This is a genomic window from Streptomyces sp. NBC_00457 (assembly GCF_036014015.1).
Lineage (GTDB): Bacteria > Actinomycetota > Actinomycetes > Streptomycetales > Streptomycetaceae > Streptomyces.
Genome location: NZ_CP107905.1, coordinates 10,473,015 through 10,530,685, shown reverse-complemented (window position 1 = coordinate 10,530,685; position 57,671 = coordinate 10,473,015). Strand labels below are relative to the sequence as shown.

Genomic DNA, 57,671 nt, shown 5'->3' with positions numbered 1-57,671 from the left:
CTGCCGGAATTCCACGCGGCGCTCCACCGGGTCCAGGTGCCGCCACGAGGTCCAGGATTTCAGCTGGCCGTTCATGAGGGACCACATCCTCAGCCACCCCCGTTCGCCGTCGAACTCCAGCTGCTCCACATGGATGACCGGGGAGAAATACAGCGGCCACTTCGCCGCGTCGGTAATCAGCGCGTAGACCACACCGGCGGGTGCGGACACGTGCACCGTGTGCGCGGTCTTGTCCGCGAGCTCAGCAGACATCTGAACACCTCTCCTTGCCTTACGCCGACGGGGACGCAAACAGAATTTTCAGACGGCCGGACGACACCGCTGATGCACGAGGGGGTGAAGCGCTGCCCCCGTATCCGCCGGCTGACGTGCCTCGCACGGTGATGCAGGGGGGTCGCAGGCGCCCCTGGCCCGCACCGGGTGACCGCGGCGCGGGTTCAGCCGACGGGCACGCGCTGGCGGGCGAGGCGGCCGGCGACGCGGCAGGCCCGGCCCAGCAGCCGCGGCAGTTCACGGCCGCCGCGTACGAAGAAGTGACGCCCGGGGACGGTGCGCGAGCGGACGGGCCCCTGGGTCCACTGCCACCAGCCGTCGGTGATCGTGGGCGGCGCGAGCGGGTTCGCCTGCGAGGAGACGACGAGGACCGGTGTGGTGAGCGGGCCCGTGGAAGAGGGTGTGCGGGCCGCCTCTTCCAGGGCCTTGGCGAGCTCCAGGTCGGCGCGGAGCACCGGCAGCATGGCCCGCAGCACGATCCCTTCGTCGCTGCCGGGCGGCACGGCGCCCTGGCCGCCCAACAGGTGCAGCACGTCGGCGTCCGTCGCCCCGCGGACATCCGGCAGCGCGGAGGGCGTGTGGGGCGGCGGGCAGGCACTGACGGCAAGGAGCGCGGGGCCGGGCACCCCCGCCTCGTGCAGGGCGCGCGTCACGGTGAGGGCAACCAGGGCGCCCAGACCGTGCCCGTACAGCACGTACGGGCCGCAGCGCGGGCCGGTGAACGGGGGCAGCAGATCGGCGAGCAGCGCCTCATGCGTGGTCACCCGGGGTTCGGATCGCCGCCGTTGCTCCCCCGGCAGGGAGACCGCCCTCACCTCCACCCCGGGTCCGGTGCTCTCGGCCCAGCCGTCGAAGACGGAGACACCCCCTGCGGAGTGTGCGAAACAGTGCAGTCGCACGGGCTGTTCGTCCGACATGGCATCCTCCTTGGCCTCCCCCCTGGGGCGCAGGGGTGCGGTTCGAGAATCGCCGGAGGGCCTCAAGCATCCCTGGAGAGCGGGCTGAGGCCCGCGCGAAGGCGAGCGGGCGCGAAGACCTCCGGTGCCAGGCGACGTGAGAGACCCTCGATTCCGACGGGAGCCTGGTTTTGTGCGGCCGCCGGAGCCCGTACCCGTCGGGTAGTCCGCTTCAGCAGGGGGAAGCACGCCAGGATCACGCATGAACGCGTAGCTCACCGGCCCTTCCACGGTGGAGACGGGACTCGGTGTCGGTGGAACGCCCAACGAGCATCTGGAACGAACGCCTCGTGACCACAGATCGCGCATGTCCCTGGACACCGGGATCGGCCGGCACCTTCCGCGCAGCAGCGTCTTGTTACGGCTCGCCGGCTTCGACTGGCCCACCCGGCCACCAAGTGAATGAGCCCGGAAAACCTCGGCAGGTCATCGGGACGGCGGTGCGCACGGATCCCCCCAGGTGTCCCGGCACGCGAGGGCCGTCACCCGGTGCAGCCGTCCGAGTGCGCCCGCGCCCCGTCCGAAACCTGCGGTGCACCGCCTCGCGCACGCGTCTGCCGCCCTGCGGGTGGCCCACCGTCCCGGCGGCAAAGGGCCGCGCCGGCTCGGGACATGGACGGTGCGCCCACCACCACGGCCGGGCGGTACGGGGCGTCAGACCGGGTGCCCGGGCTGCGGCCGTTCGCCGCTGCCCGGGCAGGCACGCCCGGCCTCCTCGCAGATCCCACCGTGCTCGGGCCGCCAGGCCTCTGACTCCGGGATCACTCCTAGGCGCTGAGTACGGCGCAGGCCCCCGCTCCGGCCGGCCTCAGGCGGCATACAGGTCGAAGGTCGAGCTGCGCCGCTCTCCGGCGACGACATCCAGTCGCGGGTCGACGGCCAGCATGGCCTGGTGCAGGCGCTGCACCTGCGGCGAGGGCTCGACACCCAGCTCGTCGATCAGCCGGTTGCGCAGTTGCCGGTAGACGGCGAGGGCCGAGGCCTGCCGCCCCGACCGGTACATGGCCACCATGGCCTGCGAGTGCAGCCCTTCGTGCTGCGGGTAGCGCGCCGTCAGCTCGGCGAGTTCCGCGATGAGTTCGGCGTGCCGGCCGAGCCGCAGGTCGGCGTCGATGCGCCGCTCGACGGTGCCGAGCCGGCTCTCCTCCAGGCGCATGACCTCGATGGCGAGGATCGGTCCGACCCGTACGTCGACCAGCGCGGGCCCGCGCCACAGCTCCAGCGCCTTACGGAAACGGGCAGCCGAGGTCGCGTCGTCCCCGGTCTCGAAGGCTGACCTGCCTTCGGTGACCATGCGTTCGTACTCGTGCACGTCGACGCTCTCGGGCGGTATCTGCAGCAGATAGCCGCCGTGGCGGGTGGCGAGCACTTCCTTGGCCGTGCCGGGGGCGTCGGGCCCCATCGCGGTGCCCAGGCGCCGGCGCAGCTGGAGGATGTAGGTCTGCAGCGTGGTGAGCGCGCTCTGCGGCGGCTCGGTTCCCCAGATTTCCTCCATGAGCATGGGAACGGGCATCACCCGTCCGGGGTAGAGGGCCAGCAGGGAAAGAATCTGCCGCGGCTTTCCGGCCGTCGGGACAATCGATCCCCCATTGACCTCGGCACTCAACGGACCCAGAACCTGAATCTTCACTGCTTTCCTCCGTAGCTCGCCGAGTTCCTCTCATGGCTGAATTCCGTCACCGTCAGCACACTAGCCAACATCGCGCCACACCCTCCTTTCTTCGACCAGAGCTCGAGGAGGTTTCAGCGGAACACCTGGATCCGCACAATTGCGTCCGGCGTATCACGGGATGCTCTTCCCGGCCGCCCTTCCCATGGAGTTTTTACTGCAGAGAAACCGAATGTGCGGAACTCGAAATTCCGTCTGGCGGGCATGTCCCGTGGGGAGGGGTGTCACCGGTGCGCACGCGTCAGGGGAAGAGCGCGCGGTTTCGGCGCCGCCGGTGACGGCCCGCAGGTGTGCTCAGCGGCCCGGGTGCGGGGCGCCCGGCCACGGCACGGGCAGGGCGGCGCACGCCGGGCGCGGCGCGCGTCCTGGCTTCGGCGCTCCGGGACGTTTGCCGGCGGCGAGGCGGCCCCCGGCGGGTCGGGCGGGCCGGGCTGCGGTGTCCTTGTGGGCGGTCAGGACCATGACGGCGAAGACGGTGGCGGCCACGGGGTGAGAGCCGGCGTACGGTCCGTGCGGGCCGCAGCTTCCGGGCCACTGCCGGATCCTGTGCGGCGGCCGGCGTGTTCAGGCCGTTGCGCCAGGGGCGGCGGCGGACCCCCGCGGGCCGGGCGGCAGGGAGAGCAGGGAGAGCTCAGCGGTCTTAAGGGCGGGTGCCTGCCGCTGTCCGGGGCGCCGGCGGACCGGGGCTCCCCCGCAGCACGCAGGCGTCCGGGAACGGGCCCTCACTCAACTCGTCGCGACGAGCCGCTCCTTGGCCGCGCCGGCTGCCGCCGGCTCGGGGCTGGCGGTGAGGACGGACCGCTGCAGGCGCTGCAGCGCCGCGGACGGCTCCAGGCCGAGGTCGCGGACGAGCGTGACCCGCAGCCGCTGATAGGCCTCCAGGGCCTCTCCGCGCCGCCCCGAGCGGTACAGCGCGAGCATGAACTGGCCGTGCAGGCTCTCGTGGGTGCGGTAACGGTTCACCAAGACCGTCAGCTCGGCCAGCAGTTCACGGTGGCGCCCCAGCCGCAGGTCGGCCTCGATGCGCTGGTCGAGAGCGCACAGCCGGCTCTCCTCGAGGCGCTTGATCTCCGTCTCCAGCTGCTCCCCGACCTGGACGTCCGCGAAGGCGGTGCCGGACCACAGCGCGAGCGCTTCGCGCAGCTGGCGCGCGGCGCCGGGGAAGTCACCCGCGTCCATGGCCCGGTATCCCGTGCCCGCGAGCCGCTCGAACAGGCGGACATCGCTGGGGCCGCCGCCGCTGGCCAGCAGATAGCCGCCGGGCATCGTCACCAGCACCTCCTTGGCGGTGCGCGGTGCGCCGGGTCCGTGCGCACCGCCGCGCTCGTCCTGGTCCAGGGCCACGGCGATGAGTTCGCGCAGCTGCAGGACGTACGTCTGCAAGGTGGTGCGGGCGCTGCGCGGCGGGGTGACGCCCCAGAGCTCCTCGATCAGGGCGGCCACGGGCACCACCCGGTCGGCGTGCAGCGCCAGCAGGGCCAGAACCTGGCGCGGCTTGGGAGCCGTCGGCGTTATGGAGACGCCGTTCTCCGTGACGGCCAGTGCCCCGAGTACCTTGATGTCCACGCGATCTCCCCTGTCTTATGCACGAGCTCCGGTCATTCCGTGGCCGCCAGCGGAGGCCACTCCGGCTCCTCACCCAGGGTAAAAACAGCACGCGCGGTATGTCAATACCAAACCGCGCGTCCTGTATCTCTTTGGTCCCGAGTCGAGGTCATGCACTCATTGAGCAGGGCAAACGCTTGATCTCCGGCGGGACTCAAGGTGTTCGCGGGGCATCCTCGAGGGCTTCTCAAGGGAAAGCAGGGAGGGCGTGACCGGGATCCGGGCATTAAACAAACCTCTTGGTATGCAAATTTTGGGGGTTCACCTGCGCGGACTGCTCCTGCGCGGGGACGGCGTTCAGCAGGTTCGAGCCCGCGCACACCAGCTGGTCCCTGGCCTGCCGGCCGGCGAGCAGCGGCAGGAGAACCTCCCACAAGCGGGTGACGCTGCGGCGGGAGAGCCAGGAGGCGTCCTCGCCGCCGAGGATCTCGAAGCCCGCGGTCGCGGCGACGATGACGCGGGCCCCGTCCGCGGCGGACACGGCGGGCGCCAGAGCGCCGCTGCGCTCGGCCCGCCCAAGGCTGTCCTCGACCCAGCGCTGCCACTGCCTGCGCAGGGAGGGCCCGCCCCGGCGCGCGACGTCGCCGGCGAGTTCGAAGCCGGCGCGGACCACGATGTCGCGGGCGAGGCTGTCCATCAGAGCGTGCGTGGCGTCCACCACCGTCTGCAGGGAGTCGCCGTGGCGGGCCCGCGCCGCCTCGGTGATCCGCCCGACGGCCTCGGCGGCCTCGGCCCGGACCGCTTCGGCGAGCCGGTTCTTGCTGGCGAAGTGGAAGTGCAGCGCTCCGTTGCTGACACCGGCCCGGCTGCTGATGGCGCTCAGCGACGCGGCGACAAAGCCCTCCTCGGCGAACACCGCGGCCGCGGCCTGGATCAGCGCGTGCCGGGTGCGGGCCGCTCGCTCCTGTTTGACCATGTGCTGTCTCCTACAGAAGGCGGGAGGCCGAAAGCCGGCACCGCACCGGCGTCCCACGTCCCGTGGGCGTAGTGCTACTGCGGGGGATTGCCGTGCTTGCGGGAGGGCAGGTCGGCGTGCTTGCTGCGGAGCATGGCCAGGGAGCGGATCAGGACCTCGCGGGTGGCGGCCGGGTCGATGACGTCGTCGACCAGCCCGCGCTCGGCCGCGTAGTAGGGGTGCATCAGCTCGGCCTTGTACTCCTTGACCATCTTGTGCCGCATGGCCTCGGGGTCCTCCGCCTCGGCGATCTGGCGGCGGAAGATGACGTTCGCGGCGCCCTCGGCGCCCATCACGGCGATCTCGTTCGTCGGCCAGGCATAGGTCAGGTCGGCGCCGGTGGACGCCGAGTCCATGACGATGTACGCGCCGCCGTAGGCCTTGCGCAGGATCAGCGAGATCCGCGGCACGGTCGCGTTGCAGTAGGCGTACAGCAGCTTCGCGCCGTGCCGGATGATCCCGCCGTGCTCCTGGCCGACGCCGGGCAAAAATCCGGGGACGTCCAGCAGGGTGAGGAGCGGGATGTTGAAGGCGTCGCACATCTGGACGAAGCGTGCGGCCTTCTCCGACGCCTCGATGTCCAGCACCCCGGCCAGGCTCTGCGGCTGGTTGGCGACGATGCCGACGACCTGGCCGTCCAGCCGGGCCAGCGCGCAGATGATGTTGCGGGCCCAGCGCTCGTGGACCTCGAGGTACTCACCGTCGTCGACGATCTCCTCGATCACCTTGGCCATGTCGTAGGGCCGGTTGCCGTCGGCGGGCACCAGGTCCAGCAGCACGTCCGAGCGCCGCTCGGCCCGGTCGCCGCCGGGCGCCTTCGGCGGGGCCTGACGGTTGTTCTGCGGGAGCATCGACAGCAGGTAGCGCACCTCCGCCAGACAGGTCTCCTCGTCGTCGTAGGCGAAGTGGGCCACGCCGGAAGTCTCGGCGTGCACGTCCGCGCCGCCCAGGCCGTTGTGGGTGATCTCCTCGCCGGTGACCGCCTTGACCACGTCCGGGCCGGTGATGAACATCTGGCTGGTCTCGCGGACCATGAACACGAAGTCGGTCAGCGCCGGGCTGTAGGCCGCGCCGCCCGCGCACGGGCCCAGCATCACCGAGATCTGCGGGATCACCCCCGAGGCCCGGGTGTTGCGCTGGAAGATGCCGCCGTAGCCGGCAAGCGCGCTGACGCCCTCCTGGATGCGGGCGCCGGCGCCGTCGTTCAGCGACACCAGCGGCGCCCCGGTGGCCAGGGCCATGTCCATGATCTTGTGGATCTTCTCGGCATGCGCCTCGCCCAGCGCGCCGCCGAAGATGCGGAAGTCGTGGGCGTAGACGAAGACCGTGCGGCCCTCCACCGTCCCCCAGCCGGTGACCACACCGTCCGTGTACGGCTTTTTCAGCTCCAGCCCGAAGCCGGTCGCCCGGTGCCGGCGCAGCTGCTCGACCTCCCGGAACGAACCCTCGTCCAGCAGCAGCTCGATGCGCTCCCTCGCGGTCAGCTTGCCCCGGGCGTGCTGCGCCGCGCTCGCCTTCTCGCTCGGCCCGGCCAGCGCCTGCTCACGGATGCTGTGCAGTTCCGCCACGCGCCCGCGCAGATCGGTGGGCCCCGGTCCGACGGGGGCCGGGGCAGTCGTCATCGCCATGTCAGGTGCCTTCCTGGGACAAGACCGTCAGGCCCCGTCCCGGATCGTGACAGCATAATAACAAACCGCATGCGCGGTTTCTATTTTGGATCCGGTGAACACGTGGAGGAGATCACCACCGGCCGTCAGCGCCAGCCGTCCGGCGCCGCATAGGCGTCCGGCGTGCGCCACCACCGCATGGCGGCCGCCGGCGGCTGCCCGGGCTCCTGCCCGGCACCCGCCCGCAGCGCGAGCAGCACCGCGACCACGGCGGCCAGTTCCGCCTCGTCGGGCCGGCCCCGCTCCACCCTGATCAGGACTTCCCTCCCGTCCATCCGACCGCTCCCCCTTCGCCTCGGGCCTCAAGGACACGGTCGGACAGACCGCTCAAGAATGGCTTTGAGCTCACTTGAGGTACCGGGCGGGCCGCCCCTCTCACCGCACCGGCACACCACAGCCGTCACACGGCCCGGCGTGCGCGGACGACCTGCGCGTTGCGGGCGGGTCCCGAGGCCGCCGATGATCGGCTCCACATGTGGGAATGGACCGTTCCATATCGCACCGGGCGGAGTGCCGCGTTCCTTCTAGAAATTAAACCGGGTGGTATGTATCTTCGCTGTCCTGAGAGGCTCCGCCACTGACATTCAAGCCAAAGCGGCTCAGGGGGAATCATGTCTGCGAGCACGTTCCACAGGAACCGCGCGATACGCGGCGCGGCACACACCGAGAACGACACCACTGCCACCGGGGCCGGCGCCCTCCCCTACCGGTCCCTGACCACCACGGTCCCCAAGGAATTCGTCCACCGCGCGAGCGTCGCCGAGGTCATGCTGACGGACTGGGCGCGCGCAGGCGAGGACCGCTTCCGCCTCGCGGCCCAGTGGCCCCGCGGACACAGCTTCTTCGTCAACGTGGACGGCTGCCACGACCCGCTGATCGCTGCCGAAACGATCCGCCAGGCCGGCATTCTCCTGGCGCACACCGAGTACGGGGTCCCCCTCGGCCACCACTTCCTGGTGAGCGATCTCAGCGTGGCCGTCCGCCCCCGGCACCTGCGCGTCGCCGCGGCACCCGCCTCGCTCGAACTCGACGTCAGGTGCCGCGACATCAAACAGCGCGGCGGCACGGTGCAGGGATTCAGGATCGAGGTGGACATCTACCGCGACGGCCACCTCGCCGCCACCGGCGGCGGCGCGCACACCTGCATCACCCCCCGGGTCTACCAGCGGCTGCGCGCCGCCCGCGTCCCCGACGGCACCCGGCCCCCGGTGATGGCGCTGACGGCCCCGGTGCCCCCGCAGACCGTCGGGCGCATGTCGCCGACCGACGTGGTCCTGTCCCCCACCGGCACGCCGAACCGCTGGCAGCTGCGGGTGGACACCCGCCACCCGGTGCTCTTCGACCACATGGTCGACCACGTGCCCGGCATGATGCTCTTCGAAGCCGCCCGCCAGGCCGCGGCCGCCACCCTGGGACATGCCTCCCTGCCACTCGCCGTCACCAGTGAATTCCACCGGTACGTCGAACTGGACACACCGTGCGTGATCGAAGCGCGCCGCCTGCCCGCGGCCGGCCCGGGCCGCGAGGAGTCCGTGCTCGTGACCGCCCACCAGGACGAGGCGGCCGTCTTCCGGTCCACGGTGACCATGGCGCCGCTGCCCGCCTAAGACACCCGCCGCCCGTGCCCGGGCCCGGCACGCCGCCGGGCCCGGGCACGCCGGACGGCTGGCTGCGCGCCGTAGGGCGGGTTCTACGCGCCGCCGGACGGCACGGTTCTGCGCGCCGGAGGGCGGGTTCTGCGCGCGGCCGGAGGGCGGGTTCTGCGCGCCGCAGGCCCGCGGGTTCTGCGCGCCGCCGGAGGGCGGGTTCTGCGCGCCGCGGGCCCGCGGCTGCGGGCCGCGGGCCTGCGGCGCGGTGCCCGCGTGCCTGCTCAGGCGGGCAGCGGCCCGAACGCCGCGAGATGTGCCTGGGCCCAGGCACGGAAGGTGCCCGCCTCACGGCCCGTCACCCGCCGGACCGTGTCCTGCACCCCGGCCTTGGCCCCCGCCCTGAGCCGCCCGGCGCTCTGAAGCAGCGCCTCGACCACCGGCGCCGGATAGCGCCCGGCCAGCGCGGCGCGTGCCTGGCCGGGGCTGAGCTCCTCGAACCTCAGCGCGACACCGAGCAGCTCGCCCAGCTGCCGCGCCTGCTCGGCCGCGGTGAGCGCCTGCGGCCCGGTCAGGGTGTAGGCGCGCTGGGCGTGCCCCTCCTCCACCAGCGCCCGCACCGCCACCTCCGCGACGTCCGCGGGATCCACACAGGCGTGGGCCGACTGCCCGTACAGCGCCCGGACGGTGCCCTCCGCGCGGACGGACGCCGCCCAGGACAGGCAGTTGGACATGAACGCGCGCGGACGCAGCAGGGTCCACTCCAGGCCGGAGGCGCACAGCCGTTCCTCGCCGGCACGCTGCCACCGGGTGATGAGATCACCCGCCTGCCCGTCCAGGACGGCCGCCGCGGAGAGCTTCACCACCCGCTGCACTCCGGCCATTTCGGCAGCGCGCAGGAAACGGGCGTCGTCATCGCCGCCCACGCGGGTGGTGACAAGAAACGCCGCCCGTACACCCGCAAGAGCCCGGGCGAGCGAGCGCGGATCCCCGTAGTCCCCGGCGACCGTCTCCGCCGTCGCCGCCGCCCCCGTGACCCTGGCGGGATCCCTGGCCATGATGCGCACCGGCAGGTCGGCCGGAAGCCGCCCCACCACTTGACGCCCCACCGTCCCCGTGCCGCCCGTCACCAGGATCACCGCGGCCCCTCCCCCGTCCGGCCGGGGGACAGCCCCCCGGCACACCATGATCCACTCAACGCTCTTGGCCTTCCTGCCGCGACGGTTTTGAGCACCTCATTGAATGCCGTACGGCTGGAGGGGGTACGAGAACCCCCAACCGGCTGTAAGATACAAACTGTGCGGTTTTTTCTGGGCCTCCGGGGCTCACCGAACAAAGGAGGCCGAACGTGGTGAAACAGGACCGGGCGATCCGGACCCGGCAGGTGATCCTCTCGGCGGCGGCCAAGGCCTTCGAGGAACACGGCTACCAGGCCGCGACCATCAGCGAGATCCTCGCCACCGCCGGCGTGACCAAGGGAGCCCTGTACTTCCACTTCCCCTCGAAGGAACACCTCGCCGAGGGCGTCCTGCACGAGCAGGACCAGCGGCTGCCGATCCCCGACCGCGCCTGCAAGGTACAGCAGTTCGTGGACACCATGGTCCTGCACGCCTACCTCCTGCAGACCGACCCCATGGTCCGGGCCGGCGTACGCCTCGCCCTCGACCAGCAGGCCCAGGGCCTGGACCGCAGCGGGCCCTTCAGGCGCTGGAGCGACATCGGGATCGAACTGCTGGAAAAGGCCCAGGCCCAGGGCGAACTGATGCCCCACGTCATCCCGGCCGAGACCGCCGACGTCGCGGTGGGCGCCTTCGCCGGCGTCCAGGCCATGTCCCAGGCCCTGCACAACTACCAGGACCTGCCACGCAGGGTCGCCGCCCTGCTGCGGCACCTGCTGCCCAGCGTGGTGGTCCCCTCCGTGCTCGCCGCCGTCGACCTCACCGAGAGCAGGGGGGCTGCGGTACAGGCCGAACTGGAGGCCCTGCGCCCCCGGCCGCAGCCGGCACCGGTCAGCTGACCGCCCCGGCGAGCACACCCCCGGCCCCCGCCCCCGCACCGAAGTACGCCGTCAGGGCGGCGGCCGGCCCGCCCGCCCCCGACGCCCAGGCGATATAGCCGTCGGGCCGCACCAGCAGCGCATCACACGACAGCTGGGGCACCGGCTCGCAATGCACCACCCGCAGCAGGGAGGCCCACCCCCGGGCCTGCTCCGCATACCGGCCGGCGCCCCGCTCACCGAAGAGCAGCAGCAGCGGCCGCCCCCCGCCCAGCAGACCGATGACATCGGCCGGACCCTGACGGGTCACCAGCCCCACATTGTGCAGAAACCTTCCCTCCCACGGCGGGCCCTGCGCGCCGCGCCCCGGCAGCACCGTGTCCTGCGCACTGACCATCGACGCCAGCACACCGCTCTCCCCCTGGCCGGCCAGCAGCTCCCCGAACAGCTCCCGCAGCGGATCCAGTTCGGGCCCCGGCCGCATCAGGGCGAGCTGGGCCCGCGCGGAGTCGATGACCCGCCGGGCAGCGGGCCGGCGCTCGGCGTCATAGGTGTCCAGCAGCCCTGCGCCCGCACTGCCGCGCACCGTGAGCGCGAGCTTCCAGCCGAGATTGACCGCGTCCAGCAGACCGGTGCTCAGCCCCTGCCCGCCGATCGGGAAGTGCACATGCGCCGCATCCCCCGCCAGCAGGACCCGCCCCCTGCGATACGACGCCGCCAGCCGGGAGAAGTCACTGAACCGGCTCAGCCACCTCGCCTCCCCCATCGCGATGTCCCGGCCCGCGATCCAGCCCACCTCCCGGCGCAGCTCCTCCACAGTGAGCGGCACACGCCGCTCAAGGTCCGCGCCCTCACAGTTCAGCGTCCGCAGACGCACCACACCCGACGCCACGTCCTTGGCGACGATCCAGCCGCGCGGCGTGCGATGCCACCCCGCCCCCAGAACCCCCGCCCCCTGAACACGGACATCGCCCGCCATCGCCGACACGGTGGCCGGGTACGTCCGGGAGGCGAAACCCGCCTGCTCCCGCACCAGACTGCGCGCCCCGTCCGCCCCCACCAGATACCCGCCCGTGCAGATCACCCGCCCGCGCGGCCCCGCGGCCGTGACCCGCACCCCACCCGGCCCCTGCCGCACCCCCGTCACCCGGTACCCGCGCAGGATCCGCGCACCGGCGGCCCGCGCCCGCTGCTCGAAATGGCGCTCCAGCTCCTCCTGCGCACACTTCAAGATCGGCTCCGGCTCCGCGGCCGGCGCCGAAATGGCCAGCCCCGCAATCCCCGCGAAATGAAACGCACTGCTCACCCGCGCCGAACCGCCGCCCTGGTCCGCGCCGCCGCCCTGGTCCGCGCTCACCAGCCCGGCGAGATAACCCCGCCGCACCAGACACTGCACCGTACGGGCATGCAACGTCGTCGCCTTCGGCCACCGCGACACCCCGCGCTGCGACTCCACCACCACCGTCCGCACCCCGTACCCCGCCAGCTCACACGCAAGGACCATGCCCACCGGCCCCCCGCCGACGATCACCACCTGCGCCCGCATCCCCCGCACCATCTACGACCTCCCCCAGTCACGGACCAGCACACAAGCCAAGGAAACAGCAGCCGCGGCGCACGAAGACTTAAGCGGCCGCCCCCGTCCAGAACAACTCCGCACCCCCCACAGGGAGTTGAGCTGCCCAGCTCACCCATGCACACGAACGAAAAGAAATATACCGGTTGGACGGTTCTTTGCAAGGCATTGACACCCCCACCCCCACCCGCCGGCCCCCCACCGGCCACACGCCCGGAACACTCACCCCGCCGGCCCGGCCCGCCACCACCGGACCCGGACCCGGACCCGGACGCGGACGCGCAACACCACCCATGACACCACCCGCGCCACCGCCTGCGCCGGGGACGGCACCCAACCCCGCCCCGCCCCCAGGCAGACGGACCCAGCACCCCGCCACCCGCCGGCCCGCCCTCCCCTCCCCTCCCCTCCCCTCCCCTCCCCTCCCCTCCCCTCCCCTCCCCTCCCCCCGGCAGACGGCACCACAGTCCCGCCCCGCCGGCAAAAGAGGCACGCCGGGCCGCAGGCCCCACACAGCGGCCGGCGCCGCGCGGCAGTCCTCGATCCGACGGCCGCGGCGGGAGCACGAAACGGACCCGGACCCGGCTCCCGGCCCGGCCTGCCCTGTCCTGTCCTGTCCTGTCCTGTACGAGCCCGCGCAGGCGCGTCCGCGGAAACGGACCCCGCACGTGAGCGGCGTGCGGGTGCCGGCGCCCGGCTTCGCACGGCGGGAAACGCCTCTGCGGCCACGTCGCCGCCTGGCACAAGGAAGGCATCTTCGACCGACCCGACGGCCTCCTGCGCCGGTCGGTGCGCGAGGCCGGGGGCCGCACCCCCCCGGGCCGAGCGCCTGCGTGGTGGACGCGCGGAGCATCAAGACCTCCGCCAGCGTCCCCGCAGCCGGCCCGGGCACCGACGCCGGCCAGAAGACAGGAGGCCGAGGGCGCCGCCTCGGCGCCGACACCCTGGCCTGCTGCCGGCCGTCCGGGTGAGCGCCGCCGGCGTCCGCGACACCACCGGCGGCATCCGCCCGCTCCCACAGACCGCCACCACAGGCGCGTGACCAAGGCGCGGGCCGGCACCGGCCATCGCACCGAAGCCACCGGCCACGGCGCCCGTCTGGGCACCGGTGTCCAGGTGCGTTCCACGCGATCGGCGCCACAGGGTTCACGGTGATCCCCCGGCGCCGGAGGGCGAGCGCAACTGCCGGCCGGCTCCTGCACCACCGCCGCCCCGCCCGCGCCACCCGCCCCCACCGCTGTGAAGCCGTCCTCCACATCGCAATGACCGGCCTCACCATCCGGCAGCGCACCCACGAATCCACCCCGAACCGGCGCCCCACCTGAACCCCGAACCCCGGACTACCGGTACGCGAATCACCGACGCCGGTCTGACATTTATTTTTACCTGCGACCAGCCGCACGGGCACGGCACCCCCGAATTTCGCCACCCCGGCAATTCAGGCGCCGGGCAGCCGGCATGCCGAGAAGATTCCTTCCCTAATGCATGCCGAGTGACTTTCGAGCGGCGGCTGATAGGGTCACGGACACGAGGTTCCTTAGAACGAATGATCGATATCGACTGCTGGGAGTGCTTGATGCCCGAAGGCATTGAGAAAAGAGATGCATACGGCCATCGAGGAAACAGCCCGACCGGCCGGTGCGACGTTTTCGCGCCCTAAGGCCTGACCGATTGGTGTCCACCTGCGAGGGTGGATTGTCGGCACACGTGGTGTCATCTTCCGTCTCCAGGACAGCACGGCCAGGAAATCGTGACACACCCTGGCACGGAAGCACTGAATTGGCTGCGGGATCGCCGGCGGTGCGCGTTTCCGGCGTCAGCCGGCCGACGGGCCGGCCCGTGGCGCGAGTTCGAAAAGTGCAGGCGGCAATTCGCCCCTGAACGAGCATCGCGGGCACGCCTGACCGGGGACAACGGAATGTGAGCGTTATCCAAGACATCCTCAAGCCCGTACCTGACAAGCTCAAGCCCGCTGAGGCCAAAAGGAGCCTGCGACCGCATCCTTCACGGGCGCCCCTGCCAGGACACCGGCCACAGCGACCCCGCCATCCGGTCAGCACGCGTTTCCTCATCACGTGGTGGAAATCCAGCTCCTCAAAGAAAGGAGGCGCACCATGGCGGCATCCGGACGAAGACCCGCTCCCGTATCAGCCTTTTCACCACCGCACAGGTCGCCTCTGCCCGGGGACGCCGGCGGCGCCGCGGCGCTGAGCCTGGGGACCGGCGAAACGGCCGCCGCCCAACAGGGCGACAAGCCGCCCCAGACCGGCTTCGGTCCCGGCGCCGGCAGCCACACCGCAGGGACCCGGCCCGGCGCAGAGGACCAGGACACCCAGGGGACGGGCCCTGGCGCAGATCGCCGGCCCCCTGGACAGGACCGTCATCCTCTGCAGGGCCCACGCCGTCCTTGTTCCGTGGCGCGACGCGGTGGCGCCCTGCCACCCGGCCGCCGCCGGCGTGCCCGCCCCAATCCCCCGCCGCCCCTGCGGCGGGCCCACCAACCGGACCATGAACACCGCCTGTCCGCCTGCCCCCTCCAGGTGACCAGGGCAAGAGCGCACCAGCAGGTGCCGGGCGTGCGGAACCTGTTGGCCGCGCCCGGCCTGGACCCCAAGGACGCGCCGGAGAGTGCGGCCAGCCCGGCCGGCACCGGCAGCGCCGCCGGCACGGCCGCCGTCACGGCCCGGCCAAGGCACGGCATGCATGCCCCCGAAAGGCCGGCCGGCCGTAGTGCTTGCGGCCGTAGTGCTTGCGGAACCCTCGCTGCCCAGCCTCGCACCGGCAGCCGGCGAGGGGCCCGCACGCAGGCCGCCGCGCCGGCGCAGGACCAAGGGACCCGGGCATCCTGGCAGGCCGGCGGTCCGCCGCCCCGCGGACACGGCCGGACAGCCCATACACCCTCACCGGCCCGCGCCCCGTTCCCCCGGCGCCCGCCCGCTCCCACCGGCCACACCCGCGTCCGCGCCCGGCAGACGCCCGGTGGACGAGACCGGGCAGGCGCCGGCCTCACTCACCGACGCGCACACGGTGCTCGTCGGTGCTCTTCGGCCGCACGCTGCGGGGCACCGCCTGCGTGTCTGGCGGCGGGCACCGGCAGCGCAGCCCGCCGCCGCGCTCACCTTCCTCCCGCTCCTGTGGCCCCCAGAAAGCCCACAGGGCCCACGGCACCGCCCTCCATGCCACCTCCATGCCTCTTCCTTCCCCTTTTGAGAGACCGACAAGGAGCATCATCATGACGACGTCCGGACACACTCCCGGCTTACGTTCCCCGCTGGGCCGCCGGCCGCTGCTGGTCGGCGGTGCTTCGGCGGCTGCGCTGTCCATGCTGGCCTTCTCCCGTACCGCCGGTGCCGCCACCGGCGAGAAGACGGCCGCCATCGACTTCGACCTCGACAAGGACAACTACGTCAAGTGGTCCCAGCCCACCGAAGCGCCGGTCGGCCAGGAGGGCAGGCTGGCGCTCATCGGCCCGATGGACGTGACCGTCTTCCTGTGGACGAGCCGCGTGGCGATGCTGGCGGCCTTCGACGCGCTGGCGCCCTACCACGAGACCGCGGTCGGCATCTACTCCCAGATCCCCCGCCGCCCCTCCAGCGAGTCCGCCACCAACCGCAACCTGAACATCGCCACCCTCTACGTCCAGCTCGGCATCTGGAAGCGCCTGCTGCCGCAGTTCACGGGCGGCCTGCGGGAGCTGATGACCGGGCTCGGCCTGAACCCCGACGACGCGTCGGAGAACCTCACCACCCCGGTCGGTATCGGCAATACGGCGGCCAGGGCCACCTGGGAGGCGCTGAAGAACGACGGCATGAACGTCCTCGGCCACGAGGGCGGCCGCAAATACCACCCCGCGCCGTGGGCGGACTACACCGGCTACGTGCCCGTCAACTCGCCCTACAAGCTGGTCAACCCCTCGCGCTGGCAGCCGCAGCTGGGCCCCCACAACGGCCGCCGCGTCGGCGGCGGCCCAGGCGACATGGGCATCTTCGTCGCCCAGCACTTCGTGACCCCGCAGATCGCGCTGACCAAGCCCCACATCTTCCGCCACCCCGCCCAGTTCAAGCTCGCCGCGCCCCGCTACAGCGACCACACCAACGCCCGCGCCTACAAACGCGCGGTGGACGAGATCGTGGAAGCATCCGCCTCCCTCACCGACGAACGCAAAGCCCTCGCCGAGATCATGGACAACAAACTCTGGGGCATCGGGCACCACTCCCTCGTCCTGGCCCGCAAGCACGACCAGAACAACGAGATGGGCGTGCACGGCTGGGTCCAGTGGTCGCTCCAGCACATCCTGGCGACCTTCGACACACTGATCGCCGCCTGGCACCACAAGGCCGCCTTCGACGCCGTGCGGCCCATCAGCGCGGTCAGGCACGTGTACGGCCGCAGCAAACTGACCGCCTGGGGCGGCCCGGGCAAGGGCACCGTCAACGACCTCCCGGCACACGAATGGGCCGGCTACCTGCCCACCAGCGACCACCCGGAATACCCCTCGGGCAGCACCTCGCTGTGCGCCGCCGCGGCACAAACCGCACGGCGCTACTTCGGCTCCGACGACCTGGACTGGACGATCGACTTCCCCGCCGGCACCTCACGGGTCGAGCCGACCATCACCCCCGCCAAGAACGTCACGGTCCACTTCGCCACCTTCACCCAATTCAACAAGGCATGCGCCAGGAGCCGGGTGGACGGCGGCGTCCACTTCCGGGAGACCACCGAGAGGTCCCTGGCCTTCGGTGAACAGTTCGGCGACCTCGCCCACGAATTCATCCAGCGCCACGTCAACGGCAACACCAAAAACTGACCCCCTTGCGCCGGCGCCGGCACAAGACCCCCCGCCCACGGCCGCCCCGCCGGCGGCCGAGCGGACCCTCCCCGTCCCGCGAAAGACGCCCGGGCCACGCCCGGTCCGCGGACATCAACTCCCCACAGCCCACGACCCGCCGGCCCGCCCCGATCCGGACTCCGCCCGGACTCCGCACACAGCGGGCGCGGCGGGCGCGGCGGGCGTTGAGGATCCCGCGGTTCCGCCTCACCCAACAGCGCGCCGGGACGGCGCCGACCTGCTGCTCCCTTCAGCGCCACACCGGCCCCCACCGGCCGCGGAATGGCGAGTTCCACCCAATCTCCACCGACTCTCAAGCGAGACTGACTACCATTTACTTATGGCTGTCAAAAATCGCCGGCCGGCACTGACGGGCCTGACAGGGCCGACGGGCCCGACGGGCCTGACGGGTCTGACAGGTGGGACGGATGGGGCGGTCGGCATCCCCGTCACCGGCTTCGGCACCCGAAGCCGGTGACCAGCCAGGGCGGCCGCACCGCATGAGCACCCCGCACCGACCGCGCAGTCGCGGCCCCCCGCATCCGCGCGAGTGCCCAGCCCCGGTACAGGCCCACACCCAGGGCCTGGACGGCCCGAACCTGCCGGTAAAGGAGCTGCCCGACACCATCAGGCGCCGCTTCGGCCCCGGCAGGGCCGCCACCACCGACAGGCGGGGCGCCGGGGCGGGGGAAACACCCCCGACGCGACCGCCCCAGGCCGGCACCCCGGCCGCCCTGCGCCGGCACCGCCGGCGCCGGCACGGCTCGCGCCGCACCACAGGGCGCCACCCCGACCCGACTGCACCGATCCTGCACGCCCCTTTTCGAGAGGAATCCATGAGTACGAACCCTGCACAGGCGGCACCCCCTGACGGGAGCGGCGGGGGCGTGCCGGATGCACGTCAGCTGCGCGCGATCCTGACCGCCGTCTCGATAGCGCTGATGGCCGTCATCGCGTCCGTGGCCGGACTGATCGTCGCCCAGACGCAAATGGCCGTCGAGTTCGACGCCTCGCAGGACACCGTCCTGTGGATCATCAACATCTACACCCTGGCCCTGGCCGCGCTGCTGCTGCCGCTCGGCGCGATCGGTGACCGCCTGGGCCGCAAACCCATGCTGATCGCCGGACTGGCCCTCTTCGGCCTCGCCAGCATCGCCGGGGCCCTGGCCCCCACCGCCGAGCTGATGCTCGCCGCGCGTCTGGCCGCCGGCATCGGCGCAGCAATGATCATGCCCATCACCCTGGCCGTGATCACCTCCACGTTCCCCGAGGAGCAGCGCGGCAAGGCGATCGGCGTGTGGACCGGCGTCGCCGGAGGCGGCGGCGTCCTGGGCATGTTCCTCTCCGCCTTCCTCACCGACGTCGCCGACTGGCGCTGGCTGTTCGCCCTGCCCGTCGCCCTGGTGGCCGTGGCCCTGGCCCTGACCCTGAAATCGGTGCCCAACTCCCACGAGCGCTCCCCCCACGCCTTCGACACCGTCGGCGCAGTGACCTCCACCGTCGCCGTCGTCGGCCTCATCTTCGTCCTGCAGGAAGGACCCGAGAGCGGCTGGAGCCAGCCTCTGACCCTGGCCGGCCTCGCCGTCGGCCTCACCGCCGCGGCCGGATTCGTGTTCTGGGAACTGCGCCGCCAAGGCGCCGCACTGCTGGACGTACGCCTCTTCCGCGAGCGCGGCCTGTCCGGCGGCTCGATCACCCTGGTCGTCGTCTTCGCTGTCCAGGGCGGCGTCCAAGTCGTCCTCTTCCCCTACCTCCAGGCCGTGCTCGACTGGTCGGGACTGCTGTCCGCGGCGGCACTGATGCCCCTGGCCATCGGGATCATGACATCCGCCAACGTGGCCCCCAAAATGGCCGCACGCATCGGCCCCCGCTCCACCATGGCCACCGGAATCGCACTCACCGGCGCCAGCCTCGCCCTCATGGCCCTGTTCGTCTCCGTCGACGACGGCTACCTGAAAATCCTGCCCGGCATCATCCTCATGGGCATCGGCATGGGCCTGTCGATGGTGCCCTCCACCGAAGCCCTCACCCGCTCACTGCCCCAGGAAAAACAAGGCGTCGCCTCCGCCCTCAACGACGTCACCCGCGAATTCGGCACCGCACTCGGCGTCGCCCTGCTCGGCGCCATCCTCACAGCCGGCTACCGCAACGCCATCGACGACCGCCTCGACAACATCCCCGAAAAAACCGCCGACACCGCCCAAGACGGCATCGCCAACGCCATCGAGGCATCCACCAGCGCCGGCCCCCACGCACCAGACCTCATCCACGCCGCACAGCAGTCCTACGTCGACGGATGGCAGCAGTCCATGTGGGCAGGCGTCGCCATCATGGCCGTACTCCTCGCCTACATCCTCCTACGCGGCCCCCACAACACCACCCCCACCCAACACCCCCCACACCCCCAACACCCCCGACAAGACAGAAGACACCGAAATGGCCACCACCCGATAACAGCCGCCCACACACGCCCGCACCACACAACACCGCCCAACCAGCACCCCCAACACACCGCCCGTCCACAGGCACCCGCACGACACCGATCCGGAACCTGACCCCGGCGACGGACCACACCCCACCGGGCACAGACCATCCCCCACACCAGCACACGTGTCCCAGCCGACGCGGAGCACAGCAGTACACGGCAGCACAGGCGCAGACACCGGCCACGAAAACCACCGACACCCACCACCCACCCACCACCCCCACAACAAACGCTCCCCGCCCGCCGGCAGGCGCTCCGCCCGGCAGGCGGGGAGCACCGCACTACGACACGCCCGCAGCAGCAGCCACCCACCAGCCCAAGACACCCGCCGGCCACCCGACAGTGCGGTGAAGCTCAAACGACAGGTGCGTCAAGCCCAGTTGGCCGGTTCGGCAAGGGCATAGGACGAGGCGATCCTGTGGTTGTCATGCAGGACCGTCAGCGTCCGCGGGCCGCTCGGCGTCCCATCGCGCCAGGCGGTGCAGTAGATCCCGCTGGACCAGCGGATCGTCCGCGAGGTGGACGGCAAGACGGTGATGCCGGTGCGGCTCACCGTCCTCGTGCCGTTCAGCCACACCTCGAACGCGCCCTGGCCGTCGCCGGCGAGCTTCAGCCGGGTGACGATCCTGATCCAGGTGCCCCGCAGGCCGCTGACCGACCCGGCCGTGCCCCTCATGCCGCCGGAACCGCCGAACTGGATCGTGGACCCGATGACGAACATCAACAGCCAGGGCCCTTCGGGGTCCTCGGGCGACCACTGCTGGAAAGTGACGTTCTGGTCATGGAACCTCCAGTCGGACGCGAGACGGATCGCCTGACCGTAGCAGCGGTCCTCGTGTGGAACACCCGGTACCTCGACGCCGCCGTTGCCCAGCTTCGCGCCGAGGGCCACGACGTCAAGGGCGAGGACGTCGCCCGCCTCTCCCCGCTCAAGGACCGGCACGTCAACTTCCTGGGCCGCTACCTGTTCAACATCAAGGCCAGCGGCCCTGGCAAAGGCCTGCGCCCCTTCCGGGACCCGGACGCCGTTGAGGACGACGCTGCCGACGAAGACTGAGCACCCGCTAGGTGTTCTGGGATGGAACCGTCGACGCTGACCGCAACCGGGTCGGGGATGAACTCGACGACCGCGCAGCGGCACCAGGCGGTCACCTCGGGCCCAATCCGCCTTGCTCTCGCTGTCGATCTTGGCTGCTACGACGGGCTCCGCATCATCGGGCAACAGGTGCCGGTCAGTGAGGCCGTCCAGGGCGACGGCAACCCGCCCGACGTCGAGGGGCGTGCGGTTCTTCGCCCCACCCCGGGTGCGGTCGGCGAGCGCGATCACAAGGTCACCCTCACAGGCTCCCGCGCGGCGTCGATAGGCCGGGGCCGTTCCTCGAATGTGAGGTTGGAGGAGCGACAGTTCTCCCGAGCATCAGGCCGTCCTGCCAGCTCAATCCGGCAGCGGGCACCCATATCTGCGGTGGGTCAACGATCCGTCGTTGTCATCCCCGGTGCGCCGGTCCACCACCGGCGAGTGTCCCTGCCGTGTCAGCTGGCCGACCAGGATGGATCCCACCACTCCGGTCCCGCCGACGACGGCAACCTTCCTACTCAGGCTTAGCTTGTTCTTTATCTACCAGGACCTGCCAGGCTTGCCGATGGCCTTGAGGGTCTCGGGCCGTTTGACGGTCTTGCCGACGTCGTATCGGGGTGCCCGGTGTTTGTTCCTGGCGCCAGGTGGCCGTCCTGGGCCGGCGCCTCGAGGTTTGGGAACACGGGTCGGGCAGGCGAGGTGAGCGCGGATGTTCCTGAACCCCCGGCGGACCCGGGCAGGGGTGAGCCGGTCGGAAGGGGTGGGTTTCTCCCAGGGCCGGCGGAGGTCCTCGGCGAGGGGCCGGGCGAGCCGGAGCTGAGTGTGAGCGACGATCAGGATCCAGGTCCAGCGGTCCGCCGCCTCGGGAGTACGGAGCTTCGGAGTGGTCCAGCCGAGGGTCTGCTTCGCGAAGCGGAAGGTGTGCTCCAGGTCGAAGCGGCGGAGAAATGCCTGCCAGAAACGGTCCACGTCGTCCGGAGTGACGCCGGTCTTGGAGGACCATAACCACACCGGCGGGGCATCACGGTCCTTCGACAGATGCTCGACCTTCAACCGGATCAACGTGCCCTCCACCAAGGGCAGTTCACCATCATGGTCGAGCCATGAGGAGCGGTGGGTGAGCCTTGGGTGGACCCGGTCCCATGCCTGCGTCTGGGCCTTGCCGTAGTTGGTCGTGGCGGTGACCGTGGTGATCGTGGGCTCGGGCCAGGTCTCCGGCTTGGCAAAGCGGAATTCCGGACCGTGCTTTGGCGGCCGGCCGCCCTTCGGGTCGTAGACACGAGGCGGCTTCGGCAGTCTCATGACGCGGTCGGAGCGGACCCGGCCGACCAGCTCGACCGGCAGATCGCGTAGGACCCAGGCCAGGCGGGTGACGTCGTAGCCGGCATCGCTGACGATCACGATGTCCGGGTCTCCGGCCCGCCACTGACCCGCGGCGATGAGCCGTTCAACGATTCCCCGCAGCTGGGCGGCGGTGACCGCGGTGGCGTCGTCCACCGGTCCGAGCCGGACCGCGTCCAGGATCGCTGTCCAAGAGGTGGCACCCGGCTCCAGGACGGCGACGAAGGAGTAGGGCCAGCCCGGGATGAACTGCGACGCCGTCTTCGCCCGGCCATAGACATGGCAGAACAGCCGCTCGGCCGAGCACGGCGCGTCCGAACGAAGCCATGGCGACACATCGACGGCCAGGACCAGACGCCCGCCGTCGAACCGCGGCAGCGACAACCCGGCCAGCACCGTCCGCACCCGGCCGACATCGATCCGGCCGTGGTTCAGGCCTCCGTACATCGCTCCGTGCCCACGCCGATGCTCGGGCAGCAGCGTCAGGTCCACCGGGGACTTCACTGCCCCGTCCGCACACAGCACCGCATCCGTCAGCTCGAACAACTCGTCGCGCCGAGCGGTCAGACACTCGTAGAACTCGCCCCGGAAGCGTGACGCTTCCGCGAACGCATCCCTCCGCACACCATCAGGCAGCAGACTCACCCTCACGGCCTTCGTCTTGGTCACGTGCACCTTGGTCGGAGCACAGGATCAGACGAAGGCCGCCCCCACGTCCGGCAAACCCTCAGGTGAGCGACTCAGTACGAGACACCGTTCGAGGCCGGAAGAAAAAGAACAAGCTTAGACACCGTTTCTTATGGCCTGATCGTCCGTTGAACCGGGCATGAGGGATTTGGTTGAGCGGCTGGTGCCGGAGGAATTGTGGGTGCTGTTCCGGCGGGTAGTGCCGTCGATAGAGGTGAAGCGCCCGCAGGGCGGGGGCCGGCGGCGGGTGGGTGACCGCGAAACGCTCGCTGCGATCATTTTCGTGGCCACGTCGGGCTGCACCTGGCGGCAGTTGCCGCCGGTGTTCGGACCGGCCTGGCCGACTGTCTACCGGCGTTTTGCCCAGTGGAGCCGGGACCGGGTATGGGCCCGGCTCCACCGCGTGATCCTGGACGAACTCGGCAGCCGAGGTGAGATGGACTGGTCGCGGTGCGCCATCGACTCGGTCAGTGTCCGGGCTGCAAAAGGGGGCCACTGACCGGACCGAATCCGACCGACCGCGGCAAGTTGGGATCGAAGATCCACCTCATCACGGACCGGAACGGTCTGCCGCTATCGCTGGGAATCTCCGGCGCCAACATGCACGACAGCCTTGGCCTGAAGCCGCTCGTGCGCGGGATTCCGCCCATCCGCTCCCGCCGCGGACCCCGCCGCCGACGCCCTGCCAAGCTCCACGCCGACAAGGGCTACGACTACGACCACCTGCGCAAATGGCTCCGTCAGAGGGGTATTCGCCACCGCATCGCCCGTAAGGGCATCGAGTCGTCCAAGCGACTCGGCCGTCATCGCTGGGTGGTTGAGAGGACCGTGTCCTGGCTGGCAGGCTGTCGGCGCCTGCATCGCCGCTACGAGCGGAAGCCGGAGCACTTCCTCGCGTTCGTCGGCATAGCCGCAGCCCTCATCTGCCACCGCCGCATGGCCAGGTCGACCGATCGCTAGCGGGTGACGTCGCCCCTGTCCCCGCTGCGGGCATCACGGCTGACGGCATCGGCAAGCCGCTTCTTCCACCTCTTCTGCGGCCGGTTCTCCCTGTCGATCAAGAACCGTGCCGTCTGCGCCGGGTCGTAAGAGGGCCGACCCACCTGATGGATTTCCCAGTAGCGGGCTACTCGACGATCCAATTCTGCCAGGTCAGTCCGATCGGTCCGCGCCAGAAGTACCGGGCCTCTCCAGCCTTTTGGAGCTGTCAGGGCCACGATGCCCCCGCCTGGGGTGTAGGCCGCTGTGTACTCGCCCTCCGCAACATCGATCGCCTCGAGCCAGTTCGCTGCGTGGACGAAGGACGTGAAGACGCAAAGGTCTTCCGTTTGGTCGAAGACGAGCACGGTGTCGTTGGGAAGCTCCATACCGACCATCCTGGCAGCCAGGCCGATCAGGCTGCCACCAAAAGAAACGATGTCTAAAAGAGCGTTTTGTCCCGGCGAGGTTGTTTGGTGGCGCTTCGGGCGGCGAGTGGATATGAGACCGGTGAGGCGAGCGTGCTCAAGGCGGGCTGTGTGACAGCAGACGCCGCATCTCTGCCCGTTTAGGTCGAGTCGCTCCTGTCTGATCCCAAGGCGCCCCCGATTACCGCCGTTTGCGCCCTGGGGACAAGCCATGTCCGACGGTACTAACGAAACATGCCGCCACACCGCCCCTATCCCAGCGATCTCTCCGATGCCCGCTGGGAGTTGATCGGTCCCGCACTCACCGCCTGGCGGGCCGAGCGCAGAGGCAAGGGCCTGGACATCGGCCGCCCGCCCGAGCACGATCTGCGCCGCATCATGGACGCCATCCTCTACGTCGACCGCACCGGGATTCCCTGGCGGTACCTGCCGCACGACTTCGCACCGTGGGAGACGGTCTACGGCTACTTCGCCGCCTGGCAGAAGGAGGGCATCTTCGACCAACTCAACGGCCTCCTGCGGCGCCTGGTGCGCGAGGCCGAAAACCGGGATGCCGAGCCAAGCGCCTGCGTGCTGGACGCGCAGAGCATCAAGACCTCCGCCAACGTCCCCGCGGCCGGCCAAGGCATCGATGCGGGCAAGAAAATCGCAGGCCGCAAGCGCCACCTCGGTGTCGACACCCTCGGCCTGCTGCTGGCCGTCTGGGTGACCGCCGCCAGCGTCTCCGACAACACCGGCGGCATCCACCTGCTCTCGCAGATCGCCACCACAAGCCCCCGCGTGACCAAGGCGTGGGCCGACACCGGCTATCGCACCAAAGCCATCGACCACGGCGCCCGTCTCGGCATCGATGTCCAGGTCGTCCAACGCGATCCCGGCACCAAAGGGTTCAAAGTGATCCCCCGGCGTTGGGTGGTCGAGCGCACCCTCGGCTGGCTCATGCACCACCGCCGCCTCGCCCGCGACTACGAGAGGCACCCGCACCGCTCCGAAGCCATAATCCACATCGCAATGATCGACCTCATAAGCCGTCGGCTCACCCGCGAATCCACCCCGAACTGGCGCCACACCTGAACCTCGAACCAAACAACCTCGCCGGGACAAAACGCTCTTTAAAGCGGTCGCCGAACTCGAGCGCCTGGGCTACACCGAACGCCTCCCGGACCCCCACGACGCCCGCATTCGCCGCGTCACGCTCACCCCCCGCGGCCACGAAGCCGTCGCCGCCGCCCGCCATGCCCGGGCAGCACTAGAAGAACGCCTCCGGCAGCGCTTCGGCACCACGGCCCTCGACGCCGCCCGCGCTCTGCTCGCCGACCTCCTCGACACCCTTGGAGGCGCTGCGGCCGTCCAGCGCCGCGAGGTCAGACCGCCCCGCTAGCCGAGTCCGATGTCTTCAGTGGTCGTACGCAATCAGCGAGCGTTTGACCGTGGCTCCGGTGTTCCAGTTGTGCCAGATCGCGGTTACCAGGGCGAGCAGGCGTTGGGCGGTGCGGGCGAACACACCGGCTGGGGTTCTGCCGCCGTGCTGTTCCAGGCTGAGCTGGCCTTTGAGCGTGTCGATGACGGCTTCGATCCATTGGCGGACACGGGCGATCTTGCCGAAGCGGGCCGGTTCGTCCTTGCGGTCCGGCCGTACCAGGTGGGCTCCGAGCCGGTCGGTGACGAAGGCTTCGAACTCCCGGCCGGCGAAGCCCTTGTCGGCCAGGATCACCTGCCCGGCCCGGACCAGGCGGTGGTCGCGTTCCAGCAGCGCGGCCATCACCTCCTGTTCCCCGAGTTCAGGGTGGGCCAGGCACCAGGTGACGGGCATGCCTTCGGCGGTGGTGACCAGGTAGAGCCGGAACCCCCAGAAGAAGCGGGAGTGGCTACGGCAGTAGCCGTATCCGGCGTGCCCGGCCAACTCGGAGCGCTTGACGGCCTCGCGGGAGGCCGCGCAAGGCAGAGGGGTGGAGTCGATCAGCCGGAGGCTGTCGTGCCAGGTCGGCACCTGCCGGGCGAGTATCTCGATCCCGTGGCTGACCAGCGGTCCGGCGGCGTTGAGGCGCTTGTTGTAGGCCGACTGCTGGGGCAGGTAGCCGAAGAGGTGTCCGAGCCGGGCATGGGCGAAAACGGATCCAGTGCCGTGTGGAGGAGAAGCCGAGCAGGACCTGGGCAACCGCCAGACACAGCAGTTCGGCGTCCGTGAGTTTCGGGGGCCGTCCGATCCGGCGACAAGGCGCCACGTGGTCGTCGATGAACACGTAGAGTGCCGCCAGAAGGGCGTCCAGGTCTGTCTTCACACACTCACCAACGGGCGTCCTTCGTCATGGTCGCGACCAGCACACTCATCGGACTCGTTCATCTAGGGTCTGTTTTCAAAGTGGATCAAGGTCGTGTCATGATCACGTCTCATGGCTCGGGGTGATCTGACGGATGCGCAGTGGGCGGTGCTGGAACCGCTGTTGCCGAAGGGCATCAAGCCCGGTCGGCCGCCGGTGCACACGAAACGGCAGCTGATCAACGGGATACGGTTCCGGACTCGTACGGGCATGCCGTGGCGGGACCTGCCCGAGCGGTACGGGCCATGGGAGACGGTGTACAGCCTCTTCCGGCGCTGGCAGCGCGACGGCACCTGGCACCGCATCCTCGAACAGCTCCAGGCCCGCGCGGACGCGAAAGGGTTGATCACCTGGGACGTCTCGGTGGACTCCACGATCACCCGCGCCCACCAGCACGTGGCGGGCGCCCGCAAAAAGGGGATCTGCAGATCGAGCCGCCTGGGGGCGTCTTCGCCGAGCCCGACGACCACGGGCTCGGGCGCTCCCGCGGCGGACTGACCACCAAGCTCCACCTGGCGGTCGAGCAGGCCCAGAAGATGCTGTCCGTCGTCATCACCGCCGGCCAGCGCGGCGACTCCCCGCAGTTCCAGGCGGTCCTCGAAGGTATCCGTGTGCCCCGGCTCGGGGCGGGCCGTCCTCGCACCCGGCCGGACAAGGTCCGTGCGGACAAGGCGTACGGGTCGCGGGCGAACCGGGCCTACCTGCGGCGACGCAAGGTCAGCTGCACGATCCCGGAGAAACGCGACCACATTGCGAACCGCAAGAAGCGGGGCTCCCGCGGAGGTCGGCCCCCGAAGTTCGACAAGGCCGACTACCGCGAGCGCCACGCGGTCGAGTGCGGGATCAATCGCCTCGAGCGCCACCGTGCGGTCGCCACCCGCTATGACAAGCTCGCCGTCCGCTACGAAGCGACCGTGCTGGTCGCGGCCATCAACGAGTGGCTGTGACCAGTATCAGCAGGGCTCCCGACCTTGTGGGTGAGCCTCAAGAAGACATCGCAGCGCGGTCAGACTCGCTACGGAGAACACAGAATTCGTTGCCTTCAGGGTCTGCGAGGACGGCCCAGCCCGCGCCATCGGGTTCTCGGCGATCGGCGACGAGGGTGGCACCGAGGCTCAGCAGCCGCTTGACCTCCTCCTCGCGCGAGGTCTTCGGGCGCAGACACAGGTGGATCCGGTTCTTGACTGTCTTTGGTTCTGGCACCTGGTTGAAGTGCAGCAGCGGGCCCTCCGGCAGCATCACGTCAATCTCCGGGTCGCCCGGTTTGTCCTCTGGATGCAGCAGACAACCGGTCACCTCGCTCCAAAACTGGGCCAGCTCATAGGCATCCGCACAGTCGATCGCCACGTTCTGCAACACCGAGACCATGCACGTGAGCCTGCCCGAGCACCGGCACACCGTTCAAGCTCCGGTGTCACACGACACCAGCACTTCGAAACACGCCCTAGGTGGGCGAGGGCAAGACGGGCGGGAGGCCCGCCCCGGCAATGCCTGCCAGGCGGCCCAGGACGGGCAAGAGTGACACGAGTCGGGTAGCGGGATGACTGTCCCAGCAGGCAACGGCTTCCCGAATCTGCTGGACTAGGCCGCGTTTGGAGTCGTGATCCCTATTGCGATGTGCTCGTGTTGGCCGATACTCGCGGTATGCAGATGGTGGTCCACCCCGAGTCAGGCTTGAGCAAGGCCACTTGGACGGAGCGGGACCTTGACGCGATGTCGTTTGACTCGTGCCAGATCCACGCCCTCGCCGTCACCGACGACGAGGGCCCGCCCGACGACCTGACCCCCGAGGAGTTCCTCGAGCAGGACGACATCGATGACACCGCACCGTCGGCCCTGCAACTGCACCTCGACCTCGATTACATCGTGCGCCGGGTCGAGCCGCCGTCGCCCTGGCGGGACGTCAAGTTCTGGGTCTCACCGGCCACGCTGGTCTTCGACTGCATGGGGCCGATATCCGGCGACCTGCGCTCCATCCAACTGCCGCTGCAAATGAGGAGGCTGCAACAGGTAGGGCCGACGCTCCCCCGCAGTGAGAGGCGGTGGCACCTGGAGGGCACCGGCTTCCTCCTGAAGTTCAGCGCCTGGAGTTTCACCCTTCACCTGCGCCAACCGCCGCGATACGGCAGGCGAGTGCTACGGATGGCCGACCGCGGAGGGATCAGCTTCGAACCGCGCTCTTTCACCTAGTGTCCTGCGCCAGAGATCCGTCGGCAGAGGCGGGCGAGGGAGTCGAGGATCTCTTCGGCGGTCTTGGTCCAGATGAACGGTTTAGGGTCTTCGTTCCAGTCCTTGACCCAGGCGCGGATGTCGGCCTCGAGGGCTTGGATGTTCTTGTGTGCGCCGCGGCGGATCATCTGGTGCGCGAGGTAGCCGAACCACCGCTCGACCTGGTTGATCCACGAGGAGCCGGTCGGGGTGAAGTGCAGCTCGAAGCGCGGGTGTCTCGCCAGCCAGGCCTTGATCGCTGGAGTCTTGTGGGTGCCGTAGTTGTCCACGATCAGGTGGACCTGCAGCTGTGCGGGCACCTCCTTGTCGATCCGGATCAGGAACTTCTTGAACTCCGCAGCCCGGTGCCGACGGTGCAGGGCGGTGATGACTTCACCGGTGGCGACGTCGAAGGCAGCGAAGAGGGTGGTCAGCCCGTTGCGCACGTAGTCATGGGTGCGCCGCTCGGGCATGCCCGGCATTATCGGCAGCACCGGCTGGGACCGGTCCAGGGCCTGGATCTGCGACTTCTCGTCCACCGACAGCACCACCGCCCCCTCGGGCGGGTTGAAGTACAGGCCCACGACGTCGTAGACCTTCTCCACGAACAACGGGTCGGTCGACAACTTGAAGGTGTCCGCCAGATGCGGCTTGAGCTGGAACTGCCGCCAGATCCGGCCGACCGTGGACTTCGACAGGCCGCTGTGTTGCGCCATCGATTTCCGCGACCAGTGGGTGGCGTTCTTGGGCAGTTGTTCCAGCGTGGTGACCACGACGGCTTCCACCTGATCGACGCTGATGGTGGGCGGCCGGCCCGGTCGGGGCTCGTCGACCAGTCCGTCCAGCCGCTGGGTGAGGAAGCGCCGCCGCCACTTGCGGACCGTGTCCGCGGCCACCCGCAACTCGCGGGCGACCGCGACAATCGGCGGTACTTCCGGCCCCGCGCACGCCAGCACGATCCGCGCTCGCAGGGCCAGGGCCTGGGCCGATGTTGCCCGACGCGTCCACCGCTCCAACACCGCCCGCTCGTCATCAGACAGCAGCAACGGCTGCAGCTTCGGGCCCCGACGAGGAACTGACGCACCAGCAGTAGAAGTCACACACCAACTAACGATCAACTACTGGCGCAGGACACTAGTAGTGCTTCGTTAGGTTCTTGTTCTGGTGAGGGGGCGGCCGCAGGTGGTGCAGGTGCCGTCCCAGCACCGCAGCAGATCCTGTAACGCGTCGAGGACTTGGTAGAGACTCAGGCCCCTGTGCGGGCTTTTTGGGTCGTAACGCCGCAGGGTGAGGAAGGCCTGTGCGGCGGTGACGAGGGTGACGTGGTGGTGCCAGCCGCGCCAGGTGCGGCCCTCGAAGTGGTCCAGGCCCAGGCCGTGTTTGAGTTCCCGGTAGTCGTGCTCGATGCGCCAGCGCATCTTGGCCCCGCGCACCAGATCGGCGACGGGAGTGGTGGCGGGCAGGTTGGTCATCCAGTGAGCTCTTTCAGCGGTGCCGTTCCAGGGTGAGGACGGCGGAGGAGAGTTGACGACATTCGATTCGGGCTGCAATCGGGCCCTACGGAAGATCCGCCAGGACTTCAGTCGTGCGACGCCGCGCTCGACCGGTGCGCGTGCAGCGGACAGGGCGCGGTTGACGGTTCGCTGCGTTGGTGTGAGGTCGCTGCCCGGCGGCCGTCTCAGGGGCGTCGTCACCCACGGGCCGGCTCCGATGTAGGCACGGTCCGGGACGCCCTGGCGCTCACAGATCCGGATGATCCGGTGGGCGCGGGCTGCGGTCAGATCGTGGGCGCGGCCGGGCACCGCGGGCGAGATCCACAGCAGCCGTCCGGCCGGGTCGGTCACCAGCTGCACGTTCACCCCGTGCCGGCGGTGCTTGTGGGAGTAGTCGGCACGACTGTCGCCGACCCGGTCGCATTCGGCGAGGGTGCCGTCCAGCAGGACGTACTCGGGATCGGCCTCGCGCAGGGTGCGCAGCAGCCCGGGCGCGCGGTCGGCCAGCAGATCGATGACCGCTCTCGCGTAAGCGTGGGCGGTGCCGACAGCGATACCGAAGCCGGCCGCGATCTGCGTGAGGGTGTCGTGCCGGCGCAGGTACACCAGACCGACCAGAGCACGCTGGTGCGGTGGAAGCTTGCAGCGGCGGTCACCCTCACGGGTGACGATGAGCATCGTGATCCCTTAAGAATGGTTGTGGTCCGGGAGGACTGGGTGTAGCTGATGGTGACCTGCCGTTGATGGCTCCGAGTGAGTGGCTGCCCGGTTCTCCGGGACGCTCCGGCCGCTGATTGAGAACTGCGGTCATCGCTGGTTAAGGGCTTGGCGGCGGAGTGTTCCCGGACCCTGAAGGCGCTGCTTCCTTGGGAACGGAGCGATGACGGTGACGGAACATCATGAGCAAGTCTGGGTCGGCATCGACGCCGGCAAGGCCCATCACTGGGCTGTCGGAGTCAACGCCACCGGAGAGAAGGTACTTTCGAGGAAGGTCGTCAACGGTGAAGACGAGATCCTGGACCTGATCGTCGCAGCGTGCGAGATGGCCAACGAGGTGCGATGGGCGGTCGACATCTGCGGCCGGGCCTCGACGCTGCTGCTTGCACTGTTGATCGCCAACGGCCAAAGCGTGGTGTACGTGCCTGGACGCACGGTCAACCGGATGTCCGGCGCTTACCGCGGCGAAGGGAAGACCGACGCGAAGGACGCCCTGGTCATCGCCGACACCGCGCGTATGCGCCGGGACTTCACACTCCTGAGCCTCCCGGACGAGACCATGGCCAACCTCCAGTTGCTCACCGCGCATCGAGCCGATCTGGTCGCCGACCGGGTACGACTGATCAACCGCCTGCGCGACGCCCTGGTAGGCATCTGCCCCGCTCTGGAGCGCGCCTTCGACTACTCCGCCGCCAAGGGACCGGTCGTCATGCTCACCGAGTACCAGACCCCGGCCGCCCTGCAGCGAGCCGGCGCCAAACGCCTCGCGGACTGGCTGGCACGACGTACGGTCCGCAGTGCAGCCGATGTCGCCGCCCGCGCGGTCGAGGCAGCCCAGTCCCAGGTGACTGCTTTGCCGGGCGAAAAGCGAGCCGCCAAACTCGTGTGCGACCTCGCACACCAACTCCTCATGCTCGACGAATGCATCAAAGACACCGACCGGGAGATCCGCGAAGCCTTCCGCCTTGACGAGCGCGCCGAAGTCATCGAATCGCTCCCTGGCATGGGACCCATCCTCGGGGCCGAGTTCCTCGCCATCGTCGGAGACCTGTCCAGCTACGCAGACGCCGGCCGCCTGGCCGCCCACGCGGGACTGGCCCCGGTGTCACGCGACTCCGGCCGCCGGACCGGCAACCACCACCGGCCCAAGCGCTACCACCGCCGCCTGCGACACGTCTTCTACATGGCCGCCCAAACCGCCATGATGCGCCCCGGACCCTCCCGGGACTACTACCTCAAGAAACGCGCCGAAGGACTGATCCATACCCAGGCACTGCTGGCCCTCGCACGCCGCCGAGTCGACGTCCTATGGGCCATGCTCCGTGACAAGAGGCACTTCACGCCCACCCCACCAGCCACCCAATCGGCTTGACACCGTCATTGAGACTCACTCGACGAGCTTGTGAGGCAGGTCGAGTGCGGCAGGATAGGCAACCAACAGGGCTCCTGCGCCGGTGGGTTGAGACTTCGAACACCTCCTCCAACGGCACGGGAGCCTTGTGCGTTGCGGGCACCGACGCCGTCATCCGATCAGTAGCCACGCTGAAAAGGCTCCCTACCTTGGTGGTGGGGTCGGTCCCGATCATTCGTAGGATCGGGAGTCCCCAGGGGTCCGGGTGTGGCTCAAAAGGCTCATGCCGAAGGTCGTGGCTTTCAGTGATTGGCCGCCCGGGTCCCGCGACGACACGGCCACTGATTGGGATACGCGGTTCAGTCGCTTCGTAGGGACACGCTGGCGTGGTCGTCTGCTGGGACCAGGACAGCGACCTTCGAGGAGGCAGAAGTTGCCTGAGCTGTGGGCGGGAACGGACGCGGGCAAGGCCGAGCACCACTGCACGGTCATCGACGCTGACGGGGTGAAGGTGCTCTCGCGACGCGTGCCAACAACGAGCCCGAACTGCTGGAATTGATCCGGAATGTGCTCGAGTTGGCCAACGGATCGCCAGTGACCTGGGCGGTGGACCTCAACGCAGGAGGAGCCGCACTGCTGATAGCCCTGCTGGCCAGCCGGGGTCAGCGCCTGCTCTACATCCCCGGCCGCACGGTGCACCACGCCTCCGGCTCCTACCGCGGCGACGGGAAGACCGACGCGAAGGACGCCTGGGTGATCGCCGACCAGGCCCGTATGCGCCGCGACCTCCAGCCGCTGCAGGAGGGGGACGAGATCGCCGTCGACCTGCGGATCCTCACCGCCCGCCGCTACGACCTGGCCGCCGACCGCACCCGAGCCATCAACCGGCTGCGTGCCCAACTGCTGGAGTTCTTCCCTGCGTTGGAGCGTGCCTTCGACTACAACGCCTCGAAGGGCGCACTGGTTCTGCTGACCGGATACCAGGCCCCCGCTGCCCTGCGGCGAATCGGGAGGAGCCGTCTGGCCGGCTGGCTCGCCAACCGCAGCGTGCGCAATGCCGCGGTGATCGCGGCTACTGCGGTCGAGGCTGCCCACGCCCAGCACACCCAGGTCCCCGGCGAGAAGACCGCGGCCGCCATGACGCACACACTGGCCCGCGCGGTCATGGACCTGGACGCCGAGATCGCGCGCGTTGACGCGCCTATCGAGGACCGGTTCCGCCAGCACCAGCACGCCAAGACCATCGTGAGCATGCCCGGCATCGGCACCCTTCTGGGCGCCGAGCTGATCGCCAGCACTGGTGGCGACCTGGCCGCATTCGGCACCCCAGCCCGCCTGGCCGGCGTCGCGGGCCTCGCCCCGGTTCCCAAGGACTCGGGCCGGATCAGCGGCAACATGCGCCGTCCGCACCGCTACCACCGGCGCCTACTACAGGTCTTCTACCTCTCCGCACAGGTCGCTGCCCGCAGCTGCCCCACCTCCCAGGCCTTCTACCAGCGCAAACGCAGCGAGGGGAAGACGCACAAGCAAGCCGTCCTCGCTCTGGCCCGACGCCGCCTCGACGTCCTATGGGCCCTTATCCGCGACCAACGCACCTTCACCACCGATCCGCCCGCACCCCGCCACGCAGCGGCCTGACCACACCACAGAACGTCAACTCACGCCTTGACAAACCACATTGGGAATCACTGTCCGGGAGATGTTCTCGCGCTACGAGAACGGCGGATACGTCACCCCCGAGGGCACCCTCGTCGGCCTGCGCGTCCACGCCGACGCCTGCGTCACGGCGTTCGTTCCGCGGTCCAACTACAACGTGCAGGCCAACGGCCCGTACCCGGAGACCGGCTGCTTCGAGCCGCCGTACGGCCACTGAGGGCGGTGCGCACGGGGGTGGCCGACACCGACTGGGATGGAGGCGCTGGATCGAGGGCCCTGACGGGACGATCACCGCAGCGCTCCAAGTCGGCCAAGTACGCCTTGTATCAGCTCTGTTGAGTACAGGCTCTGGCACGGCCTGAGTACGCGTACTCAAGATCCGGCGTTCACCGCCCGCCACAGTGGAGGCAGACCGAACAACCGACAGGAGACGACCGTGACCTCCAGCGCCAGCCGCCCCCGCCCCGCTTCCCGACATCTCCGGCTCGGCGCCGGCGCGCTCCTGGGAGCCGTCGCAGTCGTCGCACTCAGCGGCTGCTCCGCTCTCTCCCTTCAGGAGGCCATCTGCAGCGACGGCGAGTACCCCGTCATGACCATCGGGGGCACCGGCTCCGCGTGCGTCAAGGATGACGAGAAGGTGCCGGAGGGGTACACGCGTTACCCCGAGGGCAAGGTGCCGCAGCAGGTCGACGACAAGTGGGACGTGTACTGGCGCACGCACACTGTCGACGAGAAGGGCGGCATCGTCGACGCGTCGGACACGGAGTGAGCGGTGGTGGCCGGCTGCAAGGCACTTCAAGGTGCTGGCTGCTGCGCCGCGTACACAACCGCCTGATCGAAGATGGCACGCCTCTGGCTGGGGACAGGCGTGCCGCGCTCGTGGGCCGCGGCTGATCGTCGACGTGGCGGAGCAGATCCTCCGGCTCCGGGTTCCGGGAACCGCGGGGGTCCATGACACGGGTGCAGCCGGTATTTCGGGCTGGCTGCTGCAGGCCGTGGTCATCGTGTCGGGCTCGTGGGTCACCATGGCCTGGGCGCGCGGAGTTCGGGGCTCCAGACGATGTAGGCGCCCGTGGCACGCGGTGACCGCCGAGGTCGCGGGTCGCGGTGCCGGGTAGCCAGCCACGCGGGTCTGTACTTGCGGACAGCTTCCTCGCGCCGGTCAGCAGCATGATCGCGTCCTCCAACGGCCCAGCCAGGAGCCGATGTGCGCTGTGGTACGGCCTCCGCCGCGAGGGCGGGCCGCGCTTCGTCGTGCCCTCAACCACTCCTGGGTCCCGCCGAGCGGAAAGCACTTTCCCAACTCCTCGAGAAACCCTAAAGCGTCCTGGGCAAATCAACACCTCCCCCGACCCCCACACTCCACGCTCAGGAGGACCCTCAATGAGTCCACGACGACCCCAGGAGCTCACCCAGCACGCACTCCGCCCCTGGCGCACCAAGGTAGTCATGGCCGCACTGGCAACGGCCGTGCCGTCCGGCCCCGGCATCCCGGCAACAGGTGGCGGCGGCCGAGATCACCTGGAACCTCGAGCGGGCGAGCAACCCCACTCAGGACCAGCTGACGGCGTACCACCTCATCACCAAGGCCATGAACGCCGCGGTCGCCCGGTACAACAACCTGAGCGACCTGGGCAAGAGCATCACCGTCCGCTACGACCCGTAGCGTGCCGACCGTCGATGGGAACATCAAGGGAATCATCCGCTTCGGCAACCGCAGCTACATGACCGAGCGGACCACGCTGCACTAGATCGCCCACACCATCGGCGTGGGCACGAGCTCGGGCTGGTCCAACCTCGCCGGCGGCGGAACCTGGCGCGGCGCACAGGCCACGGCACTGGTCAAGCAGTTCGACGGCTCGGGCGCCACGCTGTCCACCGGTGGTGGGCACTTCTGGCCCTACGGCCTGAACTACGAAAACGAGTTCTCGAACACCGCGGCCGACCGGCCTGAGCAGCGCCGATCGTTTCGGGAACGTTGGGCGGTCCGGCGGCACATCGTCGCAAAGCCGCGCCTGAGCTGGGGAGTTGGCCTCCTTGGCGAGTTCGCTGCCCGGAAGCTCTGGATTCAGGATTCTCTGAATCCATGATTTCATGTACCGTCATGTCTGTGCTGAAACTCGCCTCCGACACCGACGCGCTGGCCCGCTTCGGCCGCGCGCTCGCCGACCCGATCCGCTGCCGCATCCTGCTCGCCCTCCGCGAGGCGCCCGCCCATCCGGCCGACCTCGCCGAGCGCCTGGAGATCTCCCGCACCCGGCTGTCGAACCATCTCGCGTGCCTGCGCGACTGCGGCATCGTCGTCACCGTCCCCGTAGGCCGACGCGTCCGCTACGAGCTGGCCGACGCCCGCCTCGGCCACGCCCTGGACGACCTGCGCGGCGCCGTAGTGGCCGTCGAGGCCGACCGGACCTGCCCGGACGCCGACGAGAAGGACTGCTGCTGATGGCGGTGCAGATATCCGTCGGACCCGCCCCGCAGCGCCGCACCCAACTCGCCCGGCGTATACGGCTCCTGGTCGCCGCCACCATCACCTACAACGTCATCGAGGCGTTCGTCGCGATCACCGCCGGTACGACCGCCTCCTCCACCGCCCTGATCGGCTTCGGCCTGGACTCCGTCATCGAGGTCTCCTCGGCCGCGGCCGTCGCCTGGCAGTTCTCCGCCCGCGAGCACCACGTCCGCCAGGCGCGCGAAAAGACCACCCTGCGGATCATCGCCGTCTCCTTCTTCGCGCTCGCCGCCTACGTCACCGTCGACTCCGGCCGCGCCCTGACCGCCGCCCGCGAGGCCGCGCACTCCACCCCGGGCATCGTGCTCGCCTCCCTGTCCCTCGCGGTGATGCCGTTCCTGTCCGCGGCCCAGCGCAAAGCCGGGCGTGAACTCGGCTCGGCCTCGGCCGTGGCGGACTCCCAACAGACCCTGCTGTGCACATACCTGTCCGCAGTCCTGCTCGCCGGGCTGCTCGCCAACTCCCTGTTCGGCTGGACCTGGGCCGACCCGGCCGCCGCCCTGATCATCGCCGCCGTCGCGGTCAAAGAAGGACGCCAGGCATGGCGGGGCGACGCCTGTTGCTCCGTGCCGGCCGGCCTCGCCGAGGCAGCGGGGCGGGAGACGGGCGACCGGGAGGGCTGCGCATGCGGCCCGGAGTGCTCGTGCCACGGACCCTGCGCATAGCCCACACACAGCGCTACAGCAGTCCACCTCTCAGGCGGGCGATCAGTCCACATCACCGTGGCTGCCGATGAGCTCGACGATGTTCCCGGCATGCCGCCCGCATCAAGCAGGCCACTGAGCCCCGCTACGACGGAAACTGGCCGTTTCGCCACGAGGTTCGACCAGTGGCAGTGGTGACGAGGCATACCGCTCCCCCAACGGGCTGGGCCGGCGGGCTACCGGCCGACCGCAGGCGCACCCGGACGCTGCGGTGCCCCGGGTACGGCCGGCGCGGCAGGCCGGTTGCGGACCAGCATGATCGCGGGCACCGCGGCGAGGACGAAGAGCACCCCCGCCATCGCGACGTAGAGGTACACGCCAGTCGCCGTGCTCACCAGGGCACCGTCTGCAGAAGTCGCGGCAGTTCGGGTCGCTCTGAGCACCTCGCCGCCGGCGATGTTGAAGACGACCGAGCCGAGAGCGAGCACGACCGACACCAGACCGGCGATCGTGCCCTGCCGCTCGGGCGCTACGAAGCTGGTCGCCAGGTTGTACCCGGAGGCGCCGATCGCGCCGGCGGCCATGCCGACCACGGCGCCGCAGGCGATCGCCATCGGGAGTGCCGATACGCCCGCCAGCATCGCGAAGGTCCCCGCTGTTCCGACGGCGATGCCGCCGAGGAGGGGCAGTGCGGGACCGTACCGCCCCGCGATCCATCCGGCGCACGTACCGCCGATCACGATGCCGGCATTGGGCGTAGCGAGAAGCACCGCGATCGACTCTCCGTCGCCAAGACCGTAACCGAGCCCCAGGTCGGGGGGCACGTGCGCGACGACACCCGTCAGCTGCAGCAGGCTTCGGAACGAGCCTGCTGCCAGGACCAGAGCCAACAGCGTCAGCAGGATCGGGCGGGAGAGTGCCCGGATGTCGATGATGGGTTCGTCGACCCGCAGCGCGAGGAACGCCCAGCCGGCCAACGCGGCGGCACCGGCCGCCAGCAGCGTGATCATGCCCCCGGACAGCCATCCGAGGTCTCTCCCCAGACTGATGTAGGCGAGCACCGCGCCGAGTCCGCCGCCGAGCAGGAACGCCCCGCGCACGTCGACCCGGCCGGTGCTGCGGATCGGCGACTCGGGAATGAAGGAACGTACGCAGAGCGCGGCCGCCGCAGCGAGCAGCGCCGCCGTGATGAACACGCTGCGGTAGCCGAGCTCTTCAATGACGGGCTGCATCAGGTACGGCTCAATGACTCCGACGATCGACGAGCCGGACGTCACGAGCCCGACCAGGGCCATCGCCACCCGCGGGGTGCAGATCTGGCGTGCGAGGGCCACCGTGAGGAAGACCGCGGCGAAGGCGGCGCCTTGGAGGAAGCGCCCCACCAGGAAGATCCAGACGTTGGAGGCAGCGAGGCAGACCAGCGCTCCTGCGCAAGAGAGGAGCAGCGTGCCGATGAGTATGCGGCGCTTGCCGAAGAGGTCGGAACTCTTCGCGAGCAGCGGCGACCAGATGGCCCCGGCCAGCATCGCGCTCGCGTTCAACCACGCGACCTGGTCGGTGTCGAGGTGCTCCAGTAACTGGGGCATGACCATCATGGGCGAGCCGATGGCCACGTCGGCCAGGACGTTGGCGAGGGTGAGAACGGCCGCCCAGATGATGAGCCGCTTGCTCCAGCGATGCTCTTGGGTGCCGGGGACGGGCTTTTCCAGCGTGTCTTCCACTATGCATTCGCTCCAGCGGATGGGGGTGAGGTCCCGGGGAACATGCGGACGCCCCGTTCCGGGACTTACCGAAGGTCATTGGGCGTTGTCCGCATGACGCCCGGGAACCGGAAGCCAGTCACATCGCGCCGGGTTCAGGGCGCACCGGTGCCTGATGCCCGCAGTGCCTTGTTGCGGGCGGCAATCGCAGCCCAGGTCGTCGGCAGCATGCGGTCGCGACCGCCGTAGACACGGTCCTGGGCGAACGTGACATAGGGGCGCTGCCGGGCCTCGTACCGTGCGAAGGCGGTGGTGTGGTCATTGCCGCACCGTTCGAGTTCCTCGGCGAGGAAGCGGGCGCCGGTGAGTGCGAGTGAGGTGCCCCGGCCGGACAGGAAGGCCGGGCTGTATCCGGCGTCCCCCACGAGGGCGACGCGGCCTCGGTGCCAGGTGGGCAGGTGGATCTGGCTCGCGGAGGTGAAGAAGAAGCCGGGATCGGCAACGGCCGCATCGAGCAGCTCCGGGATCCGCCACGAGCGGTAGCCCGCGAAGGCGTCGATGAGGATCTTCTTCTGGGCGTCCAGGTCGTGGTGGTCGTAGTCGATCCGTTCCGAGCGGAACTGGAAGACCGCAACGGCTTTGCCGTTGTACCGGAAGAGGCCTGCCATCCGGCCAGGCACGTTGTAGATCGAGTTGCGCATCGAGTCGGCGCCCTCGGACTGCGTCTCGCCGGGGTGGTCGGCGAGGGCGAAGTAGACACCGAGGTGTCGGAGGTAGGCCTCCTCGGGCCCGAACACCAGCCTGCGTACCGCGGAATGCTGGCCGTCGGCACCGAGCACGAGGTCGTACCGCCCGGTGCTGCCCGAGGCGAAACGCACGTCGACGCCGCCGTCGACGCCGCCGTCGGTCAGTGTCTCGATCGAGTCGCCGAAGCGGATCGCCGCGGTGTCCGGGAGGGCGTCGGCGAGGATACGCACGAGGTCCTCGCGGAGGAGCTCGATGTCGTCGTCGGAGTCGCTGATCTCCGCCATCGGGATCCGGGCCACCGGCTCGCCGTCGCTGTCGACGAACTGGGTGAGCTCGGACATCCGGACCCGTTGTTTCTGGATCTTCGCGAGCAGTCCCATCCTGTCAGCGGTCTCGATCGCGTCACCGCGGATGTCGATGGGTGTGCCGGTGAGTCGGAGATGGCGGCCGTACTCGACAACGGTGACGTCGTGGCCGCGGGTGCCGAGTTCGAGTGCGCAGGCGAGTCCGGCGATACCGGCTCCGGAGACAAGGATGTTCACGTGTGTGCGCTCCAGGTTTCGCTGAGGTGGGTGGGCGATCGAACCGGCTGCCGCTCGCCGGCCGGGCAGACGAACCGGCGGAGCGGTGGGGTGGGGTGGGCAGGCCGCTGACGTGGCAGTCCGACGACTAAAGAAACAAACTGTCGCTTTTAGCGAGCCTACTTCCCACTGGCTTGCACCGCAACGCCGCACCTGGCGACAATCGGCACCCGAGCCAGAACAGGAGGTGAGCGCGGCGATGGCCAACGGGACCGCTGACCGGCCGCCTGCCCGGCGCCCCGGCGGCCGCAACGCGCGCGTGAGAGCGCAGATCCTCGACGCGACCGTCGAACTCGTGGCGCGCGACGGCATCGCGGGCTTCCGCTACGAGGAGGTCGCCGAGTTCGCCGGCGTGCACAAGACCAGCGTCTACCGCAACTGGCCCGACCGCGAGGAGCTGGTGGTCGAAGCCCTGCTGCGCTACGCCGAGGATCTCGCCTCGGTCGCCGACACCGGCGACATCCACCGGGACCTGGTGGACTTCCTGCTGGCCCTCGCCGGCGGTCTGGAAACACCGTTCGGCCGGACGCTCGAACAGGCCATCCAGCCCGCCCGCCACAGCTCCACCGTCCAGGCGCTGACCAGGATCCTCGACCAGCGCGTGGCCGCCATGCAGCGACGGGTGGACACCGCCGTCGAGCGGGGCGAACTCCCCCAGGTCGACAGCTCCTTCCTCGGCGAGATGATCTCCGGCCCGGTGCACCTCATCGTGAATCGCGGCATGCGCCCCTTCACCCGCACGGACGCGGAGCGCATCGTCGGCGTGGTGCTCGCCGGAATCCGGGCCACGGCGCCGCGCACCTGAGCAATCGCCCTGACCGCGCCGTTCAGGCCGAAGTCAAAACGCCCGTCACGTCCACACTCGACACAACAAGCCGAAGTGCCCGACCCGTTCGCGCGTGCAGGGAAGCCATCCGCCGACGGGTTCAGGAAGCACCGCTTCCACGCCGACGGGCCGGCCCCAGCCGCCCAGCCCGCCATCGCACCCGCATCAGCTCGGCCGGGACATCGTACGCATCCATCTGACCGCCCCACTACGGGAGTTCATCGAAGCGAACGCCGATCGGCTCACGGTGTTCCAGCTGCAGGTGCCGCAGGTCCGCCCACCTCCAGACGCGGCCAGTTGGCGAGGTCACGCAGCAGCTGGCGGTCGTGCGTGGCGACGACGACGGCGGCGCTCGTGTGGCGGATCGCGTCGGTGAGTTCGTCGACCAGTGCCGGTGACAGGTGGTTTGTCGGTTCGTCGAGCAGGATCAGCCCGGGCCGACCGGCCAGCGCCAGCGCCAGGTCGAGGCGCCGCTGCTGCCCCTGCGACATCCGCCCGACCGGTGTGCGCATCGCCTCGGAGTCCAGCAGACCCAGTGCCCCGAGCGGGACGGCCTCGGCTTCGCGGAGCACCCCGTGGGCCACCAGTCGGCCAACGTGGCGGGCGTGCACTTCGCGGGCGGTGAGTCCTAGGTCCTGGTGGGCGGTCTCCTGGGTGACCCGGACGATCCGTGCGCCGTTCGCCGTCCGGACGTGCCCGCCGGTGGGCTGGAGCGAACCGTCCAGCACTGCGAGCAGCGTGGACTTCCCGGCACCGTTGGGTCCGGTGACGAGCAGCCGGTCACCGCCGTCGAGGGTGAGGTCGACCGGACCGGCCAGTCGGCCTTCGACGGCGATGCCGTACGCCCGCAGCTGCGGCGCACCCGGGCGGACATCGAGGTCCGGCCACCGCAACGGCGACGGCGGCTCCGGTACGTCGATCCGGTGCGCCTGAAGCGCTTCCTGCTGCCGGTTGAGGGACTGCACGACGCCCGGTGCGCGGGACTGGCGCTGGTGCTTGCCGGTCCCCTTGTCCGGCCGCCAGCCGGTGGAGAGCCGGTCGCGGGCCTTCGACACCGCGTCCTTCAGCCGCCGGTGCTCGGCCAGCTGTTCCTCGTGGTCCTGCTCCCAGCGCGCACGCTCACGACGCCGGGCGTCCTGCCAGCCGTCGTAGCCGCCGGCGTACAGACGCGGCCTCCCGTCGCGGGTCGGGTCCAGGTCGAGGAACCGGTCCGCGACATCGCGCAGCAGTGCCCGGTCGTGGCTCACGACGGCAAGGCCGCCCTCGTGCTCACGCAGCCTGCGGGTGAGGAAGTCCAGCCCGTCCGCGTCCAGGTGGTTGGTGGGCTCGTCGAGCAGCAGGACGTCGTGCCGCGCGCCGAGCAGGCACGCCAGCCGGACTCGGTAACGCTGTCCGACCGACAGCGTCGACAGCGGACGGTCGCGTTCGGTGCAGGCGCCGAGGGCTTCGAGGGCGACATCGACGCGGCGTTCGGCGTCCCACGCATCGAGCCGGGTGGCGGCGTCGAGCGCGGCGGCGTAGCGGTCGTCGGCAGCGGGATCGCCGTCCGACATGGCGACGGTCGCCTCGTCCAGCGCGGCGAGAGCCGCGAGCGACGCGGCCAGCGCCTGCGACGTCAGGGTGCCTACGGTCGCGCCGTCCCGCGTGGACAGCTCCTGGCGGGCCAGACCGGTCGTACCGGCACGGTGCACGCTGCCCTCGTCGGGCGTGATGAGTCCGGCGAGGACGTGCAGCAGAGTCGTCTTGCCACGGCCGTTCTCGCCGACGACGGCGACCCGTGACCGGGCGGAGACCGTGACCGAGACGTCGGTCAGGACACGCCGGGACCCGCGGGTGACGGTGACGCTCTCGGCCCGGATGTGCGCACTACCGCCCGCCTCGACGGGCAGGGACATGGTTTCGGGGGTCGGATTGAGGTTCAACGGATGCTCCGCAGCTCGCAGTCGAGCCGGGCAGCAAGAAGTGGCCGCCCGGCGGGAACCGGGACGGCGAGCGCTGATTCAACAGGGAGAAGGCGCCGCCGTCAGCGGGCGGAGCGAACCTTCTGCGACCAGATACCTCGTGCCATGACGATCACGATAACAGCGCCGGTCGCCTCCGGTCCTCCGGGTTTCCGGCCTACGAGACCCCGTGACGCCAGCCATTCCCGATTCCCCGGGCTCGGGATCCGCGCAACTACCTCTTCCGCATCAGGCCGTGAACCAAGCGGCGAAGCCCCCGTCGTATGATCACCACGCCCTCGGCGGGCGGGGAGAACCGCATCACCAGCGGGATGAGCGTGTACCCGGTGGGCTCCTGCGCGCCGTTGCACTCGCACAACTGCGACGAGCACGTGACGGTCATCGAGGGCGAGGCGGAGGTCTGGGTGGACGGCGAGGTGACCAGGCTGGAGAGGTTCGACACCACCTACATTCCCTCACCGGTCCCGCATCTCTTCCGCAACATCGGCGTCATCCCGCTGCGCATTCTGTGGGTGTACTCCTCGGGCCATGTGACACGGACGTTCACCGAAACCGGCAGGACCGTGCAACACCTGTCGGCCGAGGACCAGATGGGCAAGGACTGATCACCAACCGGTCACCGGGACGTCGCGTACGCGGAGGCCGCGGCCCGGGACCGCGCGAGGGCCACGTAGCCGACTTTGGCGGCGAACAGCCCGCGGCCGCACAGCAGGGCACGGTGACGCAGCAGAGGGTTGGTTCAGCGCCTCCCCCATGCGCAGGGCGACACTGGAGGGCGGAGAATCCTCCATCGCTCACGCGGCACGCGTAGCCCACGCAGATGTCCGCGGCCGGGCGCGCGTCCGGGATCGGCGCCGGCTCGATGCCGGCGGCAGGGCGGCTGGACCATCCCGGCGCGCGATGCCGGCGGGGCGTCGGCGACACTGTGGGCGTGGAGTACGTGTCCCGAGTGCCGCGACCGCCGCTGGACGGGCTGATCGACGACCTTTATTACCTGGAGGGTGCGTCGCCGTACGCTCGGTTGACGCTGCCGCCGTCGCCGGCGGCGTTCCTCATCGTCAACCTCGGGGCGCCGTTCCGCATCCGTGCCGGCACCGACATCGAGACGGCCGAGTACGCCGATGGCTGCCTGGTCACCACGCCCACCCGCGCGTTGGAGTTCGGCTACCCACTCCGGACCCGGTCCGTCGGCGTGCACTTCAAGCCGTGGGGGGTGGCACCGTTCCTGCCGATGCCTGCGAGCGAGCTGTGCGACCGGCCGGTGACGACAGAGCAGGTTTGGGGCCGGTCCTCCGTTGCTGAGCTGCGAGACCGGCTGGCCATGGCGGACGGACCGCACGAGATGCTGACGCTGCTCGAGGAGGAGCTGATGCGACGGCTGTGCGAGACAGCCGGCCTGGGGCTGGTCCGCCATACCAGCAGCGTCATCGCGGCGACCAGCGGGGCGGTCGCGATCGGCGACCTGAGCGTGGCAGCCGGTGTCAGCAGCACTCACCTTGCACAGCGGTTCAAGGAGCTCATCGGCGTCACGCCCAAGCGGCTGGCCCGCAGCTACCGCTTCGCCTCCACCGTGCTCTCGATCAACCCCGCCGGACCGATCGACTGGGCCGATCTCGCCGGTGGCGCAGGCTACTTCGACCAGGCCCACTTCGGCCACGAGTTCCGGGCGTTCACCGGGCTCACGCCGACCCGGTACGTCGAAGTCCGGCGGCGGTTCCTGCGCGAACATCCCGGCCACGCGCTGGACGGCTGGCCGCTGCCGGCCGATTGATTTCTTACAAGAGCGACAGCTCACGACACGCTAATTTGGGGCACCCCAAAGCAGAGGAGAGCCCCGTGGGCAAGGTGGTCATGTACGCCTCGGTGTCGGTGGACGGCTTCGTCGCGGACGAGAACGACCAGCCCGGACCGCTGTTCGACTGGTTGACCAGCGGTGACGTCCCGTTGGACGAGAGCGGCTACGTGAAGGTGTCACAGACGTCCTACGACTACACCCGGCCGTACTGGGACCAGATCGGGGCGACAATCGTCGGCCGCCACGTCTTCGACATGACGGACGGCTGGGACGGGAAGCCTCCGGGCGGGGTCGACCACGTGGTCGTCGTAACGCACCGGCCGGAGCCCGAGGGCTGGGACCCCGAGGCGCCGTTTCACTTCGTCGACGGCGTCGAGGCAGCCGTGGCCAAGGCGCAGGAGCTTGCGGGTGACCGCATCGTCGAGGTCGCCGCCGGCGACGTCGGTGGCCAGGTGCTTGCCGCGGGCCTGGTCGACGAGGTGCGCATGGACGTCGTACCCGTCGTGCTCGGGTCCGGCAAGCGCTACTTCGGGTCGGTCGACGCGCAGCACCTGTTGGAAGATCCTGACGTGGTGATTCAGGGCAACCGGGTGCTTCACCTGCGCTATCGGGTGCGCCGTTGACCGATCTGAGCGGGTACGCGAAGAAGATCGCTGTCCCTGATCGGGCAGCCGACGCCGGTCCGCCCCAGCACCTGCGGGCAGACCAGCAAGATCCACCTTGCTGCCGTCCGCAGGTGCCGACCGCGCGTTCGTCGGTGCCCCGTCGTCCTTCGGCGACGAAGAGGTATCGCTCATGTGCCAGCACCTCAAGGGCACCGACGAGCAACCCGACCGCCGGTTCACGCTGACGTTCTGCGCCTGGGCCGACCGCGACACGGCGGGCACCGTGACCATCGTGCACCTGCCCTCGCCGGAGCCAATGTCGCTGCCGGACGCGGCAGAACTCACCAGTGCGGGGCGCGACGACGCACTGGTGCAGATCGCGGATGTCTCGTCTGAGTAGGGTCGGGGACTGGCGCGGTGGCTGACGCTCCGTTCCAGTCCCCGACCCAAAGGGCCGTCTACATGTCCAGCAGCCTCGCTGGACCCGTACCGCCGCGCACCGGGCGTGCTCATCGACCCCGATGACCTTCACACCGTTCAACCGGCCGGGATCAGCTGACCCAGCTGCAACCTTTTGCCGGTCAACTCCACGATGCCGGTGGTTACGTCACCCACCGCTCTGGCGAGCGGCCTTGCGAAGCGAGTCCCACAGGGTGTCGATGTGGTCGGGCAGCGTCGTCGTCGCGCCGATTGCGACGCGAATCGCGAAGTGACCGTTGACCGATGTGTGCGTGAGGAAGGAATGCCCTTCGGCGTTGACCGCCTCCATTGCCGCCTTGGTGGCGGCGTCGTCGGGGCGACCGCCCCGGTCGACGAGGTACAGACATACGAGTGCCAGTGACGGCGGGGCGGCCAGGGCGAAGCCCGGCTCGCTCTCGATCCTGGCGGCCAGGGAGTCGGCCATGGCGACGTGGCCGCGGATGCTTTCGCGCAGGCCTTCCAGTCCTGCGCCGTGCACCACCGACCAGATCTTCAACGCACGCATACGACGGCCCAGCGGAACCTGCCAGTCGCGGTAATCAACGACTTCGCCCGATTCCGTCGCAGCGTTACGCAGGTACTCCGGCGTGATGGACAGCGCTGTCGGCAGCACGCCGGCATCCCTGACCCACATGAACGAGGCGTCGAAGGCGGTGTAGAACCACTTGTGCGCGTCGGTGCAGAACGAGTCGGCAAGGTTCACGCCGTCCAGGAGCCAGCGGAACTCGGGACACAACGCCGCGACTCCCGCCCACGCGGCGTCGACGTGCACCCAAGCCTCGTACTCACGCGCTGCCAGGGCGACGTCTCTGACGGGGTCGATGGCACCCGTGCCGGTTGTGCCCACGGTCGGACAGACCATGACCGGCCTCTTTCCGGCGGCTGCGTCCTTGGCCAGCATGTCTGCCAGGGCATCCGCCGACATGGACAGCGTGCCCTGGGTAAAAGGGACGATCCGCAGTGCTCGCGCACCGAGCCCGGCCACACGCACGGCCTTGGCCAGCGACGAGTGGGTCTCGGCAGTGACGTACACCGTCTCGGTGCCGTCCACGCCGCGTTCGCGCCAGTCCGGGTTGCTGCGCTGCAGCGCGGCCAGCAGCGCAGCCAATGATGCCGACGAGGCCGAATCCTGCAGCGAACCGCCTCCGCCCCCGGCGAAAGTGAACTCGCCACCAAGGCCCAGCGCGTCTGCCAGGCCGTCGAGCAGGACCTGTTCGATCTCCGTCCCGGCCGGCGATGTTGACCAGAGCATTCCCTGCGCTCCGATACCGCCCGATGCGATGTCACCGAGGAGCGACAGCAGTGACGCGTTCGCTGGGAAGTAGCCGAAGAAGCCCGGATGCTGCCAGTGGAGCGACGAGGGAACGACCACGTCGTTCAGCAGGGCGATGAGATCATCGCCCAGCGCCTGGGACGGCTGCTCAGGCAGTTCACGAGGAAGCTGAGCCTTCACGGAGCCCGGTGAGACATTCGGCTGCACGCGCAGGGAAGGGAGCGAGGCACGGTATCGGGCAACCCAGTCCACCAACTGGTGGCCCTGGCGGCGGAATTCATCTGGCTCAAGATCAGGCATGCTCTGTCCTATGAGGTGGTGATGGTCATGACGAGGGCTGGACGCCTACCTGGGCAATCAGGTGCCCAGGGTGAGGTGGCCGGTACCGGATTCAGAGGGCCTCGATGCCGTCATACCGACTGGTGTCACCAGAGCACGTCCGTCTACAGTTGTAGATTAATAGCTCCAACGTAGTCCCTCATGCGGTTACTGGGAAGGGGGGCGCCATCTGGACCTCTCTCACGCGACCGGGCAGGGCAGCTGCTCACCCCCGCTCCGTGCGCCCCTCCGCGAGAAGGTGACGTAAGAGATTCACCAGGTCACAGGCCTGGTCTACCCGTTGGTAAGGTGTCACCATGCCCAAGATCGTGGACCACGATGCGCGGCGCGAAGAGATCATCGAGGCTGTCTGGCGCCTTGTCGCGCGGCGAGGATTCGCGGCGCTGAACATGCGGGATCTCGCCGCCGAAGCAGGGTTCACCAACGGTGCGCTCGCACGGTACTTTCCGACCAAAGCAGCCATTCTGCGGGCGGCGCTGGAGCGCGCCAACGCAGCCACCGAGCAGCGGGCCGCCCGCACCATCGCCGGCGTCGACGGCGTGGACGCGTTCCGCAAGTTCTGCGTCGAGATCATGCCCCTGGACGACGAGCGTCTCAATGAGGCCCGCGTTGTCATCGGCTTCTGGAACTACGCGGTGGCCGATGAGGAACTGATCGACGTCTACGACCAGGCAATATCGCGGTGGCGCGATCAGATGCTCTCGTATCTGCGCACTGCTGCTGAAGCAGGAGAGATCAACCCGTCCTGCGATCTCGATGCGTTCTTGGACCTTGTGATGGCCACGCTGATGGGACTCCAGATCAACGCGATCTTCGCGGCTCGCCTGACCACACCCGCCCGCCAGTTGCGGATACTCGACGGACTCATCGCGGGGTTGCAGACCAGCACCTCATGATCTGAGCACGCGGGCCAGGGCTGGACAGAGAGGGTCGCCCACAGCGGAAACTGCGGCAGTCCGAACGCCTCAGCAGCTCGTCCTGCAGACGCACGAAAGGGCGAGGATCCGCTGCCGTCTCCTGGAGCGATGACGTTGGTGATCAGCTCTGTGCGAAACCGCCCATGGGCACATCGGCGGCTGACGGCCGAGCGCTCCCCCACCCCGGCCTTCGTACAATTTGGGACCGAACGGTAATGTCGATCCAGTGCGTCGCAGGACGTCGAAGGGGTGTGCCCGTGCCCGGCCAACGATCCATCACCGAAGCCGAGAAGCTGGCCGATGCGAAGCTCGGCGGCATCCCGATCCGCCATGAGCAGATGGCTGTCGTGGCCAACATCTACCGGGCGGCCTCGGCGGTCCGGCAGCATCTGGAGAACTCCGTACTCCGCGGATCCGATCTGACCTGGACGGCGTTCGTCGTGCTGTGGGTGGTCTGGGTCTGGGGCGAGTCGGAGACCCGCCATGTGGCTGAGGAAGCGGGGATCTCCAAGGGCACGCTCACCGGGGTCGCGCGCACGCTGGAGGCGCGGGGGCTGGTGCGGCGGAGCGGTCATCCCACCGACGGGAGGCTGGTTCTGCTCAGCCTCACGGACGAGGGCGAGGAACTGATGCGGCGCGTGTTTCCGCAGTTCAACGAGGAGGAGGCATTCGTCGCCGAGCAACTCGACGACGAGGAATGCCGCAGCATCGCGGACGGACTACGGCGAGTTGTGCTCCAGGTCGAGGAGCACGGCGAGGCACGTCGGCGTGCCCTCCTGAATGGTGCCGAGCCCGCCCTGCGTCGCAGTGGCCGCCGTCCGAAGCCGAAGGCGTGAAGCGGAGCCCGCGCAGCGGGGGCAGGACTCAGCGGGAGTCCGCCGCGATGACGGCCGGCATCGCGCTCGGTGTCAGGGACGCATCGGTCCAGGTCGTCTTCCCTGTCGGGGACCAGCAGATGTCCCGGCGTCGCGTCAGCTGTGCCGGCGGAGCGCCCGCCCTCGTTCGCGTCCCCTCAGGTACGCGGAGGTGTGGCCGCCATCGGACACATCGACGACGAGCCCCGCGGTCCCAGCCTTCCGGCGGCCGGTTCTCGTGCTGTCAGTGGCGGTCGCGTGCGGCGCCTACGAGGGCGTCGAACAGTCCCTGCTGGGCGGGGTCTTCGTGGGCGGTGTCCTCGGGGTGCCACTGGACGGCGGCGAACCAGCCGGGGACTCCGGGCAGTTCGAGACCTTCCACCGTGTCGTCGGCGGCCCGGGCGGTGATCGTGAGGCCGGCGCCCGTACGGTCGACCCGCTGATGGTGGTAGCAGGAAGCCTCCACCTTCTCGGCGCCCGTGGCCTGTTCCAGCAGCGAACCGCGCCGGATCGCCACCGGGTGCACGACATGGCGGTGCTCGCGGTCCGGGCCGCCCATGTCCTGGTGGAGGGTGCCGCCGAGGGCGGTGTTGACGACCTGGAGACCGCGGCAGATCGCGAGCAGGGGCAGGCCCAGGTCGATGGCCTGGCGGGCGACCTCCAGGTCGAAGCCGTCCTGGAGGTCGTCGACGTCGTACACGCTGTCGTGGGTGTCGGTCGCGCCGTAGCGGTACGGCGCGAGGTCGCCGCCGCCGGGGAGGAGGACGCCGTCGAAGCGGGCGAGGCGGGCGGCCACGCCGGTGGCGGTGGGCTCGGCGGGGTGGATGGTGGCCGGTTCGCCGCCGGCCCGCCAGACCGCCTCGACCAGCGCGCGGGCGTTGACCTCGGCGGCGTAGCGCAGCGCGGAGGTGGAGGCGGCGAAGCGGGCGGGGATCGCGATCAGCGGTCGCTCGGGCGTCGTCACAGCTGGATCCAGGTGGTCTTGAGTTCGGTGTACTTCTCGATGGCGTGGGCGGACTTGTCGCGTCCGTTGCCGGACTGCTTCACGCCGCCGAAGGGCACGGTCAGGTCGCCCTCCTCGTAGCAGTTGACCCAGACCGTGCCGGCCTTCAGCACGCGTGAGACCTGGTGGGCGGTGGACAGGTCGGAGGTCCACAGCCCGGCGGCCAGGCCGTACTCGGTGGCGTTGGCGAGCGCGACGGCCTCGTCGAGGTCGTCGAAGGTGAGCACGGACAGGACGGGGCCGAAGATCTCCTCACGGGCCAGCCGCACGCCCGGGTCCACGTGGTCGAAGACCGTGGGCTGCAGGTAACTGCCGCCAGTGTCGGCGAGTGTGCGGCCGCCCCCGGCCCGCAGCCGCGCGCCCTCGTGGAGGCCGGTGCCGATGTGGTCCAGTACGCGCTCCAGGTGGCGCTCGCCGACCAGCGCCCCCATCTCGGTCGCCGGGTCGAGCGGGTCACCGATCCGTAGTTCCCGGGCCCGCGCCACGATGGTGTCGGTGACGCGCTCGGCGATGGAGGAGTGGACGAGCAGCCGCGAAGGGGCCGTGCACATCTCGCCCTGGTTGAAGAAGATGCCCCAGGCGGCGGTGGCGGCGGCCTTCTCCAGGTCGGGTGCGTCCGGGAGGATGATGTTGGGTGACTTGCCGCCCAGCTCCAGCCAGACGCGCTTGAGGTTGGAGTCGGCCGCGTACCGCAGGAAGTGGCGCCCGACGGCGGTGGATCCGGTGAAGGCCAGCACGTCGACGTCCGGGTGGAGGCCGATCGCCCGTCCGGCGGTGGGCCCGTCGCCGGTGACGACGTTGAGCACGCCCGGCGGCAGCCCGGCCTCGGTCGCCAGTCGACCGAGCAGCAACGCGGACAGCGGCGAGTTCTCCGACGGTTTGAGCACGACGGTGCAGCCGGCCGCGAGCGCCGGAGCGACCTTCCAACTCGCCAGTGTGAGGGGGAAGTTCCAGGGGACGACCGCGCCGACGACGCCCGCCGGTTCGCGGGTGACCAGGGCGAGCGCGTCGGGCGCGGTGTGCGGCGACTCGTCGGTGAGCTTGTCGGCCAGCTGCCCGTACCAGCGGAAGGTGTTGATCGCGGCACGCAGTTCGATGTCGTACGCGTCCGTGATCGGCTTACCCATCTCCAGGCTGACCGTCAATGCCAGCCGGTGACGCTGCTCCTCCAGCACATCGGCGATCCGCAGCAGGATCCGGCCCCGGTCGGCAGGTGCGAGGCGTGGCCACGGCCCCGAATCGAAGGCCCGGCGCGCGGCGGCCACGGCGGCGTCCACCTCGGCAGTCCGGGCGTCGGCCACGTGCGCCAGCACCTGCCCGTCGCGGGGAGAGACTGCCACGTAGGACTGTCCGCCCCCGGGTTCGTCGGCGCCGTCGATGTGGTGCGCGCCGGACAAGTCCAGTGCCTTGGCGCGGCGCAGCCATTCGTCGTGGGTGATGTCCAGCATGCGTGGCCTCCAGCTCACAGCATAAAGTTTGATCCCAAACAACAGACCATCGACGGTGCCGACGCCCGCAGCTTGGTCGACGGCTTCGTGGAACGGGTGGCGTAGGCGGCCGACTGACGGCCTCTTCACGCACCCCGGACTCGGGGCCAGCCCTCCCCCGGCCCGGAGAGGTCGGTGTGGCCGGTACGGGCCCGAGGGGAAGGGCAAGCGCCGGGCCGGCCACACCGCAGGGGGCGCGGGTTCAGCCGTCGGCCGTCGTCCTGCCACGGGTCGGCCGTGCTCCGATGACGCCCAGGACGAGGACCGCCGGGACGGTGAGCTCCAGCCACATCGCCGTGTCCTGGTCCCCACCGATGAGGGTGGTGAAGTTGGCCAGGATCAGCCAGATGGCACCGGCGATGCCGAGCGCACCCAGGACGGGGGCGATCAGCGTGTTCCAGGGGCGCGTGTCCAGCCGTTCCCGGCGGAAGAACACGACCACCGAGACGGAGGTCAGGAAGTACAGAAGCATGACTCCCAGCACGGCGACTCCGCTGAACCAGGAGAAGAGGCTCAGCACCGGGTCCCTGCCCAGCAGCGCGAAGGGGATGACCAGAGCGAGCGAGATCACGGTCTGCACACTGCCCGCAACCCAGGGCGAGTGGCGTCGGTTGATCGCGGTCAGCCCTTGCGGCAGCAGACCGTCGCGGCCGAGCGAGAACAGGTAGCGGTTCGCGGAGTTGTGGAAGGCGAGGACGCCGGCGAAGAGGGAGGTGGCCAGCAGGATCGGCAGCGCGTCGCCCGCCCAGCCGCCGAACTGCGCGGTGATCGGTGCGAAGACCCAGGACGTGGCGTCGCCGCTCTCCAGCGCCTTCTCGGCGGCCGCGGTGGCGTTCGAGGCACCATGGGCGGAGACCAGCATCCACGAGGTGAAGGCGAAGAAGACGGTGACGACCACGACGGACAGGTACGTGGCCCGGGGGACGGTCCTACGGGGCTCCCGCGCCTCCTCGCCGTAGATCGCGGTCGCCTCGAAACCGAACATCGACGCTACGGCGAACATCAGCGCCACGCCTGGCGCCCCCTGTAGGGCCGCGTCAGGCGAGAAGCTGCGGGCGAAGCCCAGCCCCTCCGGGCCGCCGCCCTTGAAGAAGGTCACCAGGGCGAAGACGAACAGGATGCTGAACTCGGCCAGGACGAAGACGGCGAGGATCTTGGCGCCCATCTCGACCCCGGCGGCACCGAGGATCTGGACGATCACCATGGTGACCAGGACCCAGACCCACCACGGCGCGTCAAGCCCCGTGTACTGCGCGACCAGGCCGCTGACGATGAAGCCGTACAGGCCGTACATGGCCGCCTGGACCGCGCAGTAGGCGAACAGCGCGACGCCTGCGCTCCCGGAGCCGATGCGGCGGCCGAGCCCCTTGCCGATGTAGGTGTAGAAGGCGCCCGCGTTCACGACATGGCGCCCCATGGCGACGAAGCCGACGGAGAACAGCAGGATGACGGCGCCGACCGCGGCATACGCGGCGGGCGCACCCGCGCCGTTGCCGATGGCGACGGCGATGGGCACGGCACCGGCTATGCCGGTCAGCGGCGCCTGCGCGGAGAGGACGAAGAAGACGATTCCCAGAACACCGAGGGAATTGGGTTTGAGCCGGCCTGCAGCGGGGGGATTCTGCACGGTCTGTGTTGGTTCGACCGTCTGACTGTCCACGCGGATCACCTGCCTGGAAGGGAGAGGGGTTTCGTTTCGAGCCAAACGAGTTGCCTCATAGTGGGCTGGAACTATCCAGATGACAAGGGGTTGAGTGGCTTTTTTAGGGAGGTGGACGAGGCCCCGGGCGCCAAGCGCCCGGGGCCTCACAGCAGGCAGGTCGGCGAGTCAGTCGCCGCTGTCGCCCGCACTCTCGCCATCTCCGTCGGCGTCGAGCAACCGCAGCAGGGAGCGGAGCTCCTCGATGGCCGCGTCAGTGACCTCGGGTCCTCCGCCCAGGACGAGCTGGTGCAGGACGAGACCGTCCAGGGCGGCGAAGACCAGCCGCGTCATCGCACGGTTCGCGCCCTCGGGGAGTATCCGGGACAGCTCGCGCTCGGTGGCGTCGAAGTACTCGTCGTACAGCCCGCGGATCAGCGGCAGCAGCTCGGGCCTCCGCCGGGATTCGAGCAGCAGCTCGTACTGGAAGACCTGGGTGTCCGGATCGGCCGTGACCATCTCGGACACTCCGGCCGAGAAGTCCGACACCTTGCCGGTCCCCGGCTCGACCGCGCTGACGCTCAGGCTGGTGCGTACGGTGTGGGCGAGCGCCTCCTCGATCAGCGCGTCGCGGGAGCCGAAGTGGTGGACGACCAGACCGTGGGTGACTCCTGCCTCCTCCGCCACCGCGCGATAGGTGAGCCTGCGCAGACCGCCCCGGGCCACCACCCGCACGGCCGCGTTGAGCAGGGCCTCCCGGCCCTCCCCGTAGTTCAGCCGCTTGCGCGGCCTGCGGCCCTCCGGGGTCTTGGCGGCTTCGGTCATGGGTGCGACCCTACCGGCCCGTACCTGTACGGCGGCGTCGTCCCTACGGCTCCGCCTACGGTGGGCATCAGCGCTTGGGGGGCCGGATACCGCGGAACTTCCAGTCGCCGCCGAGCGCGGTGGACAGGACCTCTTCCGATTCGGTGGGCTGGGCTCCGACGTCCGTACGGATCGAGGCGGGGCCGGTGACGATGTGGTTGGTGAGCCGCCCCAAACCCTCGACCTCGACCTCGACGACGTCGCCGGGCTGGACGGGGCGGGAGTTGGCCGGGGTACCGGAGAGCAGTACATCCCCGGGGTGGAGGGTGATGGTGCGGGCGATGTCGGCGACGAGGTAGTGCATGTCCCACTCCATCTCGTCCGTCGAACCGTCCTGTGCGAGCTCGCCGTTGACGTACGTGCGCAGGTACTTGCCGTGGAAGTCCCAGTCGGTGACCAGGCCCGGGCCGAGCGGACACAGGGTGTCAGAGCCCTTCACCCGCAGCATCGAACCGGCGTCGGTGTCGCGGAAGTCGTGCAGGCCGTAGTCGTTGGCGACGGTGTAGCCCGCGATGTACTCGCCCGCCTCGGACGGGGAGACGTTGCGCGCGGTCCGGCCGATGACGATCGCCACCTCGCCCTCGTAGTTGAGCCATTTGCAGCCCTCGGGGCGGACGATGGCGCCCTTGTGGGAGTTGAGGGCCGAGGTCGGCTTGTGGAAGTACGTCGGTGTCGGGGTCAGCTGGATCTGGAACTCGTCGACCCGGCTGCGGTGGTTGAGGTGAACGGCGACCACCTTGGACGGCACGACCGGCGGCAGGTGCTGGGCGTCCTCGATCTTGACCCGGCGGCCGTCCCCGGCGACGAGTTCGTCACCGTCACGGACGGTCTCGACGGCGGCTCCGTCGAGGAGGACACGGCGGTATTCGGGCATGGCGGGCCTTTCTAGGAGCGGCTGTGGGGGGTGGGCGGGGAGGCGGGTGCGGGCGTGCCGGTGCCGGTCCAGTCCTCGCCGGGGCGGTCGAACCAGAGGTGGACCTGGCCGGTGCCGATGGAGTTCTCGTACTCGCCGTACTGACGTGCCTTGGCGACGCATGCCTGCTCGCCGAGGGCGCCGGCCATCATCAGGTAGTGGTAAAAGCGGGCCTCGGGCTTGTACTTCCAGAACTCGTCCATGGTGTCGAGGACCTTGTCGTGGCGGCCTTCCTTGAACCAGGCGATGCGCTCGAAGTCGGCCTCGCGGGCCTCGGGCGTGAAGATGTGGACGGGGTCGCTCGACTCGTGGTCGCGAAGCTCGCGCAGCGGCCAGAAGGTGTGCGACAGCGCGCCGGAGGCGATCAGCAGCACGCGGCGGCCAGGGGTGGCGGCGATACCGTCCGCCAGGGCGCGGCCGAGCCGCAGGTGGTCCTCCATGTCGCCGGTCTGGCAGACGCCGATGGTCACCCATCGCTTGTCGGGCAGTCCCTCGCCGAGGAACTTCCACAGGTTGGTGGTGGCGTAGTAGACCGGCAGGTACTCATCGTCGATCGCGGTGATCCAGGTGCCGTGCTTGTCGGCGAACCGGGCGATGTTGTGGGCCAGTTCCGGATCGCCCGGGAAGTCGTAGGGCATCCGGCACATGCCGCGCGGCAGTTCCTCGGAGGTGAACAGTCCGGCCCTGCGCTGCTGGGCGGTGACGACGAACTCGACGGTGGTGGCCCAGTGCGAGTCCAGGACCACGACGGTGTCGTAGTCGTCACTGTCGAAGACGTCCTCGCGGAGCTGTCGCAAGCCGGTGACGAGGGTGATCTCCTTGCCCGCGTTCAGCTCCAGCCGGTCGGCCTCCGGCAGCACGATGGTGGGGACGTGGGCAAGCAGGCCCGCCCCGACGATCTCACCCATGGTTGCTCCATCCGTTCGGCGCGGTGACGGTGTTCTTGACGTCGCAGTAGAAGTCGAAGCTCCACGTGCCGCCCTCGCGGCCGACGCCCGAGTGGCGGGAGCCGCCGAAGGGCGCCTGAAGGTCGCGTACGAAGAAGCAGTTGACCCAGACCGTGCCCGCGACCAGCTGCGCGGTGACCCGCTCGGCACGCTCGTGGTCGCCGGTGACGAGGGTGGCGGCCAGACCGAAGCGCGTGTCGTTGGCGAGGCGCACCGCCTCTTCCTCGTCGCCGAAGGTCTGGAGCGTCAGGACCGGACCGAAGACCTCCTCCTGCACGATCTCCGAGTCCTGGGCGACGTCGGTGAGGAGGGTCGGCTCGTAGTACAGGCCGTCCTTGCGCTTGCCGCCGATGACCGCGCGAGCCCCGTCCTCCAGCGCACGCCGCACGAAGCCGTCGATCTTCTCCAGCTGGCGCGGGTGGATGTTGGGGCCGAGGTCGGTGGCCTCGTCACGCGGATCGCCCTGCCTGAGCCGGCTCGCCTTCTCCACGAACCGGCGGGTGAACTCGTCCGAGACCGTCTCCTCGACGAGGATGCGGGTCGCAGCCAGACAGACCTGTCCGGCGTTGTCGTACTGCTCCACCGCCAGGTCCACGGCGAGGTCGAGGTCCGCGTCGGCGAAGACCAACAGCGGTGATTTGCCGCCGAGTTCGAGGCTGAGGGGGGTGAGGTTGGCAGCGGCCGCCCGGGCGATGTGCTGGGCGGTGGGCACGGAACCGGTGAAGCTGATCCGGCGGACATCCGGGTGCGAGACAAGAGGGTTGCCGACCTCGGCGCCGTATCCCTGCACGACATTGAGGACACCGGCCGGCAGCCCGGCCTCGGCCGCGATGTCGGCGAGCAGGGAAGCGGTGAGCGGGGACCACTCGGCGGGCTTGAGGATCACCGTGTTCCCGGCGGCCAGTGCCGGGGCGACCTTCCAGGTGGCCAGCATCAGCGGGGCGTTCCACGGCGTGATCAGCACGCACGGGCCCGCCGGGTCCCAGCTCACGTAGTTGGTGTGGCCGCGGGTGGCGAAGTCCTCGTGCTCCAGCTTCAGCAGCCAGTCGGCGAAGAAGCGGAAGTTGTGCGCCACACGCGGCATCACACCGCGACGGTGGGAACGCAGGAGGGCGCCGTTGTCGAGCGTCTCGACATTGGCGAGGTCCTCGATGCGCTTGTCGACTCCGTCGGCGATGGCGTGCAGGATCCGGGCGCGCTCGGCACGCGATGTGGCGGCCCAGGCAGGAAAGGCGGCGCGAGCGGCGGCGACGGCGGCCACGGCCTCCGTCGCCGTGCCCCGGGAGATCTCCCCGAGGGTGCCCCCGTCGATCGGCGACACGTCGGTGAACGTCTCGGCGGACGCCACGCGTTCGCCGCCGATCCAGTGCCGGGTGTCGACGGCGACGCCGGCCACCGTGGTGATGTGTTCGGTCATGTCCGGTCTCCAGGTCTTCTGGTGCGTAAGGGGGTTACTCGGCCTCGGAGGTGCCGGACTCCAGCAGTCGGCCGCCGTCCCAGACGACGCCCACCTGCCGGTAGTACGCGGCGATCGGCTCCCGGATCTCCAGCCGGGCCAGCTCTTCGGTCGGCGCCTCGAACAGCTCCAGTTCCGCGTCGCCGACCCACGGCTGTCCGGCCTCGAAGGACGCGGCGCCGGTCTCGATCAACTCGTCGAGCGCGAGGCCCTTGCCGTTCTCTATGGAAGGCAGCCAGCGGTGGTGAGCCATCGGGTGGCCGTTGACGAAGCC

At 69.7% G+C, this 57,671-nt stretch carries 50 protein-coding genes and 5 pseudogenes (2 of these 55 cut by a window edge); 25 read left to right on the top strand and 30 right to left on the bottom strand.

From position 1 onward, the window contains the following. The 8 genes from OG828_RS48090 to OG828_RS48055 all read right to left on the bottom strand — a co-directional run. A protein-coding gene (locus tag OG828_RS48090; protein WP_328436319.1) for an aromatase/cyclase crosses the window boundary here: on the bottom strand, positions 1 to 252 show its 5' end (the start). The gene continues 702 nt to the left of window position 1, outside the view; only the first 252 of its 954 coding nucleotides appear in the window; the start codon lies at positions 250 to 252; the stop codon falls past the left edge of the window. Between the two features lie 185 nt (positions 253 to 437). Then, entirely contained in the window at positions 438 to 1,190 is a 753-nt protein-coding gene (locus OG828_RS48085; protein WP_328499785.1) for a thioesterase II family protein, read from the bottom strand. Positions 1,191 to 2,037: 847 nt separating this feature from the next. Further along, on the bottom strand, positions 2,038 to 2,859 hold the full coding sequence (locus OG828_RS48080; protein WP_328349286.1) for an AfsR/SARP family transcriptional regulator: 822 nt from the start codon (positions 2,857 to 2,859) through the stop codon (positions 2,038 to 2,040). A gap of 333 nt (positions 2,860 to 3,192) precedes the next feature. Beyond that, positions 3,193 to 3,384 (bottom strand): hypothetical protein, encoded by a 192-nt coding sequence (locus tag OG828_RS48075; protein ID WP_328499786.1) that lies wholly within the window; start codon positions 3,382 to 3,384, stop codon positions 3,193 to 3,195. Between the two features lie 240 nt (positions 3,385 to 3,624). Beyond that, positions 3,625 to 4,464: an AfsR/SARP family transcriptional regulator gene (locus OG828_RS48070; RefSeq protein WP_328436321.1), complete on the bottom strand. Its 840-nt coding sequence runs from the start codon at positions 4,462 to 4,464 to the stop codon at positions 3,625 to 3,627. A 265-nt stretch (positions 4,465 to 4,729) separates the two neighbouring features. After that, positions 4,730 to 5,419, bottom strand: a complete 690-nt coding sequence (locus OG828_RS48065; protein ID WP_328349288.1) for a ScbR family autoregulator-binding transcription factor — start codon at positions 5,417 to 5,419, stop codon at positions 4,730 to 4,732. Between the two features lie 74 nt (positions 5,420 to 5,493). Next, positions 5,494 to 7,086 carry an acyl-CoA carboxylase subunit beta gene (locus tag OG828_RS48060; protein ID WP_328499787.1) on the bottom strand — a complete coding sequence of 531 codons (1,593 nt, stop codon included), beginning with the start codon at positions 7,084 to 7,086 and terminating at the stop codon, positions 5,494 to 5,496. Between the two features lie 125 nt (positions 7,087 to 7,211). Beyond that, entirely contained in the window at positions 7,212 to 7,400 is a 189-nt protein-coding gene (locus tag OG828_RS48055; RefSeq protein WP_328349290.1) for an acyl-CoA carboxylase epsilon subunit, read from the bottom strand. 336 nt (positions 7,401 to 7,736) lie between these two features. On the opposite strand from OG828_RS48055, the gene OG828_RS48050 reads away from it, so the two are divergent. Next, positions 7,737 to 8,732 carry a ScbA/BarX family gamma-butyrolactone biosynthesis protein gene (locus OG828_RS48050; RefSeq protein WP_328499788.1) on the top strand — a complete coding sequence of 332 codons (996 nt, stop codon included), beginning with the start codon at positions 7,737 to 7,739 and terminating at the stop codon, positions 8,730 to 8,732. 263 nt (positions 8,733 to 8,995) lie between these two features. Here OG828_RS48050 and OG828_RS48045 read toward each other — a convergent pair whose 3' ends face one another. Continuing rightward, positions 8,996 to 9,850, bottom strand: a complete 855-nt coding sequence (locus tag OG828_RS48045; RefSeq protein WP_328499789.1) for an NAD(P)H-binding protein — start codon at positions 9,848 to 9,850, stop codon at positions 8,996 to 8,998. Between the two features lie 209 nt (positions 9,851 to 10,059). Here OG828_RS48045 and OG828_RS48040 point away from each other — a divergent pair, with 209 nt between their 5' ends. Further along, on the top strand, positions 10,060 to 10,728 hold the full coding sequence (locus OG828_RS48040) for a ScbR family autoregulator-binding transcription factor (RefSeq protein WP_328349293.1): 669 nt from the start codon (positions 10,060 to 10,062) through the stop codon (positions 10,726 to 10,728). On the opposite strand, the gene OG828_RS48035 is transcribed toward OG828_RS48040, so the two are convergent. Beyond that, entirely contained in the window at positions 10,721 to 12,265 is a 1,545-nt protein-coding gene (locus OG828_RS48035; RefSeq protein ID WP_328499790.1) for an FAD-dependent monooxygenase, read from the bottom strand. The two genes, OG828_RS48040 and OG828_RS48035, sit on opposite strands and share 8 nt — an antisense overlap. A 3,250-nt stretch (positions 12,266 to 15,515) precedes the next feature. On the opposite strand from OG828_RS48035, the gene OG828_RS48030 reads away from it, so the two are divergent. After that, a complete protein-coding gene (locus tag OG828_RS48030; protein WP_328349296.1) occupies positions 15,516 to 17,090 on the top strand; it encodes a DUF6851 domain-containing protein in 1,575 nt (524 codons plus the stop codon). 857 nt (positions 17,091 to 17,947) lie between these two features. Further along, a complete protein-coding gene (locus OG828_RS48025) occupies positions 17,948 to 19,666 on the top strand; it encodes an MFS transporter (protein WP_328504764.1) in 1,719 nt (572 codons plus the stop codon). Positions 19,667 to 19,966: 300 nt separating this feature from the next. Here OG828_RS48025 and OG828_RS48020 read toward each other — a convergent pair whose 3' ends face one another. Next, positions 19,967 to 20,488, bottom strand: coding sequence for a heparin lyase I family protein (locus OG828_RS48020; protein ID WP_328504763.1), 522 nt, complete (start codon positions 20,486 to 20,488; stop codon positions 19,967 to 19,969). Here OG828_RS48020 and OG828_RS48015 point away from each other — a divergent pair. Next, the gene (locus OG828_RS48015; RefSeq protein ID WP_328504762.1) at positions 20,378 to 20,653 is read left to right on the top strand and encodes a Tn3 family transposase; all 276 of its coding nucleotides are present in this window, start codon (positions 20,378 to 20,380) and stop codon (positions 20,651 to 20,653) included. The two genes, OG828_RS48020 and OG828_RS48015, sit on opposite strands and share 111 nt — an antisense overlap. A gap of 561 nt (positions 20,654 to 21,214) precedes the next feature. Here the strand turns inward: OG828_RS48015 and OG828_RS48010 are convergent. After that, positions 21,215 to 22,660 (bottom strand): NF041680 family putative transposase, encoded by a 1,446-nt coding sequence (locus tag OG828_RS48010; RefSeq protein ID WP_328442637.1) that lies wholly within the window; start codon positions 22,658 to 22,660, stop codon positions 21,215 to 21,217. A 181-nt stretch (positions 22,661 to 22,841) separates the two neighbouring features. On the opposite strand from OG828_RS48010, the gene OG828_RS48005 reads away from it, so the two are divergent. After that, positions 22,842 to 23,662, top strand: a protein-coding gene (locus tag OG828_RS48005) for an IS5 family transposase (protein ID WP_328504761.1) whose coding sequence is annotated in 2 segments (ribosomal slippage) — positions 22,842 to 23,199 and positions 23,199 to 23,662 — 822 coding nt in all. Because the reading frame shifts where the segments join, the coding sequence is not laid out codon by codon here. Here the strand turns inward: OG828_RS48005 and OG828_RS48000 are convergent. After that, positions 23,659 to 24,069, bottom strand: coding sequence for a hypothetical protein (locus OG828_RS48000; protein ID WP_328504760.1), 411 nt, complete (start codon positions 24,067 to 24,069; stop codon positions 23,659 to 23,661). The two genes, OG828_RS48005 and OG828_RS48000, sit on opposite strands and share 4 nt — an antisense overlap. Positions 24,070 to 24,342: 273 nt before the next feature. Between OG828_RS48000 and OG828_RS47995 the strand changes: the two genes are divergently transcribed. Then, positions 24,343 to 25,182 carry an IS5 family transposase gene (locus OG828_RS47995; RefSeq protein ID WP_328502964.1) on the top strand — a complete coding sequence of 280 codons (840 nt, stop codon included), beginning with the start codon at positions 24,343 to 24,345 and terminating at the stop codon, positions 25,180 to 25,182. Between the two features lie 43 nt (positions 25,183 to 25,225). Next, positions 25,226 to 25,489 (top strand): annotated as a pseudogene (locus OG828_RS49825) (hypothetical protein); the annotation flags it as partial. A 15-nt stretch (positions 25,490 to 25,504) separates the two neighbouring features. On the opposite strand, the pseudogene OG828_RS47990 reads toward OG828_RS49825, so the two are convergent. After that, positions 25,505 to 26,390: pseudogene (locus tag OG828_RS47990) on the bottom strand (IS982 family transposase). 111 nt (positions 26,391 to 26,501) lie between these two features. Between OG828_RS47990 and OG828_RS47985 the strand changes: the two are divergent. Next, positions 26,502 to 27,376, top strand: a protein-coding gene (locus OG828_RS47985) for an IS5 family transposase (protein ID WP_443062485.1) whose coding sequence is annotated in 2 segments (ribosomal slippage) — positions 26,502 to 26,891 and positions 26,894 to 27,376 — 873 coding nt in all. Because the reading frame shifts where the segments join, the coding sequence is not laid out codon by codon here. Between the two features lie 37 nt (positions 27,377 to 27,413). Here OG828_RS47985 and OG828_RS47980 read toward each other — a convergent pair. After that, complete coding sequence (locus tag OG828_RS47980; protein ID WP_328504759.1) at positions 27,414 to 27,797, bottom strand: VOC family protein; 384 nt, start codon at positions 27,795 to 27,797, stop codon at positions 27,414 to 27,416. A 345-nt stretch (positions 27,798 to 28,142) separates the two neighbouring features. On the opposite strand from OG828_RS47980, the gene OG828_RS47975 reads away from it, so the two are divergent. Then, on the top strand, positions 28,143 to 28,619 hold the full coding sequence (locus tag OG828_RS47975) for a hypothetical protein (RefSeq protein ID WP_328504758.1): 477 nt from the start codon (positions 28,143 to 28,145) through the stop codon (positions 28,617 to 28,619). Here OG828_RS47975 and OG828_RS47970 read toward each other — a convergent pair. The 3 genes and pseudogenes from OG828_RS47970 to OG828_RS47960 all read right to left on the bottom strand — a co-directional run bounded on the left by OG828_RS47970 (position 28,616) and on the right by OG828_RS47960 (position 30,808). Then, complete coding sequence (locus tag OG828_RS47970) at positions 28,616 to 29,737, bottom strand: IS630 family transposase (RefSeq protein WP_328499797.1); 1,122 nt, start codon at positions 29,735 to 29,737, stop codon at positions 28,616 to 28,618. The two genes, OG828_RS47975 and OG828_RS47970, sit on opposite strands and share 4 nt — an antisense overlap. 110 nt (positions 29,738 to 29,847) lie before the next feature. Beyond that, positions 29,848 to 30,142 (bottom strand): annotated as a pseudogene (locus tag OG828_RS47965) (IS701 family transposase); the annotation flags it as partial. After that, a pseudogene (locus OG828_RS47960) lies at positions 30,123 to 30,808 on the bottom strand (transposase family protein). The pseudogenes OG828_RS47960 and OG828_RS47965, both read right to left, overlap by 20 nt. 202 nt (positions 30,809 to 31,010) lie before the next feature. Between OG828_RS47960 and OG828_RS47955 the strand changes: the two are divergent. From OG828_RS47955 to OG828_RS47925, 8 genes and pseudogenes are all read left to right on the top strand, one after another. Beyond that, positions 31,011 to 32,219 (top strand): IS110 family transposase, encoded by a 1,209-nt coding sequence (locus tag OG828_RS47955; protein ID WP_328504757.1) that lies wholly within the window; start codon positions 31,011 to 31,013, stop codon positions 32,217 to 32,219. Between the two features lie 412 nt (positions 32,220 to 32,631). Beyond that, positions 32,632 to 33,836: pseudogene (locus tag OG828_RS47950) on the top strand (IS110 family transposase). Between the two features lie 61 nt (positions 33,837 to 33,897). After that, entirely contained in the window at positions 33,898 to 34,071 is a 174-nt protein-coding gene (locus OG828_RS47945; RefSeq protein WP_328371440.1) for a hypothetical protein, read from the top strand. Between the two features lie 219 nt (positions 34,072 to 34,290). After that, positions 34,291 to 34,623, top strand: a complete 333-nt coding sequence (locus tag OG828_RS47940) for an SCO0607 family lipoprotein (protein WP_328504756.1) — start codon at positions 34,291 to 34,293, stop codon at positions 34,621 to 34,623. Between the two features lie 732 nt (positions 34,624 to 35,355). Next, entirely contained in the window at positions 35,356 to 35,520 is a 165-nt protein-coding gene (locus OG828_RS49820; protein WP_443060254.1) for a hypothetical protein, read from the top strand. Between the two features lie 103 nt (positions 35,521 to 35,623). Next, on the top strand, positions 35,624 to 35,944 hold the full coding sequence (locus OG828_RS49815; protein WP_443062484.1) for a hypothetical protein: 321 nt from the start codon (positions 35,624 to 35,626) through the stop codon (positions 35,942 to 35,944). 20 nt (positions 35,945 to 35,964) lie between these two features. Further along, complete coding sequence (locus tag OG828_RS47930; protein WP_328504849.1) at positions 35,965 to 36,300, top strand: ArsR/SmtB family transcription factor; 336 nt, start codon at positions 35,965 to 35,967, stop codon at positions 36,298 to 36,300. Further along, positions 36,300 to 37,031, top strand: coding sequence for a cation transporter (locus OG828_RS47925; protein WP_328504755.1), 732 nt, complete (start codon positions 36,300 to 36,302; stop codon positions 37,029 to 37,031). The genes OG828_RS47930 and OG828_RS47925 overlap by 1 nt, the downstream gene beginning before the upstream one ends. Positions 37,032 to 37,246: 215 nt before the next feature. Here the strand turns inward: OG828_RS47925 and OG828_RS47920 are convergent, their stop codons facing one another. Beyond that, on the bottom strand, positions 37,247 to 38,731 hold the full coding sequence (locus OG828_RS47920; protein ID WP_328371431.1) for an MFS transporter: 1,485 nt from the start codon (positions 38,729 to 38,731) through the stop codon (positions 37,247 to 37,249). 134 nt (positions 38,732 to 38,865) lie between these two features. Continuing rightward, the gene (locus OG828_RS47915; protein ID WP_328371428.1) at positions 38,866 to 39,999 is read right to left on the bottom strand and encodes an FAD-dependent monooxygenase; all 1,134 of its coding nucleotides are present in this window, start codon (positions 39,997 to 39,999) and stop codon (positions 38,866 to 38,868) included. A 238-nt stretch (positions 40,000 to 40,237) separates the two neighbouring features. On the opposite strand from OG828_RS47915, the gene OG828_RS47910 reads away from it, so the two are divergent. Beyond that, positions 40,238 to 40,843, top strand: coding sequence for a TetR/AcrR family transcriptional regulator (locus OG828_RS47910; RefSeq protein WP_328442250.1), 606 nt, complete (start codon positions 40,238 to 40,240; stop codon positions 40,841 to 40,843). Between the two features lie 263 nt (positions 40,844 to 41,106). On the opposite strand, the gene OG828_RS47905 is transcribed toward OG828_RS47910, so the two are convergent. Beyond that, a complete protein-coding gene (locus tag OG828_RS47905; RefSeq protein ID WP_328504754.1) occupies positions 41,107 to 42,786 on the bottom strand; it encodes an ABC-F family ATP-binding cassette domain-containing protein in 1,680 nt (559 codons plus the stop codon). A 302-nt stretch (positions 42,787 to 43,088) separates the two neighbouring features. Here OG828_RS47905 and OG828_RS47900 point away from each other — a divergent pair, with 302 nt between their 5' ends. The 4 genes from OG828_RS47900 to OG828_RS47885 all read left to right on the top strand — a co-directional run bounded on the left by OG828_RS47900 (position 43,089) and on the right by OG828_RS47885 (position 45,625). Then, positions 43,089 to 43,430: a cupin domain-containing protein gene (locus OG828_RS47900; RefSeq protein ID WP_328504753.1), complete on the top strand. Its 342-nt coding sequence runs from the start codon at positions 43,089 to 43,091 to the stop codon at positions 43,428 to 43,430. A gap of 326 nt (positions 43,431 to 43,756) precedes the next feature. Next, on the top strand, positions 43,757 to 44,596 hold the full coding sequence (locus tag OG828_RS47895) for a helix-turn-helix domain-containing protein (protein ID WP_328504752.1): 840 nt from the start codon (positions 43,757 to 43,759) through the stop codon (positions 44,594 to 44,596). Between the two features lie 65 nt (positions 44,597 to 44,661). Further along, entirely contained in the window at positions 44,662 to 45,243 is a 582-nt protein-coding gene (locus OG828_RS47890; protein ID WP_328442246.1) for a dihydrofolate reductase family protein, read from the top strand. Between the two features lie 97 nt (positions 45,244 to 45,340). Next, complete coding sequence (locus OG828_RS47885) at positions 45,341 to 45,625, top strand: hypothetical protein (protein ID WP_328504751.1); 285 nt, start codon at positions 45,341 to 45,343, stop codon at positions 45,623 to 45,625. 207 nt (positions 45,626 to 45,832) lie between these two features. Here OG828_RS47885 and OG828_RS47880 read toward each other — a convergent pair whose 3' ends face one another. Next, a complete protein-coding gene (locus OG828_RS47880) occupies positions 45,833 to 47,278 on the bottom strand; it encodes a pyridoxal phosphate-dependent decarboxylase family protein (protein ID WP_328442244.1) in 1,446 nt (481 codons plus the stop codon). Positions 47,279 to 47,613: 335 nt separating this feature from the next. On the opposite strand from OG828_RS47880, the gene OG828_RS47875 reads away from it, so the two are divergent. Both OG828_RS47875 and OG828_RS47870 read left to right on the top strand, forming a co-directional pair. After that, positions 47,614 to 48,213: a TetR/AcrR family transcriptional regulator gene (locus OG828_RS47875; RefSeq protein ID WP_328504750.1), complete on the top strand. Its 600-nt coding sequence runs from the start codon at positions 47,614 to 47,616 to the stop codon at positions 48,211 to 48,213. 278 nt (positions 48,214 to 48,491) lie between these two features. Then, complete coding sequence (locus OG828_RS47870) at positions 48,492 to 49,070, top strand: MarR family winged helix-turn-helix transcriptional regulator (RefSeq protein WP_328371403.1); 579 nt, start codon at positions 48,492 to 48,494, stop codon at positions 49,068 to 49,070. Positions 49,071 to 49,332: 262 nt separating this feature from the next. Here OG828_RS47870 and OG828_RS47865 read toward each other — a convergent pair whose 3' ends face one another. The 8 genes from OG828_RS47865 to OG828_RS47830 all read right to left on the bottom strand — a co-directional run. After that, positions 49,333 to 50,052 (bottom strand): gamma-glutamyl-gamma-aminobutyrate hydrolase family protein, encoded by a 720-nt coding sequence (locus OG828_RS47865; protein ID WP_328371400.1) that lies wholly within the window; start codon positions 50,050 to 50,052, stop codon positions 49,333 to 49,335. Further along, positions 50,049 to 51,539 carry an aldehyde dehydrogenase gene (locus OG828_RS47860; protein ID WP_328504749.1) on the bottom strand — a complete coding sequence of 497 codons (1,491 nt, stop codon included), beginning with the start codon at positions 51,537 to 51,539 and terminating at the stop codon, positions 50,049 to 50,051. The genes OG828_RS47865 and OG828_RS47860 overlap by 4 nt, the downstream gene beginning before the upstream one ends. Before the next feature lie 241 nt (positions 51,540 to 51,780). Further along, complete coding sequence (locus tag OG828_RS47855; protein ID WP_328504748.1) at positions 51,781 to 53,238, bottom strand: APC family permease; 1,458 nt, start codon at positions 53,236 to 53,238, stop codon at positions 51,781 to 51,783. Positions 53,239 to 53,406: 168 nt separating this feature from the next. Next, complete coding sequence (locus tag OG828_RS47850; protein ID WP_328371391.1) at positions 53,407 to 54,042, bottom strand: TetR/AcrR family transcriptional regulator; 636 nt, start codon at positions 54,040 to 54,042, stop codon at positions 53,407 to 53,409. A 67-nt stretch (positions 54,043 to 54,109) separates the two neighbouring features. Continuing rightward, positions 54,110 to 54,955 carry a fumarylacetoacetate hydrolase family protein gene (locus tag OG828_RS47845; RefSeq protein ID WP_328504747.1) on the bottom strand — a complete coding sequence of 282 codons (846 nt, stop codon included), beginning with the start codon at positions 54,953 to 54,955 and terminating at the stop codon, positions 54,110 to 54,112. A gap of 11 nt (positions 54,956 to 54,966) precedes the next feature. Beyond that, on the bottom strand, positions 54,967 to 55,902 hold the full coding sequence (locus OG828_RS47840) for a 3,4-dihydroxyphenylacetate 2,3-dioxygenase (protein WP_328371387.1): 936 nt from the start codon (positions 55,900 to 55,902) through the stop codon (positions 54,967 to 54,969). After that, complete coding sequence (locus tag OG828_RS47835) at positions 55,895 to 57,358, bottom strand: aldehyde dehydrogenase (RefSeq protein WP_328371384.1); 1,464 nt, start codon at positions 57,356 to 57,358, stop codon at positions 55,895 to 55,897. Before OG828_RS47835 ends, OG828_RS47840 begins: the two co-directional genes overlap by 8 nt. 34 nt (positions 57,359 to 57,392) lie before the next feature. Beyond that, a protein-coding gene (locus OG828_RS47830; RefSeq protein WP_328371382.1) for an acetoacetate decarboxylase family protein crosses the window boundary here: on the bottom strand, positions 57,393 to 57,671 show its 3' end. The gene runs 528 nt beyond the window's last position; only the last 279 of its 807 coding nucleotides appear in the window; the start codon falls outside the window, past its right edge; its stop codon occupies positions 57,393 to 57,395.

Excerpts from the sequence above, each read along its gene's own strand:
- OG828_RS48085 (WP_328499785.1), bottom strand. The coding sequence starts at position 1,190 with ATGTCGGACGAACAGCCCGTGCGACTGCACTGTTTCGCACACTCCGCA.
- OG828_RS48065 (WP_328349288.1), bottom strand. The coding sequence starts at position 5,419 with ATGGTCAAACAGGAGCGAGCGGCCCGCACCCGGCACGCGCTGATCCAG.
- OG828_RS48060 (WP_328499787.1), bottom strand. The coding sequence starts at position 7,086 with ATGGCGATGACGACTGCCCCGGCCCCCGTCGGACCGGGGCCCACCGAT.
- OG828_RS48055 (WP_328349290.1), bottom strand. The coding sequence starts at position 7,400 with ATGGACGGGAGGGAAGTCCTGATCAGGGTGGAGCGGGGCCGGCCCGAC.
- OG828_RS48050 (WP_328499788.1), top strand. The coding sequence starts at position 7,737 with ATGTCTGCGAGCACGTTCCACAGGAACCGCGCGATACGCGGCGCGGCA.
- OG828_RS48035 (WP_328499790.1), bottom strand. The coding sequence starts at position 12,265 with ATGGTGCGGGGGATGCGGGCGCAGGTGGTGATCGTCGGCGGGGGGCCG.
- OG828_RS48030 (WP_328349296.1), top strand. The coding sequence starts at position 15,516 with ATGACGACGTCCGGACACACTCCCGGCTTACGTTCCCCGCTGGGCCGC.
- OG828_RS48025 (WP_328504764.1), top strand. The coding sequence starts at position 17,948 with ATGAGTACGAACCCTGCACAGGCGGCACCCCCTGACGGGAGCGGCGGG.
- OG828_RS48015 (WP_328504762.1), top strand. The coding sequence starts at position 20,378 with ATGGAACCTCCAGTCGGACGCGAGACGGATCGCCTGACCGTAGCAGCG.
- OG828_RS48000 (WP_328504760.1), bottom strand. The coding sequence starts at position 24,069 with ATGGAGCTTCCCAACGACACCGTGCTCGTCTTCGACCAAACGGAAGAC.
- OG828_RS47995 (WP_328502964.1), top strand. The coding sequence starts at position 24,343 with ATGCCGCCACACCGCCCCTATCCCAGCGATCTCTCCGATGCCCGCTGG.
- OG828_RS47980 (WP_328504759.1), bottom strand. The coding sequence starts at position 27,797 with ATGGTCTCGGTGTTGCAGAACGTGGCGATCGACTGTGCGGATGCCTAT.
- OG828_RS47975 (WP_328504758.1), top strand. The coding sequence starts at position 28,143 with ATGTCGTTTGACTCGTGCCAGATCCACGCCCTCGCCGTCACCGACGAC.
- OG828_RS47955 (WP_328504757.1), top strand. The coding sequence starts at position 31,011 with ATGACGGTGACGGAACATCATGAGCAAGTCTGGGTCGGCATCGACGCC.
- OG828_RS47945 (WP_328371440.1), top strand. The coding sequence starts at position 33,898 with ATGTTCTCGCGCTACGAGAACGGCGGATACGTCACCCCCGAGGGCACC.
- OG828_RS47925 (WP_328504755.1), top strand. The coding sequence starts at position 36,300 with ATGGCGGTGCAGATATCCGTCGGACCCGCCCCGCAGCGCCGCACCCAA.
- OG828_RS47910 (WP_328442250.1), top strand. The coding sequence starts at position 40,238 with ATGGCCAACGGGACCGCTGACCGGCCGCCTGCCCGGCGCCCCGGCGGC.
- OG828_RS47900 (WP_328504753.1), top strand. The coding sequence starts at position 43,089 with ATGATCACCACGCCCTCGGCGGGCGGGGAGAACCGCATCACCAGCGGG.
- OG828_RS47880 (WP_328442244.1), bottom strand. The coding sequence starts at position 47,278 with ATGCCTGATCTTGAGCCAGATGAATTCCGCCGCCAGGGCCACCAGTTG.
- OG828_RS47875 (WP_328504750.1), top strand. The coding sequence starts at position 47,614 with ATGCCCAAGATCGTGGACCACGATGCGCGGCGCGAAGAGATCATCGAG.
- OG828_RS47860 (WP_328504749.1), bottom strand. The coding sequence starts at position 51,539 with ATGCTGGACATCACCCACGACGAATGGCTGCGCCGCGCCAAGGCACTG.
- OG828_RS47850 (WP_328371391.1), bottom strand. The coding sequence starts at position 54,042 with ATGACCGAAGCCGCCAAGACCCCGGAGGGCCGCAGGCCGCGCAAGCGG.
- OG828_RS47845 (WP_328504747.1), bottom strand. The coding sequence starts at position 54,955 with ATGCCCGAATACCGCCGTGTCCTCCTCGACGGAGCCGCCGTCGAGACC.
- OG828_RS47840 (WP_328371387.1), bottom strand. The coding sequence starts at position 55,902 with ATGGGTGAGATCGTCGGGGCGGGCCTGCTTGCCCACGTCCCCACCATC.
- OG828_RS47835 (WP_328371384.1), bottom strand. The coding sequence starts at position 57,358 with ATGACCGAACACATCACCACGGTGGCCGGCGTCGCCGTCGACACCCGG.